This is a genomic window from Indolivaga alginatilytica (assembly GCF_003201355.1).
Taxonomy (GTDB): Bacteria; Bacteroidota; Bacteroidia; order Bacteroidales; family Dysgonomonadaceae; genus Dysgonomonas_A; species Dysgonomonas_A alginatilytica.
On record NZ_QICL01000023.1, the window covers coordinates 1 to 57671 of the forward strand.

Consider the following 57671-nt stretch of genomic DNA (forward strand, 5'->3'; position numbering starts at 1 on the left):
GTACATTACGCCGCCTTCACCGAATAGGGATTGGAATTTTTCTTGGATTGCAGTAGTTTTCATGGTTTTGGAATATTTATTTATATGGTTAATTATAAGAGTTTTCTGTATATGTATAATTAGAATAAAAAAGTAATTTCAACTATTTAATGATACAATCAAAAAGCATAACTATCTATTGCCGTTTTGCTTACCAAAGCAGTTAATAGTTCTGCGAACTTAATTTCATAGCATACTATTAAATTCGAGTAAACGACAAGCCCTAATATAGACTCAGTCAATAAATACATCACCGAATTTATTAAGTGGTGTAAAATTAACATTTATTTCTTTACACAATAATGTTTTTTGAACAAATGGGAACTTTTTCATTCTTTTAACTATGAGATAAGTACATCTACTATACAGGGTCATAATTTGAGATTATAATTTATCAGAACTCGATTCCTATCAGCAAAAATCAATAGTGAGAAGCAGTAGTCGATAAGCTTTACCTTAAAGATTTATTAGTTGCACAAAGTAAACAATTGAGTAACAAAGTAAACGGTAAATAACTCATAAGTGTCACTTTTGAGAATTTAATAAATATCTGTAAATCAGAAAATAACAATTGAAAAGGTTACAAAAGTAACAAAAGTGACACCTAACACGAGCCTTTTTTCTCACTCAGATTCTTTTGTAACCTTTCCAGATCGCGTTTGGTCTTTTCACTGTCTACCGTTATCACTAACGGACTCGGTGCCTGTGGCTCTTTCCGACCTTTCGACTCACTATATCCTCCCGATAAAGAATAGACGATAGCCGAAGTTTCGGGTACGCAGTATTTTTCCTTTACCACATATTCTTTTACTTCCAGACTATAAGGATCGTCGCTATCCTTCGAAGCCACATAAGTTGTTTTTGTTTCTATCTGCCTGTACCCTTCGAGCTTTTGCCGCATCGATTGGCGGGCTTTTTGTTTCAGTTTTTCTTCACGCGCTTCTACAGCCTGATCCAATGCTTCGGCAAAATCGGGCTTAGTTGCTTTCCATTCATAAAATATTTTCCGGCTAATGCCCACAATACAGCATATCTCAGTTATTGTATAATTGTCTTCTTCTATCAATGCTGTTATTTTATCAGATAATGATCGATTAAATTTGCCCATAACACTTTCTCTTATAGATAAAAAGGTTGTAAAAGTGTATTGCATGCGCCCGAAAAGTAATTGAACGCATGCAAGGCACTTCTTCTACGAAAAAAACTTAAACCGAACATTTATAAGAAAGAATGTACACAAATTCATACCTTTGTATCTAAATTTAGACTAGTATTTAATCTCATGGAGAAACTCCGACCAATCATGTTTGCCGGCACAGGTAGCGATGTTGGCAAAAGTGTGATTGCTGCCGCTTTTTGCCGTATATTCTTACAAGACGGTTACCATCCCGCCCCTTTTAAAGCTCAAAATATGGCTCTTAATTCTTTTGCAACCCCCGAAGGGTTGGAGATTGGACGGGCACAAGCAGTTCAGGCAGAAGCCGCAGGCATTCCCTGTCATACTGATATGAACCCTTTATTACTAAAACCGACTACAGATAAAGTGGCTCAGGTAGTACTGAATGGTAAACCATACGGCAATCAAAGTGCTTACCAATATTTCAAAAAAGAAGGTCGTGATGTTCTGAGAAATGCGGTAAATGATGCATTTGATCGTTTAGAAAAGCGGTTCAATCCTATCGTTATGGAAGGTGCAGGAAGTGTATCCGAAATCAATTTACGGGAAACCGATATTGTAAACCTACCGATGGCAATCCATGCCGGAGCTGATGTTATTCTCGTAGCAGACATAGACCGTGGAGGGGTATTTGCCAGTGTATACGGATCGGTAATGCTGATGACCGAAGAAGAACGAAAACATACCAAAGGGATTCTTATCAACAAATTCAGAGGAGACATGAGGCTCTTCGAATCGGGTGTAAAAATTATAGAAGATCTTTGCGGCATTCCCGTCATTGGTGTTGTACCTTATTACAAGGACATCTACATCGAAGAAGAAGATTCGGTAATGCTCCAGACTAAGAACCTGCAAGCCTCTCATGATAAGGTAAATGTTGCAGTTATACTGCTCAGACATTTATCTAACTTCACCGATTTTAATATTCTGGAACGAGATCCCCGTGTTCACCTCTATTACACCAATAATACGGATGAAATAGAGAAAGCCGATATCATACTGATTCCCGGGAGCAAAAGTACTCTTGCCGACATGTATGAACTACGTCGCAACGGGGTAGCCCAAAGCATCATTAAAGCGCATAAAGAGGGAGCTACAGTAATGGGCATCTGCGGAGGTTATCAAATGATGGGACAGGAGGTATGCGATCCGTTGCATGTAGAAGGATCAATAGAACGACTTCCCGGATTGGGACTACTTCCGATTTCTACGGAAATGCAGGGAGAAAAGGTGACACAACAAGTGAAATTTTCATTTCTTGATTCTGAGGCTTCATGTGAGGGTTATGAAATACACATGGGTACAACCACACCGATTGAAGGAGCCCAATATACCCCTTTAAATCATCTGAGCGATGGCAATAGAGATGGTTTTTATTTGGATAGGAAATGCTTCGGCACATACATTCATGGAATTTTAGATAACGGAGCATTTATTGATTTCTTACTCGAACCTTATGCAGAAAAGCTATCCAATGAGCCTTTCGATTTTAAAGCATATAAAGAAGAACAGTACAACAAATTAGCCGACCATGTACGCAAAAATGTGAATATGGATTTGGTATATAAAACATTGACTACCTGAAATGATAACAGGACACGGCGATGACGCATACCAATTCAATTATGAGATTGTAAGCAATTTCAGTTCCAATGTATACAATAAATTCGATCTGAAAGATCTGAAAGAATACTTATGGGCAAACATTGCTTCGATACATTCTTACCCCGAACCCGATGCACTTACTCTTCGGAAACTCATCGGAAAGAAATTGAATATATCTTCGGAAGAAATAAGTGTTACAAACGGAGCAACCGAGGCTATTTATCTCATAGCACAAGCCTTTAGAGGAAGCAAGACTGCTGTAGTAATTCCAACATTCAGAGAATACGAAGATGCTTGCGAAATACATGAGCACAGTCTCTATTTTATAGAATCATTAGATAATATTGAGCCTGACACTCAATTGGTATGGTTATGCAACCCGAATAACCCGACAGGTAAAATATACGACAAAGAATACCTTAAGGGAATAATATCGAGCAATCCAAATACCTGTTTTGTTATAGACCAGTCGTATGCAGCATTTACAGAGAATAAAATATGGAATGCTTCGGAAGCATTGAACTTCAACAATGTTATCTTACTACATTCATTAACTAAATGCTATGCAATTCCCGGACTGCGTTTAGGTTATATCACAGCTCAAAAAGATAAAATAGACTTGATTAAACATTACAGCATGCCTTGGTCTGTGAATCAATTGGCACAATTAGCCGGTCTGTATTTATTGGAAAATGTCACCTATAAATTCTCTGATTATTTACCGGAATCTCAGCGTGTACAAAGACAACTGTCAGAGATATTCGGAATCAAAGTATATATGTCCGAAATGCACTTCTTCCTTTGCCAATTAGAACAAGGAAAAGCCTCTGATTTGAAAAAATTTCTAATAGAGACAGAAGGTTTTTTAATTCGTGATGCTGCCAATTTCAGAGGATTAGATGCAAGCTACTTTCGAATAGCAGTGCAAGACAAAATGAATAATAATCTATTAATAAAAGCGATAGAAGAATGGACAAAACTCTCTTTCTGATAATACCTCTAATCATTGGTTGGATTGCAGATAGATTAGTCGGTGATCCGGCGTCACTCCCTCATCCCATCGTAGCGTTCGGCAAAATAATAGCGAAGGGTGAAAAATTATTGAATAAAAATAAATCCGGAATATTTAAAGGAGCTGCTTTTTCGGTCTCGCTCATCATTATAACTTTCTGCATTTTTCATTTTACAGATAAAGGTCTAACCTCCATAAATCCATATTTAGCCATAGGGTTCAATGCCATAATGGTATTCTTTTGTCTGGCAGGAAAAACTCTTGCAGATGAAGTGAGAAACGTTTTCATTGCAACCGATAAATCCACAGAAGACGGACGCAAGCAAGTCGCCCGAATTGTAGGACGAGACACCTCTCAATTATCTCCTCAACAGATACGAACAGCTGCACTCGAAACTTTATCCGAAAATCTCAGTGATGGTGTTATTGCACCACTCTTTTGGTACTTATTATTAGGAGTACCGGGTATGGTTGCCTACAAAATGATCAATACTCTCGATTCGATGATCGGATATAAAAACGAACGCTATAAAGATTTCGGATGCTGGGCTGCTCATATTGACGACATTGTCAATTATATTCCGGCTCGATTAACAGCCTTATTAATGCTCATTGTCAGCGGTAGGCTGCCGTTATTATCTTTCGTTATAAGATACGGATCGCAGCATGCCAGCCCCAATTCGGGATATCCCGAAGCTGCCTTGGCAGGAATTCTCGATTGCCGGTTTGGAGGTCCTAACCATTATTTCGGTCAATTAGTGGAAAAGCCATATATCGGAACTACCGACAGAGCGATTATCACTGAAGATATGCAACTAGCTGTCAGCATAAATCAACGAACAGAGATACTAATGATTTTAATAATCATTGTACTAAGTATTACAAATATATTCCCTTTACTTAATTTAAATTTATCATGAAAATATATACTAAAGGCGGAGACAAAGGTAAGACAGGAATACACGGAGGGCAACGTGTTGACAAAGACGATATACGCATCGAAGCAAACGGAAGCATCGATGAATTAAACTCTATGATTGGCGTTGTACGAGCTTATCTTCCCCGGGAACACGAATGGCAACCGATATTATTCCGGATACAATCGGAGTTAATGGTTGTGATGTCTCATGTGGCAACACCTTCCGAAATGCGGGAAAAAAATCCGAATAAACTTTCCGAAGATCTGGCTAAATTCTGTGAAGAGTGCATGGATAGCATGACCGACAGGATGGGCGAAAGTAAAACCTTTGTTTTACCGGGAGGGACTCTGGTTTCCGCACATCTCCAATTAGCCAGAACCATAGCCCGAAGGAGCGAACGACGTTTATGGACATTGAATAAAAAAGACGAGGTTCCGGCAAGTATACTTCAATTTATAAATCGCTTGTCTGACCTATTCTTTACTATGGCTCGATTCGAAATGTTTCAGGAAGGGGCAGACGAAGAACGTTGGCACGATTTCCTATACAAGCGTAAAAAGAATACCGAAAATGAGTAAAAAAATCATTTTAATCACAGGAGGACAACGATCCGGAAAAAGCAGTTACGCCCAACAACTGGCTCTATCGTTGTCTGACAATCCTGTTTATCTGGCAACTTCACGCATTTGGGATGAAGAACACCAGAAGCGTATTGAACGCCATAAAGCGGACAGAGGCACTGAATGGACTAATATGGAGGAAGAGAAGCAATTAAGCAACCGTCAACTTACAAATCGCGTTGTACTTATTGATTGTGTTACTTTATGGGCTACAAATTTTTTCTTCGATAATAATTCGGATGTCGATTTATCTTTAGCTATAATGAAAGAGGAATTCGATAAGTTAACCCGGCAAGAAGCACAATTTATCTTTGTGACCAATGAGATCGGATTAGGAGGAACTTCTGAAAATAAAGTTCAAAGATTATTTACAGATTTGCAAGGATGGATCAATCAATATATCGCCTCCAAAGCCGATCAGGTATATCTAATGGTTTCGGGAATACCTCTAAAGGTAAAATAAAAATATATAAACAAAAAAAGCTGCCTTTACAGACAGCTTTTTTTGTTTCTTAATTATATAAGATATTTTAATTTCTCTTTGTAAATACCCAAGCATCATTTAATTTCGGATTACTCTTCCTGAATGAGGCTAAGTATTTTTCAGCTTGTGTTTTATCTTCAAAAGATGCAATATAAATTCTGTTACGGTCTCCCGCATTCACGATATTAGCATCCTTATATCCTTGATTTTTAAATCTGCTTAAGGCTTTCTCGGCTTCTGATTTACTTCCTGCACTGCCTATTATCACAAAGAACTTCGGTTCAGCAGACTTCTTAACTTTAGGAGTTTCTGTTACAATAGCTTTGGTTACCTTTGTCGGCTCTGCTTTTTGAGTGACAGAAGGAGCAACCTTCTCTATTTTCGGTTCTTCTTTTTTTACTTCTATTTCAACAGCCGGTTTTTCAATATCTGCATCTGCTGTTAAGGCAGATTCTTCCGAGGAAACAGCAAGTAAATTACTAACAGGTGTAGCTTCCGGCTTATTAGCCGGTGTAGCCGATGTCGAAATCAGATCAGTAAAGAATCCCGATTTCTGTATGTTACTATTGTCATTCTCCGAGATAGGAGTAGAAGTTACAAAGAATATTAAAATAGCTGCTGCAGCCGCACCTACTCCGGCAAAAGCACGTTTATAGAACGATCGTTTAGAAGTAATAACAGATATTTTCTGTATCTCCTGAATATCAACCAATCGCCTCATTTCCAAGACTGACAAACCAAATGTTTCGGGATGAAAGGATGATAGTCTATTATTGGTTTCAAAATTAAATCGACCTTCCGCATCCAGAGATAATTTACCTAACTGCCCTATCTGAACGGGTTGTCTAAGACTTAAAATAGTATTAAGCCTTTTTACGACATCGGTCAATCGTTTACAGGCAATGTCATATGAAATAGAATATGCATTCATATAAGATTCAGCCAACAAACCGTCATTATACTTCAAATCAGGATTAAAACCAACGCTAACCCTAGGTGGAACGATAGAACCATCAGAAGCCACTTTGGCTACTTCACGATTCAATACAAAACCTCCAAAATCCGGTATAATCACACAGTCATGCTTCTGTATCAGGTAATCTATATGTGATGTAAATTCTTTCATATTACAAATATAAGTTATAGTATCCAACTTCTCATTCTTTTAATTCTTAAAATCAGATAGATAATTTTTATATCTATTAATCATCTGAAATCCAATGGGGATAAAGCATTGCGAGGATTTAGGCCTTGCAAAAAACACAAATAATGCTTAACAACATACAAATATAGAGCACTACCGGTTGAGATATTCGCTAACATTGCAGTATCAAATCCTAAATCTAATACTATTTCTCTTTTAAGGCCTCATAAAAGAGGTTTTCATATTGATGTACTATTGAATTCCAAGAATATTCGTCTTCAATTTTAGCCTTGTTATCAGATATTAGTAACAATCTCTTATGCTCATTTGTTTGCTGACACTCACAAATTATAGAACTTATCTCGCTGCTATTATTAAAATAAAAAGCATTTTGACCCAATACGGCTCTATTAAAAGGATTACCATGAGCAACAATCAAACTTTGTGAAGCCATAGCTTCCAAGAGTGACGGATTGGTTCCGCCGACAGAATGACCGTGAAAATACAATGTCGAATAGTGACGTAAGCTATCCAAAACATTCTTATCATATATTCCGCCTAGAAAGCGTATGTTCCGCCCCCCGTACTTTTGTTGAAGAAGCCGCCCGTATTTAGTTTCAGCATTGCCAATAACCAAGAAGGGACGAGCATCCTTGGACAAGGCGTATCCATCGAGAATCATCTCAATATTATTTTCGGGTTCGAGACGTGCTATTAATAAAAAGTACTCACGAATAACGACATCATAAGTTCGCAAAATTTCTTCATTAAAATATTCAACAATATCCGCACCATAGGCTATACAAAATGAATCGACACCGAACTCTTTCTTATAATATTGCTGAATAGCTGAATTGTCAGAAACTAAATAATCCGATTTGCGAACCGCTATTTTCTCCAACCTCTTGATCAGTTGTCGCGTAAAGTAATTCCATTTGCTTCTTTTCCATTCTATCCCATCCATATTGGTAATTACAATGGGCGAATTTTTCTTTAGCAAATAATAAGAAGGTGAATTACTATGGTAACCGGCTTCATAGATAATATCGAAATCTTGTTTCAAGGCATCTTTCAGGCACAGATAGTCATAGATAAAATTGGCTGCTGCCCCTATCTGTTTTTCGGGACTGTATATTTTTTTTATTCTGACTCCTTTAAATTCAGATTGATTGTATTCATGAAAATGCACATTATACACTGTAACAGAGTGCCCACGATTAACCAATCCTACAGATAAGTATTCTGCGAACTGCTCAAATCCCCCGTAACTATTGGGGATGCCTCTTGTTCCTAGTATTGCTATTTTCATTTATGAATCAGACCATTATAAACTGACAGTAATTGTTCAAGATACTTATCTTCTGAAAACTTTATCAAACTTTGATATCCGATCTTCACCATCTCTGCATACTTCTCATCAGATAACATAATTGCTTTAGAAATTGTTTCTTTTAGATTCTCTACATTTCGTGCTTCAAATAAAAAGCCATTCTCCTCATGTTGCACAATCTCCGGTATTGCCCCCATATCAGATGCTATAACAGGGGTTCCCTGTGCCATACTTTCGGCACACGACAACGCAAATGTTTCATAAGACAAGGAAGGTACAATCGTATACCATGCATTATAAATAATCGAATCCAGCTCTTCTTTACCCTTAAAACCCAACAATTCAACATTCGATGGAATTTCAGAAAATAACCAATCTCCTGCCCCTGCTATTTTGAGCTTTAGGTCAGGTAATTGTTTCATAGCCGACAATAGTGTCGGGAGTCCTTTTTCGGGAGATAGCCGTCCAAAGTACAGCAAATAGCCGCCTTTTTTTATACCGTTAGAGAGATTTAATTTTACAGGATTATAAATCACAGTAGATTTATCAGCCATAGCTCTATTAAAAGCCTGATGCTTTTGATAAACAAAATTGCTGACGCAGATAAAGCGATCTACATATTTTTCTGTCTTATAAAATAACCTCCGATAGTACATTTCCATGGTAAGAAGGGTACTTTCGAGAAAACTACCTTTAGCGCATCGGGTAAACATACAATTTAAATAATTACCATCTATACACCTCTCACAAATCTGCTGATTCTTATCTAACAATAAATAAGACGGACAAATCTGGCGATATTCATGCAAAGTCATCACAATTGGAATATTGTATTTCTTTAGAACAGGCAATATAGAATTCGAAAAGCTATTATGGTATAAATGAATATGTGCAATATCAGGTTTCTCTTTTTCTATTATTGATTCTAATATTTTCACCGCAGAACGATTATAGAAAAAGGAAGGAAGATTGTATATTTTTTCAACTAAAGAAGCACTTCTATCAGGATATGATATCGTATAAGTCGGATTATAAACAACCTCTCCCTCATCTGTCGATAAGAGAATCACATCATGCCCCTCGGCTTTCAGTAAACGAATGGTATCAAATAATACTGTTTCGGTTCCTCCTTTTAGCGAAGGGTATTTATTGATCTGAAGGATTTTCATTTGCCACTACTTATAATCTCATTAAATAAACTAATCCATTTAGGCATAATACACTCAGAAAAAAAACGTTGCACATTGACTTTTGCTTTCCGTCCCATTTCTGCTCTTAAACTTTCATCTTCAATCAGTAGTATTATTTTTTGAGCTAGCTCCTCGATATTTCCCGTCTTTACCAGAAAGCCATCTTCTCCATCCTTAATAATTTCGGAAGGTCCACTCGGACAATCAAAAGAGACGCAAGGCAATCCGCATGCCATCGCTTCGGTAAGCACCAACCCAAAGCCTTCATAAATGGAAGACATTACATAAACTGAACTATTTAAATACTCTTGTATTATATTACTTGTTGGAGGATGTATAGATATACTCATTAGTTCCGCTTTCCGAATCATTCCATTGAGCATATCCTTATCTTCTCCCTCCCCAAAAATTGCAAACTGCCATTCGGGGTGTTTCTTTGCAACTATTTGCCACGCTTCAATTAATAACGGATACCCCTTTTGTCGTGTTAATCTGCCGACACTTATAACCCTTTTGTCCATACAAAGACTTTGCACGGAAGGATAGAACGATAATAAATTGGGTATTACTTTTACGTTTTTGACCTCGCTCCATCTTTTCCTGTCTTCTTCCGTTAGTACTACAAATACATCGTATTTATTTATATACCTGTGTTTTCTTTTCTCCCCTGCAATCGCAATAATTCTTTTGAGTACAGGAATAGAATCCGAACTATACTCTATCGATTTATAGGGTTTACAAAAATGAATTTCGGCTATCTTTTTACTGCCGTCTTTGATCTCTGACAGAATAGATAATTCGTGAGTGTAAGTAGATATGCTTATATCGGGTTGTATTTCGCTTAATATTGCTGTCAATCGTGAAGAATGTAGTTTCCTTTTCTTTAGTTTCAGACACAATGCTTTAAAAACAGGCAAAGTCTCTAATTCATCGTAATTTATACCTAAGTCTATAAAGTTAATGCGGGACGAAAAATCAAAAAAATTGGATTTCCCCTTCCTGTCGGTAGTTATTATAGTCACATCATATCCCATAACATCCGCAAGGTAATTAGCCTTACTGCAAATGCTACGTTCCATACCTCCCGATCGGGAAGAATCTATGAGACAATATACAATTTTCATTCGTCTTGAATATTTTCAGTCAATCTGCTTTGTATCCGTATCGAAAAGTTCTTCCTTACTGTATCGGTATTTATACAAAAGCACCCAAAACAAATTGTTCCCGATAATTACACTAAATAAAAGCAAAGACTCCATAAGTCCATAAACCAGAAAACTTACAAAGACAGCAATAATAATGACGTTCTGTTGCTTCACAATATTTCTGATCGCAAAGAAGTATAAATATATGAAATATATGAACAGAAAGACTCCTGCTTCGAAAAGCAAGTGCATATAGCTGCTATCAATTATAATATAATCAAATGCGGTTGTTCCTAACAAATATTCTAAAGGGACCAAGCTATCGAGTAATTGTTTATATAAGGTAAGACGAGTACTAACCAACATATTCAGAACCGGATACTCTTCGACATTGATTGCTAAATAAATACTCAATGCAGCGAACAACAGAGGCAGTACATAAAGTATATACCTTGAATAACCGATCCTGTAATCAGACTTAAACCTCGACCGTAAAGAGTAATAAGCCACAACTACACAGAAAGTGATGATCGTTAGTATAAAGCTACGCGAGACTGTCTCGGTATAAAGATAAATAGATAACACCAGCAAAATTCCAAGCAGAATCCACACAAAGTTTCTATATCTTGACAAATAGCAATACAACAACATAGAAGTAAACAGTCCCCAATAATATATAGCCGCAATATTAGGGTGTCCAAACCCAAAATCGTATCTCACTCGTATAAGGTCAAAAGTTTCCGATTGCATCATTCGCCCCGTTCCTACAAACAGAAACATGATCAGAACAGTAGTTCCTAATATCACGATGTTGTATTTCAGATAGGTTTTAAGATTTAATGTAGACACACATTGCATCAAAATAATGGGTGTCAATACATTCAGTTTGTAGGGGGTAAACTCGGCAAGAGAAATGATAACAAACAGACCTAAGCAGTATAAATACTCACGCCGCATAGCAGTATAATCGAACGATAACAGGAAAAAGACAACGGTAAGAACAGAGAGAATCTCCTGCCTTTCGCCCAATACTACAGTGAAAAGAAATCTGAAATTGAGTATCAATAACAGAATAAATATACTGGGTTTTCGTATTTTTGCTAAGACCTCATTCATTACCAACTCCTTTCTTTCCCAATCCAGTTAGAAATTCCGTATTTTATTTGCTGTCCGTAAGTCATATCGATTCCCTCAGAAACAGTAAGCACCCATTTCCAGTTCTGATAGCAAAGCTGAACAATGCCAATAGCAAGAATAGCTCCTAAGATACCCAAATCGAAATACCTAATCAATACAGGCATCAATATAAAGATACCCAAGGCAGACCACAAAGAAGATGCAAGATAAGGAACTTTGTTCTCGGAAGATATAAGATTAAGAGCTAATGCCTGATTAGAATCAAACAGATAAACAATAAATAATACAGCCAGAGGCAAAGTAGGCAGAAACGTAGTGCCACTGCCAATAACCTCCAGTCCCCAGTCTCCGAACAACAGCACAGCAGTACAGCCTAGTATATATAATAATAAAAAAAGCACTAAACTTTTAGAATAAATCCGCCTGATCACATCAAAATCCCTTGTTACCCAGCTTTGCGAGATATACGTAGAATAACTGCTATAGTATAATAAAGAAACTGTTGTCAATACATTTACGACCTGTATACTAAGTCCATATTTAGCGATAGTAGCCAATGGCAAAAATAAGGATGCATAAAAAAGACTTCCTTTTGTTGAAAAATACAATGCCATATTTGCCAGTCCCAACTTATAGGTATTCTGCCAGATAATACTCATCAAATCTTTAGTCAGAATCTCCGTTTTTTTCAACTCCGATTTCAACCCGTCTTTATAAGCCAGAAAATAGCCTAATACAAAATTGATAAGAGCCGATATACAGTTAGCTACTGCAATACCCAAGATACCGTAACCCGAATATAATAAAGCAAAAGTCAGTAGCATATAAACCACACGACTTATAATAATCAATTGATTATATTCCTTTATATAACCGCGTCCTTGCAGAATACAACTAAGATAGAGGCAATAAAAACTAAAGACAATACTCAAAGAATAAAGTATCCACGAAGTAATAATAATATTCTGATCGGGTAAATTATTAGATAAATAGCTAATATACAAAGTCCCGACAGTTATTAACAAAAGCATCATACCTATTGAAACATATCCGTAAAACCGACGCATGGTATATATCAAACTTTTTATCAAAGGGAAATTAGACTCTTTCATCACTTCTGCCTGAAAGTCTACCCCATCCTTTATCAAAGAAGTAGCACCCCCAAAAGCATACGAGATATTACGGGAAAAAGTGCTTTGAAAAGCCAAACCTATAAGTGTAGCGAACATTCCCAGATTGACAAAGATATACCAGATACCCAATGTGTCGGAAGGTAGATAACGAAAGATAGCCGGTAAGATGAAAATATTAGCCCCAATGTTACAACCTTGTGCCACATATCCCCATACAACATCTTTTCTGGTAATAACTATCTTGCTCAATGTTTTGTGTTGTTATGCTTTGCCTTTGTTGGCTGCACCGTAGCCATAACCGTAAGCGGCTTTGGTAGTAGTTCCGTTGATAACTATTGATACATTTTTCAACTTCTGTTCCTCAACAATAGATTCTGCCAATTTGAGGTACGATTTGTTTGTATAGTTTGCCCTGAACAAATACACGGTTTTATCGGAAACCCTGTCGAGACAGAAGGTATCCGAAACCATTCCCACAGGAGCAGTATCAACTATTATATAGTCGAAATTCTCACGTAAATATACAAACATCTCTTCCAGACGGTCGTTTAATAGCAGTTCGGATGGATTAGGAGGTATAGGCCCCGCAGGAACTACATATACATTCGGATGCAGATCAGGACGATGTATTACAATATCTTCGGGTTTCATTTCATCCGAAGCCAGATACAAAGTCATTCCGTCTTTTCGGTTTATATTTAGATATTCAGAAAGTTTTGGATTACGAATATCTAAGCCGACCAAAACCACCTTCTTATTTTTAATCAGCGCATATGAAAGTGCAAGATTCACCGTAAAAAACGATTTACCTTCGCCACTTACGCTTGAGGTTACCAGAATTACCTTATCTTCTTTCCTCATCAGGAATTGCAGATTAGTCCTCACCAAGCGAAACAATTCGGCTGTTGAAGTACTGATTCCTTCTGCTACAGCAATATTACCGGCTGTTTTATCGAGACATATCTCTCCCAAAACGGGCACGGATGTTGCATCTTCCAATTCCTCTTTCGATGCTATTTTTATTTTAAATATATCGATCAGATAAATAATCAGGACAGGTATCAGCAATGCAAACAACAGTGAAATACCTAATGTAATTATTTTACGGGGAGCAACAGGTTTCCAGATATTATAGGCCCCGTCAATTACTTTTGCTTTGGGGGTAGTTGAAGCCAACGTCAATTGAGTTTCTTCCATCTTTGTCAAAAGAAACACATAAAGATCCGATTTCACCTTCCTTTGGCGTTCTATCTCCAGATACTCACGCTCTTGTCTCGGCATCTCCGATATTCGCGATTGCATTTCACCTTCAAGACCTGCCCAATCTTTCTTTCGGATGCCAATATCCCTACGGGCATTACGAATACTTGTTTCGACATTTTTCCTTAGTAAATCGATCTGCTCATTCATCGAAATCACAACCGGATTTTGCTGGGTGCTGTTTTGCAACAAATGAGTCCTTTCCAATAAAGCACTATTATACGCACGTATGGCTTCCAAAGTATTGCTTGAAACGGCCGTATTAGAGGGAATCAGTTCATATTTATTCTTTGGATCGGAGATAAAGCCCTCAAGCATATCTGCAATACTCAATTGTATATTTATCTCCGTGTTTTTCTCTTGAAGATCATTATATTTTTCAATAAATACGGTAGACTCAGAAGTCATATCCGTTATATTATTTTGTTTCTTGAAATTTTCCAGATATTTCTCCAGATCGCTCAGTTCATTAGACAGTAAACTGATCCGTTCCTTTATAAAATCAGCAGTATTTTCAGCCTCTCGATTTTTATCGACTTTGGCATCTTCATTGTATAATTCAATGAGCTTATTCAGAATGTCCTTACCCCGATCTTTGTTTACGTCCCTTATACTAAGAGTTATAATGTCCGAACTGTTAGAGCCTGAGCCAATCATTATTTTCTCACGGAATTTCTCGGCAGCATAATCTAATCCGGCTAAAACAACGTCTAATTTATAATCCTTTTTACCAATTGGCTTTCCCGAATAATTCAATGTAAAATTTCCATACGGAAGTTTTACTTCGGCAGGTAAAGATGCAAATTCGAATTCGCCTATATTATCACCATCCGCTTTTACTTTTACCTTAAACACCTTATCTTTTACACCGATTTCGAATTTCAGAGGCATAGATAAGGTATCAACCACGCCTCGTTCCACAACCAATTTTAGAGGCGAAGTATTATACATCGATTTGTCGAATGGAAATTTCTTCAAGTCATAAGTAGTATATAATCCTAATCCATAAATCATATCACGCATATGCGATTGAGATGACATTACCGCCGACTCATCATCTATATTATCAGAACTGCCCAATCCACCCAATCCAAAACTACGAACCAGAGACGAAGCAATTTTAGCCCCCTCCTCTTCAGTTCTGAGTTTCACATTTGAAACGATCAAGAAAGTAGGATCTACGGTTTTCAGATAGGCAATCGCTATAAACAAACAAGCAATTCCCGATACCAAAAACCATTTCCAATATCGTGTATATTTAAGGATAACATCCCCTACATTTACAAATTCGGTTTTTTTATTTACACTCATATAAGTAATACAAATATTTAATGATAATTTTAGTCGTAGGGGCAGACCTGTGTGTCTGTCCTATGCGGGTGAACACATAGGTTCACCCCTACACCAAAGCAACAAAAAGGTCTGAGACCTTTATTTATTAGATACAGCTATTATTAATGATACGGTAGCAATAACACTGGTAATGGCTGTGGTAATCAATGTCAAATTAAATTGTTTCTGCTGGCTCATCTGCGCATCCTTTTGATGCTCTTTGTTCGACTCTACGTACACAATATCATTTTGTTGCAAGTAGAAATATTTCGAAGAGAAGACATCACTGCTTTTAGTCAGGTCGAATCGTATAAACTCCTTCTTTCCTTCATTTTCCCGAATCAGTAATACATTATCACGTCTTCCATAAAGGGTTAAATCCCGCGCATTTGCAATAGCATCCAGTATAGATACCCGTTGGCCTGTAAAATAAAAAGGACCCGGAGCATTCACCGATCCTAAGACAGATACTCTAAAATTCAATATCTGGACATTTACAATAGGATCTTTCACATAATCCTCTAATCGGATTTGCAATAAACTAACAGCCTCTTCCAAAGAAAGACCAGCTAATCGGACCTTCCCTAAGGTAGGGAAATTTATCTCTCCTTGGCTATCAACCAAATAGGATGGAAGCGAGCTTTGAGTCGGATTAAGTTGTCCCGTTACAGGAAGATTAAAGGGTGTCACTGCCTGAGGGTTTACAGACGACACTACAATAGCCAGCTGATCGTCAGGCTTTATTCTTATTTCTTGTACAGAATCAGACATTGCGACTTCCTTCTGCAAGTATTCATCTAAATCCTGAAAATATGAGAAGTTTTTTGTGGTTCCACACGAACTACAAAAAGTAATTATTCCGATGAATAGTAAAAAATGATACCTCTTCATTTATTATATATATATTTTTAATATCTCTTACCTTTATCATGATTTGAGCCAAACACCACGATTGCAGTTTATAATACTTACCTAAAAGCCAAATAAAACTAAAAGCGAACTAAAGTTATAACGTCTGTAGGATACAGAAATTATACACTGAATGACAAAGATACTTTTTTAATGAAAAGTTACTCTTTTTAAAAGGTAGAAAAGTATCTTTCTCTAAAAACGAAGAGCCTCTTGAATAATTATTCAAGAGGCTCTTTTTTATTTTGCTGAGATTTTCAATTCAGAAAAAGATCTTAAACCTTAATCTAAAGATAAGAATCCTACATTATTAATCAATTCAGTGTCAACCATGATACGACCGCAATATTCGCATACCAGGATTTTCTTTCCTAATTTAATATCCATTTGCTTTTGTGGTGGTATTTTATTGAAACAACCTCCACAAGCTCCACGCTCGATAGATACGATTGCCAAACCATTACGTGCACTTTTGCGGATACGTTTGAATGCTTGAAGAAGACGAGGCTCTACTTCTGCCTCAATGCCTTTTATCTCATCTCTTAAAACCTCTTCTTGTTGTTTAGTTTCAGAAACGATTTCATCTAATTCTTCTTTCTTTTGCGCTAAGTCAGCAGAACGGTCTGTTAGATAAGCATGACTTGTTTCGATTTGCTCTTTCAAAGTCTTTACATTTTGAGTAAATTCTTTGATACGCTTTTCTGACAATTCAATTTCCAATGTTTCGAATTCAATTTCCTTGCTCAGGTGATCGTATTCACGATTGTTACGTACATTATCAAGTTGCTCTTTATACTTTTCAACTTTCAATGTACAATCTTGAATCTTTTGTTTTTGTTGAGTAACAGCAGCTTCAAATTCTTTAAGATCCGACTCGTATTTTCCAACACGCGTTTTAAGACCTGCTATCTCATCGTCCAAATCAGATACCTCCAAAGGTAATTCACCACGAAGGATTTTGATTTTATCTACTTCCGACAATTTTTCTTGTAGATTATAAAGCGTTCTTAGCTTATCTTCTACTGCAACTTCTTTTTCAGATGATTTCTTTGCCATTTTATTATTTAGGGTCGCATCCCCATTTGTTATTTTTAATTACTAATCACTATTTATCTGTTATTTGAATAAAAAAATGCAGCAAACAAAAAGCCCTGTATTTCGCTTTTTTATTTACTACATTGCACTATTTCAGTGGGAGTATATCACCACGTCCATACACAAGAAGGTCTCAGACCTTTTTTTATTACTTGTTATGACTTTAAAGTACGACATTTTTCAGTCTTTACTTATTTGTCACAATTCAAATACAAAGATACTATTTTTTGATGAAATTACCAAAATTTAATCCCTTTCATTTACGAGATGAACGCATGGCTTTCAGATGCTTTAACGTTGTATCTGCTTTCAGTTTACTATATTCATCCGATTCAATTGCATAAATAGCGATTCTACCTTCTGCATTATAATGTATTCCCCATCCGTAACGCTTAGGTAATGGAGAACAACGAAGACAAGGCTGTCCTTTCGAAAAAAACTGAGTTTTCTCTTCTTCGATATCATCCGCCCCTATTTCATTTTTACTTGCATAAATATGAAATATGATTTCGTCCGATGTATATATGTAAGGATTCTCCTTTATCCTATAAAACTGTATAGTGGCAATTGTTTCTTTACTTGCTCTTTCTATAGGAATTTCGGCTTTCTCCAGGAAACAATCCTCAGAAACCTCTATAAACGTATTATAATAGTTAGTCGATTTCCCCATAGATCACTTTATAATAAGTTACAGATATTTCACAGGATTAACATCGAACTGAGATAAATTTAGTTCTACATCGGGATGTTTTTCTGAGATAAGATCATAAAATATATCTTTTGTGCAGACCTCCGATTCATAATGCCCGACCGTAGCCAATAAAATTTTATCCTCTACATCATAGAAGTCATTATACTTAGCTTCTCCGGTTATAAAAATATCCGCACCATAACCAATAGCTTGGGGCAGAAGGAAAGCTCCACCACCACCGCATAGGGCTACTTCGTGAATCATGGTTCCCCGATAGGTGGAATGCTGAATACTCGACAAGTGAAGCGTATCTTTTAAATAATACAGAAAGTCTTCTTCTTCCATCGGATCAGGCAAAGTGCCTACAATACCGCTACCGGCCTGCGACCACGAATTTTCCAACTTATAAAAATCATAAGCCGGCTCTTCATAAGGATGTACAGCCAAAAGAGCATTCAATATTTCTTTTTGTTTAAATGCAGGCAGGATAACTTCTACACGCATTTCGGCTTCACGGTGCAATTCGCCTCTTTCACCAATAAAAGGAGTCGCATTCTCTCCAGCCCTGAAAGTCCCTTCACCTATTATATTATAGCTGCAAGCATCATAATTCCCGATACTTCCTGCTCCTGCATTGAATAAAACAGTACGTACACTATCCGCATGATCCATCGGAACAAATGTGACCAATTTCACCAGACTATTTTTCTGTGGAGCAAGTATCTTCACCTGCTGCAAATCGAGTATTTTAGCCAACTGATAATTAACACCTCCGACAGCATTGTCTAAATTGGTATGAGCAGCATACACTACAATATCGTGTTTGCAAGCTTTTATCATACAACGCTCCACGTAGTTTTTCCCGGTAAGAGATTTAAAACTACGGAAAGCGAGGGGATGATGTGATATTACAAGGTTACACCCCAATCGTATAGCCTCATCCATTACATCTTCTGTAACATCAATACACAGTAAAACAGCTTTTACCTCTTGACTGACATCACCTACCTGTACGCCGCAATTATCGAAACTCTCCTGCAAAGGCAGAGGAGCCAGATGCTCTATTGTTTGTAATATTTCTTTTATTTTCATAATAGTACAGCTTTAGAAAGATTCATTCTTTAGATAAGGAAACTTTAAGTTCTTTAATCTCTTTTTCTAGTTCCTTATTCTTGATATCTTGTTGAATTACATATAGTGTCAACTCTTCGATCTTCTGTAATAATTTCGCTTGCATTTCGCCAATATTGATCCCCTCTTCTATTACTTGCTTTTCGGAGGGAACATCCGGAAGGTGTTTATACTCATCAATATGAGCCTTTACCTCTTCTAACGATAAGAGCTTGTAATCTTTATCGAACACAAAGTCTGCCCAAGGTAAGGCCTCTATTTTTACTTCGGTTGCACGAATAGTACCGGCTACCTCCAGTTTGTTTTTGGGATTATCTGTACCAATACCAACATTGCCTGAACTATTAATACCCATACGAAACTGACCGAATGTAAAAAACTTAATGCCTCCATGCCCACTTTGCCATAACGTATTAGAACCTGAAAACCAAGGATCAGGCATCCATGTTAAAGCATAATGCCCAATACTATACCCCTGATATGTTAAGTTATCAGATAAATTCATTGATATTTGAGACCCGGATGAAAAAACCAGATTCTTAGCTTTTATATTACCATTTACATCTAATTTCTGTGTCGGAGCCTCTGTACCAATACCAACATTGCCTGAATCATTAATACCCATACGAAATTGACCTGTGGTAAAAAATTTAATACCACCAAAACCACTCTGCCACAAAGATCCTCCTTGCGAACTCCATGAGTCAGCTATCCACCCTAATGCATAATGCCCGATAACTCGCTCTTTATAAGTAAACTTATCAGATAAAGCATAGCCTATCTGACCAGATAGAGGTAAAACAAAATTTGCAGATCTTGTATTACCATTTACGTCTAGACTATATGCCGGAGCAGTTGTTCCAATTCCTACATTTTGAACAGTACTAATAGTACTGCCGTTTGAAGTCCACTGACCAAAGGCAGGGGAGCAAACCAAACTTATAAAACCGAAGAGGAATGTTTTTTTCATAGTAAAGTTCGTTTTGGTGATCAGATAAAATAAAAAATAAATAGAAAATTATTTATTAGCCATGTTCAATATTAACCGATTAATCTGAATTTTTTATATTACAAAAAATTATATAAGAAAAAGACATTAGCTTCATAAGCATTTTTAGTAGAATCTTTAATCTCCATTGTTACTTTCATTTCAGCTTTTATCGTTCCTCTGAGGTTTATTAGTGAAAGGAGCCTTACACGTATACGAACCTCACTACCAACCACTACCGCCTGACCAAACTTCAGCTTATCCATGCCATAATTGATCATCATTTTGAGGTTACGCACATCAATTATCTGGGACCACAAGTGAGGCAATAACGACAAGGTCAAATAACCATGGGCAATTGTATTGTGAAATACGCTTTCGGCTTTTGCCTTCTCTACATCAACGTGTATCCATTGATGATCGAGTGTTGCATCTGCAAATAGATTTATACGCTCCTGTGTAATTTTCAGATAATCGGATACTCCGATTTCCTTACCAACATATTGCTCAAACTCTTCAAATGAGTTAATTATCACTTTATCCATAATGTATTTAATCATGTGTATAACAATAGATATTACCTCCAGAGAAAGAATGTTTCTTTAGCTTTAATATCTTAAAATTTTATTTGTTGTAAGCAAAGATACTTATTTTACTCATATTTTATATATAGCAATCAGAGATACAACAGATAAGACACTATTTAAGTAAAAGAAAGTATTTAATGTCGTATTTCAAAACCATAACTAACATTTTTTTTCATACTTGGTTGAACAACAAATAGGTCTGTGACCTTAATTCTCAATTGAGATCGAAAAACTTTATTATCTTTGTACCTCTTATCAGATTAGAGTAGAAAATATAACAATAGAAGACGCTATATCATATGTTTGAAAATTTAAGTGATAGATTAGACCGATCGTTTAAACTACTAAAAGGTGAAGGCAAAATAACGGAGATCAACGTTGCAGAAACATTGAAAGATGTTCGCAGAGCATTGCTTGATGCCGACGTTAACTTTAAAACTGCTAAACAATTTACCGAAACAGTTAAGGAAAAGGCTTTAGGACAAAATGTACTGACAGCTGTTAAGCCTGGCCAGTTGATGGTAAAAATAGTACATGATGAACTTGCCGAACTAATGGGAGGTACAGCTGTAGATATTAGCTTGGATGGCAATCCGGCTATTATCCTTATGGCAGGACTACAAGGTTCGGGAAAAACAACTTTCTCGGGAAAGCTTGCCAATCTTCTTAAGACTAAAAAAGGAAAAAAACCTCTGCTCGTAGCAGATGACATATACCGTCCTGCGGCTATAGAGCAGTTGAGAATATTGGGAACTCAAATCGATGTTCCTGTATATTCGGAAGACGGAAACAAAAATCCTGTTGAGATTGCTTTGAACGCAATTAAACAAGCAAAAGCAAATGGCAATGATGTTGTAATTATAGATACAGCAGGTCGTTTGGCAATTGATGAAGCGATGATGAACGAAATCGCAGCCATCAAAACCGCCGTTAAACCTAGCGAGATATTGTTCGTTGTAGACTCTATGACAGGACAGGATGCAGTAAACACCGCCAAAGAATTCAACGACAGATTGAACTTTGACGGGGTCATCCTTACCAAATTAGATGGTGATACACGTGGTGGAGCTGCCCTATCGATTCGTTCGATAGTAAACAAGCCTATCAAGTTTGTCGGTATGGGCGAAAAGATGGATGCACTGGATATTTTCCATCCCGAACGTATGGCAGACCGTATATTGGGAATGGGTGATATTGTTTCGCTGGTAGAACGTGCCCAAGAACAATATGACGAAGAAGAAGCCCGTCGTCTTCAAAAGAAGATTGCAAAAAATCAATTTGACTTTAATGACTTCCTTTCGCAAATACACCAAATCAAAAAAATGGGTAACCTGAAAGATTTGGCAGCCATGATTCCCGGTGTAGGAAAGGCGATGAAAGATATAGACATCGATGATAATGCTTTCAAAAGTATCGAAGCAATTATCTATTCGATGAGCCCGAAAGAAAGAGTTAGCCCGGAGATTCTCAACGGAAGCCGCCGCCAGCGTATAGCTAAAGGTAGCGGAACATCTATTCAGGAGGTAAACAAACTAATCAAACAGTTTGATGAAACCCGAAAGATGATGAAAATGATGACTCAGATGAAAGGTGCAGGCAAATTGATGTCCAAGATGCCCGGAATGAAAAAATGATAAATGGAAAGAGAGATAGTCTAAAACCCTTTATTAAAAAAGTATTGAATAAAAACAAAAGAATAGATAGCAAACTTAAGGAAAATTCAAAGTAGTAGAATTTTCTAAACAAATAATAATTGAACGGTTTCTACTATTTAATGTTTATTTCTAGCTTTGCTGAAAATTTATTAACTTAATATTTTACTTAATTATGAAAATTAAATTGGTATTTTTGGTATGTATCTTTCTCATTTCAAATGCGTCCTTTGCGGAAAAAACGGTAGGGTCATATTCTTCTAGCTACTTTAATAAAGTATATGATATTGAGGCGGGAGAAATTAAAAATGGAAAATTTTCTGTATACATTCAAGTGCCTGCGAAAAGCGACAACCGAACTATGGTTTTAATAGAAAGCGACCAGATTAAAGAATTTAATAGTATATTACTTCAAATGAAAGACAAATTTGTAGAATGGTCTAAGGTCGCTAAAGATAATAATGTTACAGAACTATCAAAGTCTATGGATCTCAGGCTTCCTAAAACTACAATTTGCTGGCAAGGTTCTAAATGGTTTTTTTCTTTTGGTCAAAAACTTCAACCTAGTTTCATGATCCTTGAAAGCGGAAAGCATGTTGTGACGTTGGTGCAGAAAGTAACCTCTTCTTCAAATCAATATATCGATGAGACAATTTATTGGGTATTTGCAGACCCTCAGGAAATCGATGAATTAATTGCTCAATTGGATTTTGATAAAATTAAGTCAAAACTAGAAGAGGATAAAAATTCATCTGATTTATTCCAGTAAATACTCAGTTACACTCGACTGAATCCAGAATAAACATAAGAGGGAGCAATTTAAAAGTGAATGCTCCTTTTTTTGCTTTTAAGATTCTTCACATCTTTGTATAAAGAGTAAATCAAATGCTCATCTAGTTTATAACTGTCTTATCAAAGCAATAAAAAGGTCTGTGACCTTATTTAGAACTAAATACAATATCTATGCAACTTATTGACGGGAAAGCTATAGCCTCCCAAATAAAAAAAGAGATTGCCGAAGAAGTAAACACTATAAAGGCAAATGGCGGAAAAACACCACACTTAGCCGCTGTTCTTGTCGGACACGATGGAGGTAGCGAAACCTATGTTTCGAATAAAGTACGCACATGCGAAGAAGTAGGATTCAAGTCAACGCTTATCAGATATGAAAGTGATGTTACCGAAAAAGAAATTCTGGCATGTGTCGAAAGATTGAATAAAGATGCAGATGTAGATGGTTTTATTGTACAATTACCCCTACCCAAACATATATCTGAAGAAAAAGTAATTGAGGCAATCGACTACCGTAAAGATGTTGACGGATTTCATCCGATCAATGTAGGTCGTATGTCAATCGGTCTTCCTTGCTTTATCTCTGCAACACCTGCCGGTATAGTTGAACTACTGAAACGTTACAATATACCCACACAAGGCAAGAATTGTGTTGTACTAGGCAGAAGTAACATTGTAGGCAAACCTATAGCCGGTCTCATGATGCAAAAAGGGTATCCGGGAGATGCAACGGTAACAGTATGTCATAGCCGCACTCCCAATATCAAAGAGATATGCCTCGAAGCCGATATCATAATCGCAGCAATGGGCGTTCCCGAATTTCTGAAAGGAGATATGGTAAAAGAAGGAGTAACAGTAATTGATGTTGGAACTACAAGAGTACCATCTGCCGAAACAAAATCGGGCTTTAAACTAAAAGGCGATGTTGCTTTTGATGAAGTAGCGACCAAAGCAGGGTTTATCACTCCGGTACCCGGAGGTGTAGGACCTATGACTATTATCTCTTTGATGAAAAACACACTCCTTGCAGGAAAAAAAGAAATCTACAAATAGATAACTACTCTATCTTTTAGCTTTGACGGATTTTAAAATAAATTATCAGGAGTAACGTAAATATTACTCCTGATATTTTAGGATTCTTATCAAGAATTAAATCCCGTGATTTATTATAGACAGAGTTTCATTTACATTAAAAAACTTGCTTGTAATATTCTTTGCCCCCATTACTTCAACACGTTTTACATGCATCTGGGCATATTTTTCGGCAGAAGCCATATCTTTAAATAGATATATACCACCACTTTCTTCAGTTTCAGTATTTTCTATCCATATTTTGGAAACAAACCCATCTTCGTTATTAATACTTTCCGCTAATTGCTTAGCCCCATTTGTCAGTGCATCTCCCATCATCTCGGCAGGAAAATCAAAATTAATTTGTATTAGTACCATAATTGGATATATTAATGTTATTTAGATTTGTAAAATTAATCGGATTACTCTTTAAGTCGCCACAAATTCCCTTTTCGGGAAACTATGACCGCTAATTTATTCTCATTTTGTAAACGTAGTAATTCTTTCTCAGCATCCGACATACTTATCTCCGCCAATACAGAAAGTTCTTTAATCGTTATACTGCCAAATTTATGAACCAATTCCAGAGCATCTTTCGAATAATCCGTTCTTTTAACTTCCGGAAAAGATTTCAGGATAGCTTTTTCATAAGACTCATAAGGTTTAGAACCAGATACTACTTCCTGCAATCCCGTATCATTAAAAAAGTAGATCGTTGGAAAACCACGTACACCCATTTCACGAGACAGATTCAAATCTTCCTGAAAAAGAGTCTGGGCTTTTCCCTCATAATCGTCTTTCAATTTTGTAATATCTAATCCCGAAAGACGTGCAGCCTCTGCTAATACTTCCCACTTCGAAATATTTTTTTTCTGTAAAAATAACATTTCACGCATTGACCTTAGAAAAGCGACCGCTTTCTCCTCACTTTGCAGTTGGGCGGCTTTAAAAGCAATAGATGGCGGATAAGACGATGACAAGGGATCTTCCAGCCAGACGTTTCCATCTATTGGCATTTGATAATAATCGCTTGCATGATCCCAATGCACTGCAACATCCGCAGGTTTCGTTATTCCTCCACTGTTATAATTATTATCGAATGAAGGCAATAAACCTCCCATACGATAATCTATTGTCAATTCGTGACCATATTCCAGTTTCAACTTTCTTAATTGACCTTCGATCCCCCAACAGGAAGAGCAAATGGGATCGGTAAAATATACCAGCCGAACTGTTTTTTCTTTTACTTGTGGATTATTAAGGGCTTCTTTATTTGTATTTATTCCCGGGATTTCACAAAACCCCGTTTCAGGGTCACATAATATTGGATTTTTAGTTTCCATATCTCTGTCATTTTTAGTTTGATTATAACAACTACTTGAACATAAAACGGCAATTGCCAAAATAAAACATTCTCGTATCATATAACTTATATTATCTCTGTACAAAGGTCTGCAGATAATTCATAACCTGCAATAAGTCAAAAAAATATGACTACTGATATAACTGATAAAAAAATAGATGAATTGGCTTCCCATCCTTTTGAGAAAAAGGTGGCAAAAGGACTATAATCAACCTTTGATTGTAAGCAGTAAATAAAAAGTTGCAAATAAAAAAGGCAAATCACAAAACGACAGTAGATATTGTCACAATAACATTCTGGGAAGATGTAAGCAAAATTTGGATCTTTCCTTGTTCTCAAACCTTAGATTCCCTGTTGCAGAGCGAGAAACGTGTACAAAAAAGAAGAGGTTGTCATCCCGACAACCTACTCCTCAATTATTAACCTTAAATCTAATACTATGAAAAACACGGTGCAAATATAGATATGAATTATTAATTTCAAAACTAAATAGAATAAATTATGCTTAAAAACATAATTATTTAACTTTGGTTAGCAAGAATGCGTTAATTAACACATCTTTTTTAAGAAAAATATAAATTTCATTAACAGAAAAGAAGCCCTATGGAAAAAGGAGTTATTTAATTGTTTTCGGGCTATTGGTTTATATATTATCTTTGCACACTCAAATGAAGGCGACAAACCTTCCAAAAACATTTTAATATTGTTATCAGTAAGACTCTTGAGTCTCAATTCTATAACAATAAATAAAAGAAGAGGCTTTTGACGAGAAAAAAGAAGACATCATTTATATGAGCGAATTAGAAAAAGAGATACAAAGACGACGCACATTTGCAATTATCAGTCACCCTGATGCCGGTAAAACAACATTAACCGAGAAACTCCTTTTGTTTGGAGGTGCAATACACGTTGCCGGAGCTGTAAAATCGAATAAGATAAAAAAGACAGCAACCTCCGACTGGATGGAAATCGAAAAACAACGTGGTATTTCGGTAGCAACATCAGTTATGGGTTTCGAATATGACGGATATAAAATAAATATTCTCGACACACCCGGTCATCAGGATTTCGCTGAGGACACTTACCGTACACTCACCGCTGTGGATAGTGTGATTATAGCAGTAGACGTAGCCAAAGGTGTAGAAGCGCAAACACGCAAGCTTATGGAGGTTTGTAGAATGCGTAATACTCCGGTAATGATCTTTATAAACAAGATGGACAGAGACGGGAAAGATCCGTTTGACCTTCTTGATGAATTGGAAGAAGAACTTAAAATAAAAGTACGCCCTCTGAGCTGGCCCATAGATAGTGGTCAACAATTTAAGGGTGTTTACAATATTTTCCAAAAGAAACTCGACCTATATACGCCAAGTAAACAAACTGTAACAGAGTCTATAGCCTTTAGCGACATTAACAATCCTGAATTGGAGAGTCACATTGGCAACTCGTTAGCTGAAAAACTTCGTGAAGATATAGAGCTTATTGAAGGCGTATATCCTGATTTGGATATGGATCGTTATTTGAAAGGGCAAGTTGCTCCCGTATTCTTTGGTTCGGCTTTAAATAACTTCGGAGTAAAAGAATTACTAGACTGTTTCGTGAAAATAGCACCCTCGCCCCGCCCTATTGAAGCCGTCGAAAGAGAAGTGAATCCGAATGAAGAAGCTTTCACCGGATTTATCTTTAAGATACATGCTAATATGGATCCAAATCACAGATCGTGTATAGCTTTCGTTAAAATATGCTCGGGAAAATTTGAACGTAATGTCAATTACAAGCATATGCGTTTCAATCGTCTGATGCGTTTCTCCTCTCCTACAGCTTTTATGGCTCAGAAGAAAGAAACTGTTGACGAAGCATATGCAGGAGATATAGTAGGTTTACCCGATACGGGAAACTTCAAAATTGGAGATACTCTTACATCAGGAGAAAATTTACACTTCAAAGGCTTACCAAGCTTCTCGCCGGAAATGTTCAAGTACATAGAAAATGCCGACCCAATGAAGACCAAACAACTTCAAAAAGGTATAGATCAATTGATGGACGAAGGTGTTGCTCAACTATTTACAAACCAGTTCAACGGACGTAAGATTATAGGTACGGTAGGACAACTTCAATTTGAGGTTATCCAATACAGATTACTTCATGAGTATGGAGCACAATGTAAATGGGAAGCAATCAACTTACACAAAGCATGTTGGATTGAAAGCGACGACGCTGAAGAAATTGAAAACTTCAAGAAAAGAAAAGCTCAGTACATGGCAAAAGATAAAGAAGGCAGAGATGTATTTCTTGCCGACTCTAACTATGTGCTGATGATGGCTCAACAGGATTTCAAAAACATTCGTTTCCATTTTACATCTGAATTCTGATAATAAATTTCAGGTATGCAATGATTCTGAATTAAGAATATATAGAATTAGAGGAGTTCAACAGAATTCCTCTTTCTTTTTTAGAAAAGGTGAGAACAATTATACAAAAAGATAAGATTAAAAATCATATACACACATCGAGTAATCTTTTTCAGGAGTTAAGTAGCCTTAAATATTTAATGCGGTATTTTATCAATATAACTATCTCTGGTTGTTATACTTGCCAAAGCAATAAAAAGGTCTGAGACCTTAGTTGTTGTAAGTATATTGCAACAAGAGATCATAAGCATAGATAAATATCTGCCTATAATGTATATATTTGGTCTCTATAAATCATTTTATATGTCATTTACCGTAGCAAGCAATTTAAAAGTAGAAATATGGAGCGACATTGCATGTCCGTTCTGTTATATAGCTAAACGCCATTTCGAAGAAGCTCTGGCACAATTTCCACACAAAGATAAGGTTGTAGTAGAATGGAAATCATTTCAACTGAACCCTAATGTACCCGAAGATACACATGGCGAATCGTTGATAGATTCTTTTGTAAGAGAAAAAGGAATGTCTGCGCAACAAGCCGAAGGTCTATTTACAAATGTTGTGAATATGGCAAAACAAAGCGGGCTTGATTTTCATATGAATAAAGTGGTGGTTGCAAATACCATCAATGCTCACCGTCTGAGTCATCTTGCAAAAACAAAGGGAAATAAAACTCAGAACGATATAGAAGAATTACTATTCAAAGCATATTTCACCGAGGGAAAGAATGTGAATGATAAAAACATTCTAACCGAAATAGGATTAAGTGTAGGATTAGGAAAGGATGAACTCGAAAATCTTTTCAACAGTCACAACTTTCACGACAAGGTTAGCTATGATATTCAAGAGGCAGGCGTATTCGGCATAACAAGTGTTCCTTACTTTGTTCTCAATCGTAAATATGCGATTTCGGGAGCACAACCCAGCTCTGCATTTCTGGATATTTTAAACAAAGCTTATAACAATTAAGTATCGAATAACGATCATCTATGCAAGACAAAACAGAAATAGCCGAGAAAATATCCTTAAAATACGAGCATCCCCTTTCTCCTGGAGATTTGGAAAGCTTTGCATCGATACTCCAATGTAAGGAGTTATCAAAGGGTGAACTATTTCTGAAAGACGGCCAAGTAAGCAAGTACATTCAATATGTAGATAAAGGGCTGGTCAGACAATTTTATTATAAAAATGGTCGTGATGTAACCGAGCATTTTACATGTGAGAACAACGTTGCCGTATGCATAGAAAGCTTCTTTCGTCAAGAACCGACACGTCTGCTTATAGAAGCATTGGAATCGACCGTCTTATATTGCATTCCTTATAACGAAATAGAAGTATTATCTTTTCATAAACCCGAGGTAGGTATTTTATACCGTCGTTTTCTGGAAGCAACCCTTATTTTATCCCAACAGAAAGCCGATTCGTGGCGTTTCGAGAGTGTTCGCGAGCGCTACGAACGTTTTATCAAAGAATATCCGCAAGCAGCTAAACGCGCACCCATAGCACATATTGCCTCCTACTTATTGATGACACCCGAATCGCTAAGTCGTGTTCGATCAGGGCAATGGTAATTTATTTTGTATACTTTTAAGACTCCCGGAATCATTACTTGATATATATCATTTTTTATTTCCTGACTATTCTTGATCTTTGACCGTTATTTTTTCGAGATGCACTAATCTTAACAAGCTCTCTATGAATAACAAACCTGAATAACCGAAATAAGTACCAATTTTTATATTTCAACCATGATTAAAACATTTGCTATAGGGATTGATATGGGCAATACCACTACTTCGATAGGTATTGTAGATACACAAGGTAATATTATCAGCAAGAGTTCTGTTAAGACCGATTATCAACACATCGCCGAATATATAGATGCAATATATAATCACCTTTCCGTTTTAATTGAACAGCAAGGAGGTATTGATTACATTAAGGGTATAGGCATAAGTTCATCTGACGGTAATTATTTTACAGGATGTGTGGAATTTGCACCCGAACATACATGGAGTGGAAATACCCCTATAGCTCAGATATTGGCTGATAAGCTACAATTACCCGTTACCCTGACCAATGGAGCAAATGCCGCAGCAATGGGGGAGATGGAATATGGTATAGCTCAGGGAATGAAAGACTTTATACTTCTATCACTTGACAATGAAGTATGCCGGGGAGCCGTTGCCAACGGTGAAATAATATACGGTCATAAAATTTTCTCGGGAAAATCGGGACATATCAATGTACATAACGACAGAGGCAGAATATGCAAATGTGGACGAAAAGATTGTTTAGAAGCATATTGTTCGACAGATGGAATAATTACTACAACTTTAGAACTTCTTATATCAAGTAAGGAAACGAGTACATTACGAAATATACCTCAAAACGAATTAACGTTTGAGAATATATACGAAGCATCTATACAGGGGGATTCTCTTGCTAAAGAAGTTTTTCGCTTTACGGGTGATATATTAGGGCAGTTATTATCTGACCTTATTGCCTATTCAAGCCCAAAAGCATTTATACTTTCAGGAAAAGTGGCAAAATCAAATGAATTCTTTATGCAGGCTATTCAAAAATCATTTGAAGAAAATTTGTTGCAGATATACATCGGAAAAACAAAGATACTGACATCGGATATTGAAAATTCGGATGCCATCATTCTGGGGACAAGCTTATTGGCTTGGAACTCGAAATTAGTCGAAGCATAAAAAGTATTCCATAATATCCGCATACTGAAGAGTCCTGCAAATGAAAATTTCAGGGCTTTGTCATTTTATAGAAACAACTCCAACTATTTACATTTACACATATATCATAATTGAAAGATTGCAGTAGAACTTATCCAATCAGATACTATCCAGAAAATCTTTATAAGCTTGAATCTGCCTTTCCGTTAAAGGAGTTGCAGTATCATTTTCTGAGCTCTCATCAAATAAATTCCTATAGAAGTTCGGATCCTTATCAGCTTGTAATTCTACAAATTCCCTGAAAGTTATATCATCTTCTATCTCAGTATATTTGTCTCGTAATATTTGTAACGCATTCCCTTTAATCATAGCAGTAAGTTTTAAGTTCGTATTTTTCTTTATCTACATAAATAAGATACTATCTTAATTAAAGTTCGCTTTTCGCATATTTCCGACCAGTTGATCCTATTTAATCGTTACTTATTAAACAATTCACTCTTCTATATTGTTCTAATTTGTAGTCCGATCAATAAGGATGAGACATTTACAACCTAAAAAAACACTATTATGGCACAAGAAAACGATTCTACATCCAAGGCTGACTTAGATAGAAGATTGGGAGCTCCCATGAAAAAAAGTGAAGGTCTGTGTAGTGATAAGAAAAGATCCGAGTCTGAACATTTACATGCTTATCGCGAAGATGTAAATATCAGCAATGAAAATGAAAAGGCAAAAACTGAAAAGTGATAATCAGTTTATATCTATAATATCAGAACCGCTCTATTTTTTTTAGGAATAGAACGGTTCTGATATTTTTGTAGACATAGCATTGATAAACAATATTAAACTATAATTACTGTTTTTCAGTAAGGTATTTCCAAAAACGTTTAGGCATATGCTGTCGGTGCAGCTTTGGATTGATCCGTTCCTTTATGGTCATCGATTTAAAATATCCTTTCCATAATTCCTGAAACAACTTTTCATCCTCTGCCATGAGAGCATCATTCAATTTTCCGGTCAAAAGATGCTCGTCGTCAGTCAGTGTTATTTCGATAACAGTTTTTAGATCATAATAATATCCATATTTTCGTTTTAAGTCATAAACCACCCACCTTTGATCCGAGAATCGATCTTTCAGATGGCTTATAGCCAAAGGCAAAGCATTATAGACAGGCGAAACGGGAGCAAAGTAAATTCCGTCAGCCGCTTTCTGAAAACGAATAAATTGTTTCAGATACAGTTCTTCTTTTGCCACCTTTTTAGCTAATTGATGAATTTGAAGCACATCATCATCTCCAAAATTCATCTCGATAGAATGCACATTATCAAATACTTTTCGAATGTACCTGAACAACAGATCGTCGCTACCCTCTTCTTCCGAAAGCCATACATAATTAAGCATATTACAAGCAGTCTTCGACAACTTTTTTTGCAGAGAAGCCCATACACGTGCAGATCTGTCTTCTTGTGTAATGACCGTGTAACTTTCCTCCATAAACATAGGGGCGATACTCCCTTCCCCTAATAATTTATCAGGGAAAATTTTCCTACTGTATGCATCAAAAACAGCAGTAAGAAAACCTTCGAATGTTTTATCGTAAAAGAATACAATCATATTTAGAATTAGTTACAAGTAAACGAGTAGACATGTTAACTGATAACTGATAACTGATAACTGATAACTGATAACTGATAATTGTCAACTGACCTTAATCGGGGAAGATAATCGAGAGTTGCTGTTGATCTATCTCTCCTTTTTTCTTTTTAGTTTCAGTCAGAATCTTTCGAAGAAACTCTGGCTTCACCTCGTTTATAGTATTCATAGGTAATTCATTGCAGGTGATAAAATATTGAGCCTTTTTCATCACAATACCCATCTTTTTCAACTGATAAGCATTCAGTTTACCATATCTTCGGGAAGTAACAATCAGCTTTGCAGATTTCACCCCGATTCCCGGAATACGGAGAATCAACGAATAATCAGCCTTATTTACATCAACCGGAAACATCTCCGGATGACGCAAAGCCCAAGACAATTTAGGATCAATCTCAAGATCGAGATCAGGGTAGGCATCATCTACAATCTCATCGGCTCTGAACTCATAAAAACGCATCAGCCAATCTGCCTGATACAGTCTGTTTTCGCGAACCAACGGAGCTTGTTTTAATGCAGGCAAACGTGTATCGTAACTATTAACAGGAATAAACCCCGAATAATAGACCCGTTTCATACTGGGACGCCTGTACAACGCAGAAGACAGTGTAAGAATATCTTTATCGCTTTCGTTGGTTGCACCTACAATCATTTGAGTACTCTGCCCGGCAGGAACAAACCGTGGAGCAAAACGGAACTTTTGCCGCTCTTCGATGCTTTGAAGCATCCCTTGTTGGATGTACTTCATCGGTTTGAATACGCTTAGATGATCTTTTTCGGGAGCAAGTAACTGGAGATTTTTCTCGGTAGGTATCTCAATATTCACGCTCATACGGTCGGCATACAATCCGGCAGCATTTACCAATTCCTGACTTGCTCCGGGAATACTTTTCATATGAATATACCCATTATACCGATGAACGGTTCGTAGTTCTTTAACAACCCTCACCATACGTTCCATAGTATAATCGGGATTATTAATTACTCCCGAACTGAGAAATAGCCCTTCTATATAATTGCGGCGATAAAACTCTATCGTCAAATCAACAAGTTCCTGTACGGTAAAAGTGGCACGCCTGATATCGTTGCTCCTGCGATTGATACAGTACGCACAATCATAAATACAATTGTTGGTAAGCATTATTTTCAACAACGATACGCACCTTCCATCTTCTGTAAAACTATGACAAATCCCCATACCTCCGACCGTATTTCCGATACCACCCGGAGTATTCTTTCGGACAGTACCACTTGATGAGCAAGACACATCGTATTTTGCAGATTCGGCAAGTGTTTTTAACTTTTCGAGTACGTTTTCGTTCATAGTACTACAAAGAAAATTATTTCAAATGAGAGATCAGCTCAAAAAACATTAAAAGAGCTATCATTGTTAAAAACACGTGTAATACACTCAATAATAATTATTTACAATTTCGATTTACGCATTCGCCTTTTATAGAATAAATAAAGTAAACCTAAGAGAAATAGCATTACAAAGAGGCTTGGTTCCGACATGCGTTGCGTATCATCATTCAAATCTAACGATCTGTTTCCCGACAAAGCTTCTTCTTGTTTCTTCTTCAACATTTCTTTTTGTGCTTCATTCTCCACAACAATATATGCAGTAAGCGGTGTCAATATTCTGGATTTAAAACTATTCTGAACCAATGGCAACCATTGCTCATCTGCTGTTTGAGGATACAGAGCCTGCAACATCCATTGCCCCTGTATTAATAATCCCGATTCCCAATTCTTTTCTTTGATACTGGCGAGATTACTCTTCAACACCTTACTCTTAGTATTTAATACTATGGATGGCAAACTGTCGTTAGGCAGATATGACAAAGGTTTATCTATCGATGGCCATACTTTCACCTTACATTCGGGGAATGCTGTCACTCCGCTTTCGACAATACTTCGCACATCCTCAAACAATGAATAAGAAGATAAACGCTCGCCATTTAAACCATAGAATTTATCATTCTCCGGATATGTAAATTTTAAATCTGCAAAATCATTATATACAATGGCTTTCTGAATATTATCACTCACCACTACAATAATAGGATAAGTATCTTTAGGATTAGTATACGATTCGAACAATATTTTTTTTATCGCCCTATCCAAGAAAAAGCCGCCTTCCGTATATTGAGATTTCAGATACTCTTCCCATCCCTCAGCCATTTCTTTGGTTTTGACATAGGTTCCCGTATAAGAGATTCGGGCTCCTTGCCCACTTATTATATTCTTATTAAGCAGACCTTTTATATCTGAGATATTTTGCCTTTGCTTATCAGAGGTCGCATGGGATATATCTACAATAAAATGATAATAGGGCTTTCTGGATACAGTTTTTAGACTTTGTTTTTCTTTAGATGAAACATACACAACTTCGCGCTTCTCGTTCTCTATCTGATTTTTCACCTGGCTTTCTACACCTATCGTCTTTTCTACACCGGAATCGCTACCCAATGCAACAGAATGCCCATCGATATTAATCACTACCGGATCTTTGTGAATAAATTGAATACCTGTACGTCGCACCTCTCCTGTGCTAAAAGGAAATACTCGAAAATCCACCTTATTACCCGAAAGATAATGCAGCATCCCCGGATCACGGTTTTCGTTCCGTATTTGGGAAAATACCCATGTGGCAGCTTTTTTTTCAGCCAAGATACCCATCTCTTTTATATCTCCTACATATAAATAGTAATCGCTTATCCAGCAACCGTCAGGCAAATCTATTTGTGTTATATATTCAGAATTCCGAAGTGAGGCAAGCCGATTTTCTATTGACAAATCGATCCAACTAACCCATGCCGCTTTTTCTTTATCATATTGGCTTCGGTGCTGAATATCTATTATACTTATTTCTGCGTTACCCACTTTAGCTAACTCCTCTGTTTCCTGATCAGGAGATTCATTATAAGAAAAAACGTTCTTAATCAATTGCTTTTTATTAAACGAAAGATTCAAATTATCAAGAACTAACCATTTAAAATAACTTGATAAGTAAGGCGTTGAATTATAGAAAAACTGACTCTGTTTGTTTTCATCAACTACTTTCAGAGTTTTCAGTACCGAACCTGCATTCAAATCATACTCCTTTGTATAATCGGGACTATAGAGATATTCAAGGGTTTCGAATAAAACCGATCTTTCATACTGATAGCTTAGCGAAACACCTATGGGTAAAATGAAGAAGCCAACAATCATTATCGGATATAATAATGATTTACGGTATAATGTTCTCAGGTATTTAAAATCTTCGTAAATCAGATCTAAATGAATAATAAACAACAAAAGAGGTGTAAGCATCAAAAAACCAGTACCAATAAGCAATATAGCGAAAACAGATAGAGGTAGAAAAGGCAAAAAGACCAAGAAGAAATAGAAGGTATATAGAAAAGTAGCACATCGACCAAAGAATACAAATAGTCGAACCTTGCGATTCTCGAAAGATGGTAAACAAATCAAAACTCCATTCACTACAGCTAGTATAGGAAATGCATAACTCGAAAAATCACCAAATAAATCATCCACGAAGCTATTGAGAAATAACCCTAATAGAGGAAATAGTAGAGCAACAGGTATTTTCCAGAACAATTCATACTCCTTCCGGATTGTCTTATCCGAGATCAGTATATACAGAAACCGGATCAGGAAAAACAAGAAAAAGGTGATCCCTATAATCATTAAACTGATCAATATATGATGTCCATCAGAAGACACTATTGTCCATAAAGGAGCTAATAAAATACCAAATACATAGAATAAAACAGGAATAAACAGTGCTGCTAAAATATTAGGCCAAGCTTTCATTCGTTTGGTATGAGGTGTGAGAATTAACACCAAGCATAACAATGAATGGATGAGTGTAGGCATCAAAAAAGTACCTACATATAAATAAATATTACCAGAGAATAACCAGCGAGGTACATTCCAAGGAACAAAATCGTCCGAATAATTCGCATATACATATAAATATATAGCATAAATAACCAATGATATAGCGCTATAAAAAATACAGATATGCTTTTTTCTTACACATTGAATAGTCGCATACGCAAACGATAATCCAGACAAGCCGATAAGGCTCAAAGCAAATAGCTTCCACAACCATAATTCACTAGCAGAGAGAAAACTTTCTATAATATGCAGTTCACTCCAACCTATAAAAATTAAAAGAAGTACAGGTAACGTGTTTACAATAAAAATCCATCTGGGATCAAGCAATTTTTTCATTATCCTTTATTTTAGTGATAGTGTAGTTTAATATGAAAAAAAACAAGATTAGAAAAGAGAGGTATACAAAAATTCCCTCCATTTGATGCAACCATGTGCCGGTAGGATCAATATACTGAGGAAGTTTACCCCTCATTAAAAGAATATATCCTGTTATTCTCGATACATTAGCCAATAGGGTTGCCACATATGATAAAAAAAGAGAAAGGGGGATTATCAATAAGAAATTGATCTTTTGCGATTTGATAAGTACAAAAGAAGCCATCAGAAAACCTATCAGCCAGAAAGTATATCCCGAGCACGATTTGTTTATCACAATATTCAATTGCGAATGGAAGTAGCCGACTTCATCTATGTATACAGCTTTTGACCCGATAATAATTTCTATTAGCTTATTTGTGGGCATCAATAAAAACTGCATCATATTTGCATCGAGGAATGCGAATACAAATCTCAGACATGCAAATATCAAAAAACAGATTCCAATGTATATAATCTCTCTCTTAACCATAAAAAGAACTTTGAAACACAAAGTAAATGATTTATTTTATATAAATACTACATTTTACAAATAAGAGTTTCTATATTTTTCATTTTTTTTGAAGATATTTGCACCACAACTACAACAAAAAAAGATCGAATAAATTCTCATACAGGCATGTATGACTATAAAGTTAATTAACAGGAACGTAACGTTCTGTTCGCATTAACGAAATAGTTATGCTATTCTTTTGTACTAACAAAATGTATAAATTAAATTAATGTATGAAAAAATTTATTCTTTTACTCATCGTTCTTTTAACAGGTATAAACTCGTTTGTATCTGCACAAGTAACAACAGCTTCTTTATCGGGCAGAGTCTCAGATGATTCGGATATCCTTCCGGGAGCCGTAATAATTGCAACTCATACTCCTTCGGGAACTACTTATTATGGCACTGCAAACGAAAGTGGACGCTTCCTTATTCAGGGAATGAGAACAGGCGGCCCATATACTTTAGAGATTTCGTTATTAGGATTCAATAAGTATGTTCAATCCGGAATTAATTTACGCTTGGGAGAAACCTTTGATGTTCAGATCAAACTTGAGCAGGATAACCAAATGCTGAACGAAGTAGTAATTACCGGAGTATCTCAATTCAATGCAAACAAAACAGGAGCGGCAAGTAACTTCAACAGACAGCAGATCGAAAATATGCCCACCGTATCGCGAAGTATCTACGATGTGGCAAAACTAACACCTCAGGCAGTAGTATCGGGATCCGGACTTTCTTTTGCAGGCAGCAACAACCGCTACAACAGCTTCCAGATAGACGGTGCTGTAAATAACGATGTTTTTGGACTAGCTTCAAGCGGAACCAACGGCGGACAATCGGGAGCAAATCCTATTTCTTTGGATGCAATTGAAGAAATTCAAGTGGTTATAGCACCTTTCGACGTACGTCAAAGCGGCTTTACGGGTGGAGGTATCAATGCCATCACCAAATCGGGAACAAATACTGTACACGGATCACTTTATGGATATTTCAACAATCAGGATTTAGTTGGAAAAACAGCCGGAAAAAATATCGAAAACAGAATAAAGCTTACCAATCAGTCTGAAAAAACATACGGTTTTACAATCGGAGGACCCATTGTAAAAGATAAATTATTCATCTTTGCCAATGCCGAAAAGGTCGAAAAAACTTATCCATCGTCTTATAATGTTGGAGCAGGTTCTAACATAACCAAAGAGCAAGCCGATCAGGTTATTAATAAATTAAGCTCATTGACTGGCGGATATAACGGTGGCGGATACGGACAACAAGATGTCAACACCGAAGCGACCAAATTATTAGCAAGAATAGACTGGAATATAAATAAGGTACACAAAGCAACTGTAAGATACAGTTATGTTGAAGCCTCTCAATTAAACTTCTCGAATTCAGCCAATGCACTTCGTTTGAATGACAACGGATATAATATGAATAACAAGACGAATTCGTTTGTCGGAGAATTGAATTCAAGATTATCGCAAGAATGGTTTAATGAATTTCGTGTAGGCTATACACGTGTACGCGACTTCCGTGAATTTTCGGGACAGGCTTTACCTTATATAAAGGTAAACCTAGCCAATACCAACTCTATCGAAATGGGAACAGAACGTTACTCTCCCGCAAATTCGTTAGATCAGGACGTATGGACATTAACCAATAATACCACTTGGTATAAAGGTAATCATACCATTACTTTTGGTACACACAATGAACTTTTCAAGATGAAAAACCTTTTCATCAGAGATAACTTCGGGTCTTATATCTACAACTCTATAGAAGATTTTCTATCTGTAGGCACAGCCAATGAGGTAGCTCCTAACGAATATAACTATTCATTCTCGCGTGAAGATATAACAGGAAGTAAAAACTGGGCACCCTCTTTCGGTGCTGCTCAATTGGGTTTCTACGGACAGGACGATTGGGCTGTAACAGACAAATTCAACTTAACTTATGGATTAAGAGTCGATCTGCCAATATTTCTTGATACTCCCGGCAAAAACGAAGCATTCAATGCTTCTGCCATTGCACAGGAATATCAAATTGCAACAGACCAAATGCCAAAAACCCAAGTAATGCTATCACCTCGTGTAGGTTTCAGATGGAATGTAGACGAAAATAAAAATACATTGCTTCGTGGGGGATTAGGTGTATTTACAGGACGTGTTCCTTTTGTCTGGATATCAAACAGCTTCTCAAATACAGGAGTTGAATATAGCCGCACCCGAATAACGGGATATGATAAAAACGGAGCCGTTTCTCAAGAAATGAAAGACGCAATCGCCAATGGGTTTAAATTCCAGATCGATCCGACCAAACAATTTACACCTAATGCCTTGACCTCAGAAATTGATGTAGTGGACAAAAACTTCAAATTCCCACAAGTATTCCGTGTAAACTTGGCAGCAGATCAAAATCTGGGTAATGGCTTTAGAGGTTCTATTGAAGGATTATACTCTAAGACTCTTAATAATGTAACATACAAAAATCTTGCAGTACATGAAAGTGGAAAATACCTGAATAATGGCGGAGATCAACGCCCGTTGTACACAGCCAGAATAAACCCGGCAACCAACGCTGCATATACCAAAGAATATACAGGTATTGTTTACCTTACGAATACAAGCGAGGGATATACATATAGTGTGACCGGAAAATTAGAAAAAGAATTTGATTTTGGGTTAAATACAATGATCGCTTACACATTCGGACATTCTAAAGGTGTAAATGATGGAACTTCAAGCCAAGCTTTTTCTAACTGGTCTTACAACGAGAACAGACAAGGACCTAATAATCCTGAATTATCTTATTCGGATTTTGATACTCCACACCGTATCATAGGAACAATATCATACAGAAAAGAATATGCTAAGAATTTTGCAACTTCTGTTAGTTTATTTTATAACGGTCAGTCAGGAGCTAACTATTCTGTAACTTATAAAAACAATATTAACAACGACGGAGCGTCAGGTAATGATATACTTTACATTCCGACAGACACAGAATTAGCAGGTATGAAGTTCCAAGACATCAAGACTAATGCTGGTGTTGTGACCAGCACAATAGAACAACAACGCACAGCATTGGGTGAATGGATCAACGGGACTAAAGATATCAGAGAGAAAAAAGGGCAATATATTGAAAGAAATGGTCTTAGAACACCATTCGAGCACCACTTCGATTTTCATATTGCACAAGATTTCTATATCAATGTTTCAGGCAGACGTCATACATTGCAAGTGAACTTCGATATTCTGAATGTAGGAAACTTATTGAATAGTGCGTGGGGATTATACAATAGCCCCGGATATTCATACGCTCCTGTTACAGTTGCAAGTGTTGACACTGAAGGAGTACCAACATTCCAATTTACAAAACCTTCGGGAGAGAAACTATACAGTATCTCAGATTATAATTCACGCTGGCGTTCTCAAATAGGAGTCAGATACATTTTCTAACTCAAAAGACTGCCTGGTTATATATAAAAAGAATTCCTATTCATTAACTTTGCAATAGGGTATTCATGTAGAGACGTAATCTATTACGTCTCTACTAATAAAAAACAAATCGGTTATGAACAGACTTTATTCCTTATTTTTCATTCTTCTGATTATAGCTTCCGGCTCCAATCTCTATTCTCAGAACAATGATAATTATACTATTATAATTTCTTTAGATGGTTTTAGATGGGATTACCCTCAAATACATGGAACGCCCAATTTAGATAAAATGGCTCAAAAAGGAGTAAGTGCTGTTATGAGACCATCGTATCCGGCATCTACTTTCCCCAACCATTATACACTGGTAACAGGACTTGTTCCCGATCATCATGGTATTATAAACAATATATTTTGGGACAGGGCGAACAACAGGCAATATAGCATGGGAGACTCGCTGACTCGCTATAACCCCGATTATTATAAAGGTGAACCCATCTGGACAACGGCTCAGCGACAAGGGGTAAAAGCTGCCAGCATTTACTGGGTAGGATCAGATATAAATATCAAAAACTCATACCCTACCTATTACAAAGAATGGGCAGAACAACCACGACTCACTTTTGAGCAACGGGTTGACACTGCACTAGCCATGCTTAATAAAAAGGAAGAAGATCGCCCCCGATTAATCACTCTATACATGGATGAACCCGATGCGTCAGGACATCATTTCGGACCTAATGGAAAAGAAACTAAAATAATGGTGAATCACATAGATAGTCTTATAGGGAAACTGATTGACGGAATAAAATCGCTACCCTTCGGTGATAGAGTAAATCTAATAGTGACAGCAGATCATGGTATGACTTATGTTTCGAAAGATCGGTTTATAAATATTAATGATTATCTGAAACCATCATGGTACGAGCGGGCAGTAGGCACTAACCCTACATCTATATTTGCAAGCAAAGAGAACCAAGATTCAATATATAAAGCATTGTCGAACATTGATAATATTAAAGTATATCGAAAAAATAAAGTGCCGAAAAGCCTTAAATACGGAACAAATCCTAACATTGGAGATATTGTAGTTATTCCTGCTTGTGGATGGCAGTTTGGCTTTAAGCCATCACCTAATATAGGTGCACATGGATATGATCCTGCTCATCCCGATATGCAAGTCATCTTTTTTGCGTTCGGTCCCGATTTCAAAGAAAATTACAAAGGAAAAACGTTTGATAATACAGCGATATATCCCCTACTCGCTCATTTATTAGGCGTAAAACCGGCTCACAATGACGGGAACTTTAAGCAAGTAAAACCATTCTTGAACAAAAAGAAATAAGAAGGTCGAAAACCTTTTCATTACTTTGGCAGGTATAATATAACTACAGACAGTTATAATCATAAAACATAGTATTAAATACTTTGAGCTACTTAATTAATCCGATAGTAACAAAATAGAGCGAATACTGTAATAATTAATCATGACATTTGTAATAGAAGATCACAATTATCTGTTCCGTGTTGTTTTAGGTTATTCTTATTTGTTCGCTGCTTTTTTAGAAAATAATAAATTACTACTTTTAGAAAAAACAAGTGCCTAGTGATTAGTCGCTTGTTTTTATTTTACCGAATCTCTCTCCTACGAAAAATAAATACTTCATATACTTGCAATAAGAAAGTAACACCAATGTAACTTAAGAGAAGTAATTTTCGGCTGTAAAAAATTAAACATAAATATGGATACAAAACGTTTTGCAGCAATCGATATCGGATCAAATTCCGTACGACTTTTGATTACAGATGTAATTGACTATAAAGGGAAACCTTACTTCAAAAAAAATCAATTAATCCGCATACCTTTAAAACTAGGGGAAGATACCTTCTCAACCGGATTTATCAGCGATGTAAAAAAAGAGAAACTAACTACATTAATGCAATCCTTACAAGGATTGATAACAGTGAACGATGTAGAGGTATGGAGAGCTTGTGCAACTTCGGCAATAAGAGAGGCTGAAAATGCAACAGAAATACTTACTCATGTGGAAAACAAAACAGGCATTCACATCGAAATGATAGACCCAATAGAAGAAGCTCATTATATCAGGCTGAATAATATTGACGAATTTCAAGAAGAAGACAGAGCCTATATTTTCACCGATGTGGGTGGTGGAAGTACCGAATTGATTCTATTCTATAAAAATCAAGAAATAGCAACAGGTTCGTTCCGCTTAGGAACACTCCGCACATTACCTGCCGAGGAAGAAAAAAATGAATGGGAAGCAATGAAAGACTGGATGGAAGAACATTGTAAGAACTTCCCCAAAATATCACTCATAGGATCGGGAGGCAATATTAACAAACTAGACTCACTACTTCGTCGATGCGGTCGCATTAAGCGTGAGGAACTCATCGCTTATTATCGTAAGCTTCGAACTATGAGCTACGAGGAACGTGTAATTAATCTAAAAGTAAGCCTCGACAGAGCCGAGGTAATTATGCCGGCCATAAATATCTACCTTCGAATAATGAAACTATCGAGAGCATTAGTTATAGAAACGCCCATTATAGGAGTAGCAGACGGTATAATAAAAGACTTATATATAAAAGACTATCAATACCAATCGGTATTAAGTGAAAAGAATAAAGCCCTTTACAGTACCAACTCCTGAAAAAGACATTCAATAGTCTGATCCAAATCGGATGAAAAACCCGAGTGGGGTCTTGAAGTCTGAATACACGAACTTCTTACTGCTGTCAACCATCTGAACCGTTCCGGAATATCGAATGTGGCAATAACTCCGCCATCCTTCGAGCCGGAGCTAATTTTCTCAAAAGCTTCCAGAATAGAATTGATCTCTTCTACGTCAGCCTCATCAGAAAATAACTTCAGCTTATTCTCGTCCACCTTATAAAGTACTTTTATATACTTAGCCTGTTTCGAGAACAAGATAATGCCCACATTAATAAACTCTTCGCGCTCAACCCTTGGCAAAACACGAATTACGGCATATTCATATAAGTGTTTTCCTTGCATCTTGAGCTTCTTTTACAAATATTCGGGAATTATTTACTCTTTCAATTAAAAACTGACGGTATATATTTTTTATATCGCTTGGTGTTTCATCTTCATCTCCCCACTCCAACCATTCATCAGGGATAAGATCAACAATTTCACTGATCTTTTGAGGAGTCAAAATCTTTTTGAATTCAATATCAGCCTCATCTAACAGATTTGCATTTGGCAATAAAACGTGATCTTTTATCTGAGTGAACGGACTTACTGCATACTTCTCCCAATTGACCCACGAATGATGAAAATACAATGTAGCACCATGATCTATAAGCCACAGCTCCTTATGCCACATAAGCATATTCGTATTTCTAACAGTTCTATCGACATTGGTTAAAAAAGCATCCATCCAAACAATTTGAGAAGATAGTTTTGCATCAACCTGATTTACTACGGGATCGAATGTAAATGCACCCGACAGAAAATGCAATCCAAGATTTAATCCTTTGCTATTCTGTAATAAATCCTGAATTTCCTCATCTCCTTCCGTACGTCCAAAAGCTTCATCGAGATTCACAAATACTAGTTCAGGAATCCGAAATCCCAAAGTCTGAGCAACCACCCCTCCTATCAGTTCCGAAATCAAGGCTTTTGTACCATGCCCCGAGCCTCTGAATTTAACAACATATTTAAACCCATCGTCCGCATCTGCCAAAGCCGGCAAAGAGCCGCCTTCTCGCAAAGGAGCAATATATCTTGTAACATTAACTGTCCGTAATTCCATAATTATAAAATATTTACTGCTGCATTTCTAATGATAACAGACTATTGCTATTATACTCACTAAAGCAATAAAGAAAAGTCTACAACCTTAAATAAGAAGTAAAGATACAACAAGTACAACATATCACGCTTATAAGTGTTTATCTAAAAACAATCCATGTAATCAAGAAAATAAAAAAGCATGATTGTGCCGAACTAAATTTTATTACATTTACACTCTCATTAGTACGATCAAAGAATTCATGAAGAAAATTGATTTTCAAGAACTTACCAGCAAAACGAAAGATATTCTTTCATCCACAAAAGACAAACTGAAAAAATGGGCAACAAATTACAAAGCCTATTACAAAAAATCGCGATGGTATAAAAGAATCGCTATTCTTTTAGCGACATTTATTGCAGCCCTTTTCGGTTTTTTATTTTTAGTGGATATCAACTTCCTATGGCTGTTTGGTAAATCGCCCGGACTATCAGAAGTAAATGCTCCGATACAAAATGTAGCCTCAGAACTATACAGTTCGGATGGTAAAATACTTGGAAAATATTTCAGAGAGAACAGAACTCCTGTGAAATTCGAAGAGATATCTCCCATTTTGAGAGAATCTTTAATTTCAACAGAGGATGAACGTTTTTATCGACACTTCGGTATTGACGTACAAGGCTTATTTGCTGCTGTAAAAGACATGTTCAAAGGCAATGCCCGAGGAGCAAGTACCATTACCCAACAGTTGGCCAAGAATATGTTCAAAGTGAGATCGCAATACTCCACCGGATTGTTGGGATATATACCGGGAGTAAAGATGATAATCATGAAATCCAAAGAATGGATTTTAGCAGTAAAACTCGAAGCTTTTTATAGTAAGGACGAGATACTTACCATGTATTTCAACACCGTTGATTTCGGAAGTAATACATACGGTATAAAAACTGCGAGTAAAAGTTATTTCAACACTACACCGCAAGACATTACCATAGAACAAGCAGCCACCTTAGTAGGTTTATTGAAAGCAACTACCACATACAATCCTCGTATCAATCCCGAGAATAGTATGGAACGCAGGAATGTAGTACTTAGCAATCTTTTGAAGAAAGACTATATCACCAAAGCCGAATTCGATTCGTTGAAGCAAATTCCTATTATTCTGGCAAATAATACAGAAGCAAACGCCAATGGAATGGCTCTTTACTTCAAAGACGCTGTTGCCAGCTTCTTGAGTGATTGGTGTAAAGAAAATGATATAGACTTATATGGTGACGGGCTAAAAATATATACTACTGTTGATTATCAGATGCAGCAATATGCAGAAGAAGCGGTAGATAAACAAATGCGTATTATACAACGCAACTTCAACAGTCATTGGGGAAACGAAAACCCATGGCAGGATGAGAATCACAAAGAGATTCCTAACTTCATTGAAAATATAGCCAAGAAGACTCCTGCTTATAAAGACCTGAAACGTAAGTTCCCTGATCAACCCGATTCTATTGATTATTATTTAAATAAGCCTCATCGCCTCAAAGTATTCGATTATGATACAGGCACACGAGATACTACTATCAGTATAATGGACTCTATCCGTTATATGGAACATTTCATGCACACAGGCTTTGTGGCTATGGAGCCTCAAACGGGCTTTGTGAAAGCATGGGTAGGTGATATTAATTTCGGATCGTGGAAATATGATAAAGTGACTTCCGAACGTCAGCCGGGCTCTACATTCAAATTATTTGTATATGCAGCCGCATTTAATAATGGGCTTTCGCCATGTGATACTCGTATAGATCAATATACAGATTGGGACGTTATAGACAAAGGCAAACCTACCAAATGGGTTCCTCGTAATGCTGATGCAACCTATACAGGCGATACAATGTACTTGAAAGCTGCCTTTGCCCGATCTATAAATACAATAGCGGTACAACTTGCCAAAGAAGTAGGAATAGATGCGGTTATTAAAACTGCTCATACAATGGGAATAAAAACTCCATTGAACGAAACTCCATCGGTATCATTAGGTGCGTCGGATGTATCACTTCTGGAACTTGTCAACTCCTATTGTACTGTTATCAATGACGGTATGACACATGATCCTGTATTGATTACCCGCATAGAAGACAGAAACGGAAAAGTTATATACAATTACAACCCTAAACAAACGCAAGCAATTCCTTACGAAACAGCATTCTTAATGACAGAAATGCTAAGATCGGGACTTTCGGAGCCGGGAGGAACATCACAAGCTTTATGGGGATATAACCTCTTTAACTTCGACACCGATTTTGGAGGTAAAACAGGAACATCTTCCAACCATTCCGATGCTTGGTTTGTAGGAGTAACACCCAAGTTAGTGGGTGGTGCATGGGTAGGCGGCGAACACCGAAGCATCCATTTCAGAACGGGAGCGTTAGGGCAAGGCAGTAGAACAGCTCTTCCCATATTTGGCTATTTCATGGAAAAAGTACTTGCCGATAAAAGCTTGGCAACTTACCGAGGTCAATTTCCAAAACCTAAACAGCCGATAAGCCGCAATTATCAGTGTCAAACTCCTAAGCGAATAGAAGTAGATTCGACTGCGGTTGATAGTCTAGCCATAGAGGGCGTAGATATTGATAATCTGATACTACCCGTAGAAGAGTAAATCAAAAATCTAGATAAAACAAAAAAAGGTAGAGCACTTAGAGCTCTACCTTTTTTTATTTATAGCAATGAATAATTATTGATTATTCTTCAACCATTCCTGACGACGCTGATCTGGTAATTGAGTCACTTTAAAGTTTTCAAATTTTGCATTGAAACCATCACCATCGGGGCTTGCAGCCATCAAACCAACCATCACAGGGATATTATCTTGAAACGGTGCATTACGTATCATAATATAGTTCTTATCATCCAATGAATAGAAAAACTCCACAGCATCGAGTCTTCTTACCGCTTTAATCCAAACAAACGAAGGTGTCTTCTCTAATTGAAGAACACTCCAATCACTTTTCTTATCGGTAACCACAGCACTTATATTGAATTTATTGTCTACAAATTCAACACCTGCTTTAATCCATCTCTCACTGTCGATACGAAGCATTAAGCCCATCTGATCGAATCGGGTTTTATAATTTCCCGTAATTTTCACTTTCACCTCAAATTCTCCACCATACGTTGCATAATAAAACGGAGCATCGTCTACCGTAAACCCATAATGCGAAACTCTCCAGTAATCCGATTTGGGGGTTACCTGCATATTGAGAGTATTATTTTTAACCTCCCATTTCTCAGGCTCATTAAACCACTGCATCTTTTCTAAACTTTGAGCCAAAACCGATTGCCCTGCTAATGCGACTAAGCATCCTAAAAGTGCGATTTTCTTTTTCATCTTTTATTTATTAAGTAACGTTTCATTTTTAATGCGATATTTTATCAGTATAACTATCTCTGGTTGTTATGCCTGCCAAAGCAATAAAAAGGTCTGTGACCTTACTATGTTTATTTATTATACTTTTCTATATCCGATATTATATGATATTGACAATCCACATTCTATAATCCGTTGAGCTATTGCTCCTATATTTTTCTTTGGCAAACGCCCGGCAGGACCTGATGTCCAGATACAAGCAATAGCATTCTTTGTTTCATCCCAAATAGGAGCTGCAATACAATGCACACCTTCTACAGTTTCATTGATGTCTGCTGCATACCCTTTCCTCTTAATATCATCAAGTTCCTTCCTAAAAAGCTCTTTATCAGTAATAGTGAATTCATTTATTGCTTCGAGCTGCAAATTATCCAGCATCTCTTTTTGCCTGTCTCTGTCTAAAAAAGCCAATATTACTTTACCGGGAGCTGTTGAATAGAGGTTAAACTTCATTCCTTGCTTCAATGTAAATACAAAATCCAATGATCCTGTTATTTGCTCCAACAGGACAACTTCATCATCAATCAAAGTACCTATCATTACCGACTCACCCACTTCGTCACGTAAAAGCTTCATATATTCTTTGGAACGTTCAATAATATTACTGCTGTTGAAAGCAGTCACCCCAAGAGTCAATAATTTTCGGGACAAGAAATAACGTGAGCTATCCATTTCTCTACCTAAATAGCCTATTTCTTGCAGATTAGACACAATCTTATAAAGTGATGACTTTGGGTACTGTAATTGTGTGACAATTTCCTGCAAAGTCAATCCATACGGATTCTTTGATAATAATTCCAGTACTTCGAATGACTTTGTAATCATTGAAATTTGCTTTTCCTCTTCACTCATAAAATAGATTTTTCATGTTTCTATATGTGGACAATACTTCATTTTATTCACATATAGAAATCAAGTTCTCATACAGAAACAAATATAATATTAATTTTATATTTGTCAAATCAACACGAAGTATTTAAATAAACTTTCAGATATAGAATACAACAAAAAAAGATGCAAACATCTAATATAGATCATTTTGCATCTTGCATTTATTTTAAAATACTCTTAGAAGTATTTTTTATCCTACAACATTTATTTTGCTTCTGCCGTTAGCCGATTTTATAACCTGCACACGGGTAGTAATCCGTTCTGTCATTTCTGCAACGTGAGAAATAACACCAATCTTTCGCCCTTGTGTTTGTAAGTTTTCCAAAGCATCCATAGCAATACTCAACGTATCAATATCTAATGAACCAAAGCCTTCATCAATGAATAAAGATTCGATCTTCATCCGATTAGACGACAAAGAGGATAAACCCAATGCCAACGATAAAGATATTAAGAATGATTCACCTCCCGAAAGAGAATGTACTGTACGAATTTCGCCCAACATATCATTGTCCACCACCTGCAAAGCCAAAGTATCGGGGATACGTTGCAACTTATACCGCTTGCTCAATTCCTCCAAATGTTTATTGGCATATACCAGCAGAATATCTAAAGTATACCCTTGTGCAATGGCTTTAAATTTACCTCCATCAGCAGAACCGAGTAAAACATTCAGCTTTTTCCAGTTCTCACAAAGGGCAGATTTTTCATTCAGCTCTTTCTCGAAAGCTTTTATACGCTCTTTTCCCGTATTATGGGCAGCAAATGCGACTTCAATCTCCGTAAGGCGTTTATTTATTGCAACTGATTTATTTTCAATCTCAGATAATTGTAGATTTAGAATTTCTTTATTTTGCCCCTCTTCGGGTTTATTTTCTTCTTCGCCATGCTTAATTTGCCTCGAACTCCTTTCTTTAAGAGTAGCATTAAGAGCCAGTTCTTGATTCTTAAGATCAGACAAAAATGTCTTTTCCTGAGTAATCCACTCTCTTGATTTAGCCATCAAATCATTCAAAATTTCAGATGTAATTTGATAATCATTGTGATTAAGCCAATCCTGCACCGATTCTTGCAAACTTAAAACCTGTTCCGATTCCGTGTTTATTTCACCTTTTATTTGTGATATAAATCCACCAATCTGAGCATTATCCGATTCGAGCTTGTCTTTTTGTTTTCTGAGTTCTTCGTAATTTAAAGAGAATTGTTTTTGTAATGTTTCGAAGAGTGTTTCCACTTTTTCTACACTTTTACCTTCTAAAAGTTGATTTCGCTCTTTTATCAATTCTTCTTGAAGGGAAGTAGCTTTTTTGAAGAGTTCTTCTCTTCGATTAAATTCTTCGACAATAGTTGCCAGATTTTTATTTTCGGATTCTAATTTTAAGGTAGTAGACTCTATATATTTAGTTCCTTTATCCAGACGTTCTTTACTTTGATTCCATTGATTAGCTATCTCCGAAAGTTCAGATTGAAGTGTATCTAATTTCATCTTCCAATCCGGAATATGTTGCAAAAACCCCTCCAATTTAGAAACTGCCTCATCATATTGAGACCTGTAATTCTTGATTAAAGTTTCTAATTGAGTTATTTCTTTTTGTATTGCTTCCACTTGTTCCTTATCTGCTGTGATGGCTTCCGAAAGTAGCTTCTTAGCTTGTTCCAATTCTTTCTCCTGAAGATTTCCTTCACTTTCAGAATCTGCATTCTGTATCGGATGGTGAACACTTCCACAGACAGGACAAGGCATGTTATCCTCCAATTTTAGGCGCAAAGCCAAAATCTCACTGGGCAAAAGACCATTTAGCCTTTCGTATTCTTTTTCCGATTTTTCAAGCTTTTCTTTTCGGGTTTTTAGTATGGATAGGTTCGTTTCTAAACTATTGGCTGCTTTTACAGATTGCGACTGCGATATCTGTGCATCATTCAAAAGATTCACAATCAAATCTATTCGAGGAACAATTTCTTTATATGAATCGTGCTTCTCGAACCACTCGTTGAGCGTATTCAATATTTGCTCGCCTGTTTTCAGATCCTTCTGAAAAGCCTGAATATACTGTTCCGATTGCTTTTTCAATTCTGATTGGGTAGCAAATTCTTTCTGTGCCTCAATTTCTTTTTCTTTTCCCGATTGGATTCTAATATCTAACTCCTTCGCTTTTGCTATATCGGGCTTAGCCAATGTATATTTCTGCTCGTGTTCATCTAAAGCTATTTTAGAAGTGGTCAGATTTTGTTCAGCTTGCTTCAATTGATCGGAAATAACAGCCTGCTCTTTTTCTCTTTCAAAAAGATTCGACTTTTGCAAAACTAAATGCTTCTGCTTATTCGAAAGTTCAATATATGTATCTCTGATTTCCTGAGATAAATCAATCTTGGAAATATATTCATAACGAGGCTTAGCTTCGTCGATAAGGCTATGCACTTTGTTCAATTCATTCTCTGCTTGAAGTACCTCTTGCCTTATCTGTTCATCCAGCTTAATCCACGCCAGCTTTTTATCAATATCGGACGAGTGGCTTTTTAATGGGAGCAACTCTTTATCAAGTATTATTTTCTCCTGAATTAAAGTTTCCAATTCTTCATCAGTTAATAGACGTACATCTTTGATACGCTCATTCAGTAGATTAAGAGCCTGTTCGGCTTCTTTTGTCCGTTGATAAATCTGAGATGATATTTTAGAATAGATTTCCGTTCCTGTCAATTTCTCTAAAAGTTCAGCCTTATCGCTTTGTTTGGCTTTCAGAAAAGTGGCAAAATCTCCCTGCGCCAATAAAACGGCACGGGTAAACTGATCGAAACTCAGTCCGATAAGTTCTACTATTTTCGATAAAATTTCTGTTTTTGTCCCTTGTTCCTCCACACCAGTAGACAAATTTTCCAGTCTCACTTCTGTTTTTTGCAAAGCCCCGTCAGCTCGCCCACGGGCACGACGTACCATCCAGCGCGAACGATACTTATCGCCACTTAGAGCCAGAAAGTCAACTTCGGCATAGCCTTCTATCGTTCCTCTCCGCAAAATATTACGGCTGTCTTTTTGATTGATAGTATTGTCCTGAACATCTTTAATCTGAATATTTTCGCCTGCATTATTGGTACGTGGCGTATCGTCAAAAAGGGATAGACAAAGGGCATCCAGAATGGTTGATTTTCCTGCTCCCGTACTTCCTGTTATTGCAAATATCCCTGCCGATTTAAGAGGATCGGATGCAAAGTCGATCTCGAATTCACCTTCCAGTGATGCAAGATTCTTGCCTCTTATAGCTAATATCTTCATGGTTGTACCTCCCTTATTACCGATTGCAGAAGTTTTGCCATTTCTTCGGGCATCTCATTATCATATCTACTGCGAAAAACCTCTTGTGCCATCTCTAAAGGATTAACAGCCTGTAATTCTTCATAAGTCATTATCTGGCTTTCCCGTTCTCGTCGGGTTGTGATTGCAGCAATACGAGTCAATCGAACAGATTTCCCTTTCAATGCTTCTTCTATTTGATGCCGCATGGATGGTTCCGGTTCTGTAATCGACACTTTTATTTCGAGATAAGGCGATTGTAATGTTATTTCACCATCGGGAAGAAGTTCCAATTCTTCTAATACCTCCGATAAAGGTTTAGGTTCTTTAGGTAAACTTAGTAGTTTGACAGGAGGTATAAACTCTATTCTTTCTATATTTTCAAGTTTTCCGTTATTCAATTCTAACAGATTAACTCCTTGTTTGTAATTCTTTTCAGCAAATGACATGGGTAATGGGCTTCCTGCATAACGTACATTCTCACGACCCGAAACCCGTTGAGCTTTATGCAAATGTCCTAAAGCGGTATAAACAATATCCTGCTTATCAAAAACTTCGGGCGAGATACATTCAAGTCCCCCTATAATAGTTCGTTCCGATCGGTCATTATCAGATAACTCCGAACCTGTGGCTTGTAAATGCCCCATAGCAATGACTGGCTGAGTGGATTCTTTAACCTTTAGCAATTCGTCATAAAGTGCAGTGTACATGGCTGCGACTCCTTTACTGTAAGTTTCCGACGACGGATAATCTCCCTGTCGCAAGTAAGGCACGGCAATACACCAAGCCTCTGTTACACCGTTTTTCTTTAATGGAACTAACAGATTATTATAATCTATTCCGCCTTCGGGTGTTTGCTTTACAATTCCTTTAATGGACACATTCATCTCTTCCAATAAAGGGCTGGGGGCTTCGAGTCGTCCTGCCGAGTCATGATTTCCCGCCACAATCACAATTTGCAACTGAGGATTTGCCAATGAAACCTGATGCAAAAATTTGTAATATATTTTTTGTGATTCAGCCGAAGGGTTAGGGCTATCGAATACATCACCCGATACCAAAAGCACATCTGCCAGAGTTTCCTGAACCTGATCTTTGAGCCAGTTTAGAAAAAAGATATGCTCTTCTTTGCGGTCATAACCGAAGAAGTTTTGTCCTATATGCCAATCTGCCGTATGGAGAAGTCTCATTGTTTTATTTTTTGTGTAATTGCTTTGGTGGAGAGGTGAACTTATCTGCTCGCCAATATTGGGCAGACACATAGGTCTGCCCCTACGAATTACTTCTTACAAATTTAGCAAAATTACTTCCAAACCATTATTTATTTTGCTTCTCAAATTCTTTAGGGGTCATACCATATTGAGTCTGAAATAATTTAATAAAATAAGACGGAGAATTAATACCCACCAGATAGCAAATCTCATTTATTCGGTATTTACCTTCTTGTATCAATTCGGCAGCTTTTTGGAGACGCACGAACCGAATAAAATCGGTAGGAGTAGAATCCATTGTACTTTTTATCTTCCGATGCAGACTCGATCGGCTCATATAAATTAAATCGGCTAACCGTTCGACATTGAAATTAGGATCGATTATATTTTCATTGATTATATCAATAATCTTATTCAAAAAATGCTCATCGGCTTTACTCATTCCCGTTTGTTGAATAGGTAAAAACGGTTTGCGTAAGAACAATTCGATCTCTCGTTTCCTATTATTCAACAACGAAGTCAGCAATGTTTGCAGGTAATGAAACGAAAATGGTTTTTCGACATACGCATCTGCACCCAACTCAAGCCCTTGTATTTTGCTCGGAAGATCGTTACGGGCAGTTAACAAGACAACAATTATATGGCTATATTCGATTTCAGATTTTATAAAACGGCACAATTCAAACCCATCCATTTGTGGCATCATTACATCCGTTATCACAATATCAATACTTTTCAGACTTAATATTTTCTGAGCCTCTACACCATTGGTTGCACGCTCCACGATAAATTTATCTCTCAATTTATCGGCAATAAAATTGAGCATCTCCATATTATCTTCTACAATAAGTATGGTTTTTGTGTTCTTTATTTCATGAAATTGTCTGCCATTATCATATTCAAGTGGAATAAGACTTGCTTCGCTGTCAGTCTCCTCTATGTCAAAATCAATATCGTGATAAAGTGGTATTTTAAGGGTAAATGTGTTTAATCCTGATTGCGAACTATAGAATAAATAACCACTGTGAAGCTCTGCCAATGAGCGAGCTAAAGACAGTCCAATACCCGAACCCGATGTTTCTCTTCGGGCAGTTTTTACCTGAAAGAAAGGTTCAAATATCCGTTCTCTTAAATCATCGGGAACTATCGTTCCATCATTACTTACTTCGAGCGTAAAATATTTATCATCGGTGCTGAAACGAATATCTATCTCTTTATCTGAATACTTAATTGCATTCGAAAACAGATTACTGAATATCTTGGACAATCCTTCCTTATCGGCTATTACAATTATATGCTCATCATTGGGCGAATATATATTGATCGTCCTTTTCAAAGACAAGGCTTGTTGTTCGAATCGGGCGATAATATCTTTACATAAGAGTGCTATATCAACTTCCCGAAAAGTTAACAAAAACTTATTACTGTCTACTTTTCTAAAATCAAGCAGTTGATTTATCAATGCTAACAAATGCTTGGTGTTTTGTTCTATAATACTAAGATTATGCCTTAAGTCGTTATTTTGGATATCCATCTCGAGAATAGACTCCAATGGACCATTAATCAGAGTTACCGGTGTGCGTATCTCATGGGCAATGTCTGTAAAGAAATCAACTTTAGCTTCATATAATTCTTTTTCTTTCTCTATTTCGAAGAGTCTTTGCCTCTCGTTATGTCGTTTTTTATATTTTGACATCGAGAAACGTAACACAATATAAGACAAAAAAATAAAGAGAATAAGATAGATAAGATAAGCAATATTCGAAGTCCACCAAGGAGGTAGAATTTCTATTTCGATAGATGCTCCCACCTCATTCCACACCCCATCATTATTTGTACCTTTTACCATAAAAGTATATTTACCCGGAGGTAGCTTGGCATAAGTTGCACTTCGATTCTTTGTGGTATAGCTCCAATCCTTGTCTATATCCTCCATTTTATAGGCATATACATTGGCATGAGGAGCAGTATAACTGAGAGAAACAAAATCGAAGCTGATATTCGACTGATTATAATCTAATACTATCTTATCGGTATGCACTATACTTTTAACCAAAGGAGAACCTTCCATACCCGGTTCAACTTCTTTATTAAAGATAGATAGTCTGGTAATATATACAGGAGGAATAAACTTATTTTCCTTAAATTCGTCGGGCTTAAAAGCTATCAATCCCTCCAAACTACCAAAATAAAGTTTACCCGAGCTACTTACCAGTCCCGATTTATAATTAAACTGATTGGACAATAACCCATCGTTCTGAGTAAATACTTTTACAGCTTTTGATTCGGGATTAAATCTTACTAATCCTTGATTAGTACCAAACCATAGATTATAATATTTATCTTCTAAGATTTTATAAGCAATATCATCGGGAAGCCCGTCTTTGATCGAATAGGTCTTAAACTGTTTGTCTTTTTTATTAAAAACACAAATTCCTCCCCTATCAGTCGAAAACCAAATTTGCCCTAAATGATCCTCGGTTATACTGCTTACCGAATTTGAACTTAAATCATATTCTCCACCTGTAACATAATGATTTAGCACACTTTGTTCCTGATCGTATTGATATACACCATTCCCCATAGTTGCCACCCAGATATAGCCTTCGGAATCTTCCAATAAATCATAGATGTAATTCAGTCCGAATATATCCATCCGCTTGAATTTCATTTCGTTTTTATTGGCTACAAATACTCCCCAAGCATTACCCATCCATATTTTACCATACCTGTCTTCACAAAGAGCATAAATACTCTCTTCATTCAAACCCATATCTTTATCAGAAAAATGATTCACTTTATTTTGAGTATAATCAATAATGTCCAATCCATGTTTGAAATATCCCACCCAAACTTTCGAGTTTTGGACAAGCAAAGCCAATGTCTTTTTATAAAAAAGATTGTCAATCGTTTTAAATTTACGCAGATTAGGATCAAACAAGGTAACACCGGCATCCTCAGTGCCAATCCATATATTACCATTAGAATCCTCACGCATTTCACGAACTCTCTTAGATATTAAAGAATTGGATTCACTTAGAGGAAAGTACTTCTCGAATTTATTATTGCGGTTGGGCAAATAATTAACTCCTCCGAAGTTTGTACCGATCCAGATACCACCTTCTTTATCTTTATATATTTTCTCTACGATATTATCGGATAATGAATGAGCATTTAAAGCTTCTTCTTTAGCATGTTCTACCGTTCGTGTTTTTTCATTTAAAACATACAAACCCGATTGTGTACCAACCCATATTTCATCATCATTCAGAATAGTTACATGCCTGATTATTTTATAATTCACCTCGGGAAAAGGTAAATCCATCACAATATTCTTTCGTTTATCTAGTTTTACCAATTTTCCTTCATGTATGCCTGTAATTAAATAGTCACCATAATGGCATATGGTATATATATTCTTACCAAGTAATGATTCCCCACCTTCTTTATCTCCCAGATACTGTGCAAAAGAGTCATTCTCTTTATTATATAAAAAAAGCCCCGAGCCATTAGTGCCAATCCATACACGACCATTCTTTTCAATGGCAATACATTGAGGATTACTTTCGCTAGGTTTCAGTTCCTTAACTACAGTATATAAAAACAGTTTATGGGATGTTCGGTCGTATTTAAATACCCCCTGATTGGGAACAACAATCCAGATATTATTATCCATATCTTTTTGAATATCCCCAATCCATTGGGTTATGCCTACTCCTTGCGAAGTTTTAGCCTCAAATGAGGTGAATTTCTCCGTGATTGGATCAAATATAAAGATTCCGTTATCAGTCCCTACCCACATTTTACGGTCGGCATCTTCAAATAAAGAGGAGATATTATTATTTCTCTTCTTAGTCACAGGATCATTACAATCAAATACCTTCAGGTTTATTCCGTCATAACGGTTCAACTTATTACGGGTTCCAAACCACATAAAACCGTAACTATCCTGTAAGATCGATTTTACATTATTATGCGACAGATTAATTTCGCCATCGATAATGGAAAAATAATAATCGGAGGATATAACGTTTATAGGGAAGTATACTAAAAAAAACAGAAATATAAATATGCGATTCATTTTGAAACTATGGTGTGAAATAGGTTATAGCAAATATAGGAAATGTTTAAGTTACAATTGTCGCAATAAATACAACATATGTCTCACACGAAGCTGCAAGCCCTTATTTTGCGACAAATCTTACACTTTTTGAAAAAATTAAGACTACTCCCCTATTACTTTAAGACATACATTTGCTTTTGCCGAAAAATCAATATTTAATAATAATACA

The 57671-nt window shown here is 36.6% G+C and carries 45 protein-coding genes; 17 read left to right on the forward strand and 28 right to left on the reverse strand.

Annotation, left to right across the window (positions count from 1 at the left end):
- Window positions 1-643 precede the first annotated feature (643 nt).
- Entirely contained in the window at window positions 644-1147 is a 504-nt protein-coding gene (locus tag CLV62_RS15440; protein WP_170120072.1) for a phBC6A51 family helix-turn-helix protein, read from the reverse strand.
- 174 nt (window positions 1148-1321) lie between these two features.
- On the opposite strand from CLV62_RS15440, the gene CLV62_RS15445 reads away from it, so the two are divergent.
- The 5 genes from CLV62_RS15445 to cobU are packed head-to-tail and all read left to right on the forward strand — an operon-like array spanning window position 1322 to window position 5836.
- The gene (locus CLV62_RS15445) at window positions 1322-2800 is read left to right on the forward strand and encodes a cobyric acid synthase (RefSeq protein ID WP_110311677.1); all 1479 of its coding nucleotides are present in this window, start codon (window positions 1322-1324) and stop codon (window positions 2798-2800) included.
- Window position 2801: 1 nt separating this feature from the next.
- Window positions 2802-3812, forward strand: coding sequence for an aminotransferase class I/II-fold pyridoxal phosphate-dependent enzyme (locus CLV62_RS15450; protein ID WP_110311678.1), 1011 nt, complete (start codon window positions 2802-2804; stop codon window positions 3810-3812).
- Window positions 3791-4753, forward strand: a complete 963-nt coding sequence (gene cbiB, locus CLV62_RS15455) for an adenosylcobinamide-phosphate synthase CbiB (RefSeq protein WP_110311679.1) — start codon at window positions 3791-3793, stop codon at window positions 4751-4753. Before CLV62_RS15450 ends, cbiB begins: the two co-directional genes overlap by 22 nt.
- Window positions 4750-5331 carry a cob(I)yrinic acid a,c-diamide adenosyltransferase gene (locus CLV62_RS15460; protein ID WP_110311680.1) on the forward strand — a complete coding sequence of 194 codons (582 nt, stop codon included), beginning with the start codon at window positions 4750-4752 and terminating at the stop codon, window positions 5329-5331. Before cbiB ends, CLV62_RS15460 begins: the two co-directional genes overlap by 4 nt.
- Window positions 5324-5836, forward strand: a complete 513-nt coding sequence (gene cobU / locus CLV62_RS15465; protein WP_110311681.1) for a bifunctional adenosylcobinamide kinase/adenosylcobinamide-phosphate guanylyltransferase — start codon at window positions 5324-5326, stop codon at window positions 5834-5836. Before CLV62_RS15460 ends, cobU begins: the two co-directional genes overlap by 8 nt.
- A gap of 67 nt (window positions 5837-5903) precedes the next feature.
- On the opposite strand, the gene CLV62_RS15470 is transcribed toward cobU, so the two are convergent.
- The 13 genes from CLV62_RS15470 to CLV62_RS15530 all read right to left on the reverse strand — a co-directional run bounded on the left by CLV62_RS15470 (window position 5904) and on the right by CLV62_RS15530 (window position 20887).
- Window positions 5904-6983 carry an HU domain-containing protein gene (locus tag CLV62_RS15470; RefSeq protein WP_110311682.1) on the reverse strand — a complete coding sequence of 360 codons (1080 nt, stop codon included), beginning with the start codon at window positions 6981-6983 and terminating at the stop codon, window positions 5904-5906.
- A gap of 223 nt (window positions 6984-7206) precedes the next feature.
- The gene (locus tag CLV62_RS15475) at window positions 7207-8310 is read right to left on the reverse strand and encodes a DUF1972 domain-containing protein (RefSeq protein WP_110311683.1); all 1104 of its coding nucleotides are present in this window, start codon (window positions 8308-8310) and stop codon (window positions 7207-7209) included.
- On the reverse strand, window positions 8307-9500 hold the full coding sequence (locus CLV62_RS15480) for a glycosyltransferase family 4 protein (protein WP_110311684.1): 1194 nt from the start codon (window positions 9498-9500) through the stop codon (window positions 8307-8309). Before CLV62_RS15480 ends, CLV62_RS15475 begins: the two co-directional genes overlap by 4 nt.
- Window positions 9497-10645, reverse strand: a complete 1149-nt coding sequence (locus tag CLV62_RS15485; protein ID WP_110311685.1) for a glycosyltransferase family 4 protein — start codon at window positions 10643-10645, stop codon at window positions 9497-9499. The genes CLV62_RS15480 and CLV62_RS15485 overlap by 4 nt, the downstream gene beginning before the upstream one ends.
- A gap of 15 nt (window positions 10646-10660) precedes the next feature.
- Window positions 10661-11782, reverse strand: coding sequence for a hypothetical protein (locus CLV62_RS15490; protein WP_110311686.1), 1122 nt, complete (start codon window positions 11780-11782; stop codon window positions 10661-10663).
- The gene (wzx, locus tag CLV62_RS15495; RefSeq protein WP_110311687.1) at window positions 11782-13185 is read right to left on the reverse strand and encodes an O-unit flippase-like protein; all 1404 of its coding nucleotides are present in this window, start codon (window positions 13183-13185) and stop codon (window positions 11782-11784) included. Before wzx ends, CLV62_RS15490 begins: the two co-directional genes overlap by 1 nt.
- A 12-nt stretch (window positions 13186-13197) precedes the next feature.
- Complete coding sequence (locus CLV62_RS15500; RefSeq protein ID WP_110311688.1) at window positions 13198-15507, reverse strand: GumC family protein; 2310 nt, start codon at window positions 15505-15507, stop codon at window positions 13198-13200.
- A 120-nt stretch (window positions 15508-15627) separates the two neighbouring features.
- Window positions 15628-16419 (reverse strand): polysaccharide biosynthesis/export family protein, encoded by a 792-nt coding sequence (locus CLV62_RS15505; RefSeq protein ID WP_110311689.1) that lies wholly within the window; start codon window positions 16417-16419, stop codon window positions 15628-15630.
- Window positions 16420-16719: 300 nt separating this feature from the next.
- On the reverse strand, window positions 16720-17493 hold the full coding sequence (locus CLV62_RS15510) for a zinc ribbon domain-containing protein (protein WP_110311690.1): 774 nt from the start codon (window positions 17491-17493) through the stop codon (window positions 16720-16722).
- A gap of 295 nt (window positions 17494-17788) precedes the next feature.
- Entirely contained in the window at window positions 17789-18202 is a 414-nt protein-coding gene (locus CLV62_RS15515; protein ID WP_110311691.1) for a DUF6157 family protein, read from the reverse strand.
- Window positions 18203-18220: 18 nt separating this feature from the next.
- Window positions 18221-19318: a Nif3-like dinuclear metal center hexameric protein gene (locus CLV62_RS15520; protein WP_170120074.1), complete on the reverse strand. Its 1098-nt coding sequence runs from the start codon at window positions 19316-19318 to the stop codon at window positions 18221-18223.
- 19 nt (window positions 19319-19337) lie between these two features.
- A complete protein-coding gene (locus CLV62_RS15525; RefSeq protein ID WP_110311693.1) occupies window positions 19338-20324 on the reverse strand; it encodes a hypothetical protein in 987 nt (328 codons plus the stop codon).
- Between the two features lie 98 nt (window positions 20325-20422).
- Window positions 20423-20887 carry a MaoC family dehydratase gene (locus tag CLV62_RS15530; RefSeq protein ID WP_110311726.1) on the reverse strand — a complete coding sequence of 155 codons (465 nt, stop codon included), beginning with the start codon at window positions 20885-20887 and terminating at the stop codon, window positions 20423-20425.
- Window positions 20888-21228: 341 nt separating this feature from the next.
- Between CLV62_RS15530 and ffh the strand changes: the two genes are divergently transcribed.
- The 3 genes from ffh (at window position 21229) to folD (ending at window position 24426) form a co-directional block, all read left to right on the forward strand.
- Entirely contained in the window at window positions 21229-22563 is a 1335-nt protein-coding gene (gene ffh / locus CLV62_RS15535) for a signal recognition particle protein (protein WP_110311694.1), read from the forward strand.
- Window positions 22564-22756: 193 nt separating this feature from the next.
- On the forward strand, window positions 22757-23350 hold the full coding sequence (locus CLV62_RS15540; protein ID WP_110311695.1) for a hypothetical protein: 594 nt from the start codon (window positions 22757-22759) through the stop codon (window positions 23348-23350).
- Between the two features lie 194 nt (window positions 23351-23544).
- Entirely contained in the window at window positions 23545-24426 is an 882-nt protein-coding gene (gene folD, locus CLV62_RS15545; RefSeq protein ID WP_110311696.1) for a bifunctional methylenetetrahydrofolate dehydrogenase/methenyltetrahydrofolate cyclohydrolase FolD, read from the forward strand.
- 96 nt (window positions 24427-24522) lie between these two features.
- Here the strand turns inward: folD and CLV62_RS15550 are convergent, their stop codons facing one another.
- Together CLV62_RS15550 and CLV62_RS15555 are read right to left on the reverse strand one after the other, a co-directional pair.
- Window positions 24523-24822: a monooxygenase gene (locus CLV62_RS15550; RefSeq protein WP_221409251.1), complete on the reverse strand. Its 300-nt coding sequence runs from the start codon at window positions 24820-24822 to the stop codon at window positions 24523-24525.
- 44 nt (window positions 24823-24866) lie between these two features.
- On the reverse strand, window positions 24867-25787 hold the full coding sequence (locus tag CLV62_RS15555) for a ClpXP adapter SpxH family protein (RefSeq protein WP_110311698.1): 921 nt from the start codon (window positions 25785-25787) through the stop codon (window positions 24867-24869).
- A gap of 811 nt (window positions 25788-26598) precedes the next feature.
- On the opposite strand from CLV62_RS15555, the gene CLV62_RS15560 reads away from it, so the two are divergent.
- From CLV62_RS15560 to CLV62_RS15575, 4 genes are all read left to right on the forward strand, one after another.
- Window positions 26599-28179 (forward strand): peptide chain release factor 3, encoded by a 1581-nt coding sequence (locus CLV62_RS15560; protein ID WP_110311699.1) that lies wholly within the window; start codon window positions 26599-26601, stop codon window positions 28177-28179.
- A gap of 342 nt (window positions 28180-28521) precedes the next feature.
- The gene (locus CLV62_RS15565; protein ID WP_170120073.1) at window positions 28522-29187 is read left to right on the forward strand and encodes a DsbA family oxidoreductase; all 666 of its coding nucleotides are present in this window, start codon (window positions 28522-28524) and stop codon (window positions 29185-29187) included.
- 20 nt (window positions 29188-29207) lie between these two features.
- Window positions 29208-29789, forward strand: coding sequence for a Crp/Fnr family transcriptional regulator (locus CLV62_RS15570; RefSeq protein WP_110311701.1), 582 nt, complete (start codon window positions 29208-29210; stop codon window positions 29787-29789).
- A 177-nt stretch (window positions 29790-29966) separates the two neighbouring features.
- Window positions 29967-30935: an ROK family protein gene (locus tag CLV62_RS15575; protein ID WP_110311702.1), complete on the forward strand. Its 969-nt coding sequence runs from the start codon at window positions 29967-29969 to the stop codon at window positions 30933-30935.
- A 138-nt stretch (window positions 30936-31073) separates the two neighbouring features.
- Here the strand turns inward: CLV62_RS15575 and CLV62_RS15580 are convergent, their stop codons facing one another.
- The gene (locus CLV62_RS15580) at window positions 31074-31283 is read right to left on the reverse strand and encodes a hypothetical protein (protein ID WP_110311703.1); all 210 of its coding nucleotides are present in this window, start codon (window positions 31281-31283) and stop codon (window positions 31074-31076) included.
- Between the two features lie 198 nt (window positions 31284-31481).
- Between CLV62_RS15580 and CLV62_RS15585 the strand changes: the two genes are divergently transcribed.
- A complete protein-coding gene (locus CLV62_RS15585) occupies window positions 31482-31661 on the forward strand; it encodes a hypothetical protein (RefSeq protein WP_110311704.1) in 180 nt (59 codons plus the stop codon).
- A 106-nt stretch (window positions 31662-31767) separates the two neighbouring features.
- Here the strand turns inward: CLV62_RS15585 and CLV62_RS15590 are convergent, their stop codons facing one another.
- The 4 genes from CLV62_RS15590 to xrtK form a co-directional block, all read right to left on the reverse strand.
- A complete protein-coding gene (locus tag CLV62_RS15590; RefSeq protein ID WP_110311705.1) occupies window positions 31768-32529 on the reverse strand; it encodes a TIGR03915 family putative DNA repair protein in 762 nt (253 codons plus the stop codon).
- Between the two features lie 94 nt (window positions 32530-32623).
- Window positions 32624-33892, reverse strand: a complete 1269-nt coding sequence (locus CLV62_RS15595; RefSeq protein WP_110311706.1) for a putative DNA modification/repair radical SAM protein — start codon at window positions 33890-33892, stop codon at window positions 32624-32626.
- Window positions 33893-33993: 101 nt separating this feature from the next.
- Complete coding sequence (locus tag CLV62_RS15600; protein WP_110311707.1) at window positions 33994-36813, reverse strand: MSEP-CTERM sorting domain-containing protein; 2820 nt, start codon at window positions 36811-36813, stop codon at window positions 33994-33996.
- Window positions 36797-37324: an exosortase K gene (gene xrtK / locus CLV62_RS15605; protein WP_110311708.1), complete on the reverse strand. Its 528-nt coding sequence runs from the start codon at window positions 37322-37324 to the stop codon at window positions 36797-36799. Before xrtK ends, CLV62_RS15600 begins: the two co-directional genes overlap by 17 nt.
- Window positions 37325-37578: 254 nt before the next feature.
- Between xrtK and CLV62_RS15610 the strand changes: the two genes are divergently transcribed.
- The 3 genes from CLV62_RS15610 to CLV62_RS15620 all read left to right on the forward strand — a co-directional run bounded on the left by CLV62_RS15610 (window position 37579) and on the right by CLV62_RS15620 (window position 43457).
- Window positions 37579-40803: a TonB-dependent receptor gene (locus tag CLV62_RS15610; RefSeq protein ID WP_110311709.1), complete on the forward strand. Its 3225-nt coding sequence runs from the start codon at window positions 37579-37581 to the stop codon at window positions 40801-40803.
- A gap of 115 nt (window positions 40804-40918) precedes the next feature.
- Window positions 40919-42127 (forward strand): alkaline phosphatase family protein, encoded by a 1209-nt coding sequence (locus CLV62_RS15615; protein WP_110311710.1) that lies wholly within the window; start codon window positions 40919-40921, stop codon window positions 42125-42127.
- A 397-nt stretch (window positions 42128-42524) separates the two neighbouring features.
- Entirely contained in the window at window positions 42525-43457 is a 933-nt protein-coding gene (locus tag CLV62_RS15620; protein ID WP_110311711.1) for a Ppx/GppA phosphatase family protein, read from the forward strand.
- Here the strand turns inward: CLV62_RS15620 and CLV62_RS15625 are convergent.
- Complete coding sequence (locus tag CLV62_RS15625; RefSeq protein ID WP_110311712.1) at window positions 43439-43822, reverse strand: DUF3037 domain-containing protein; 384 nt, start codon at window positions 43820-43822, stop codon at window positions 43439-43441. The two genes, CLV62_RS15620 and CLV62_RS15625, sit on opposite strands and share 19 nt — an antisense overlap.
- The gene (locus tag CLV62_RS15630; protein ID WP_110311713.1) at window positions 43800-44582 is read right to left on the reverse strand and encodes a HipA family kinase; all 783 of its coding nucleotides are present in this window, start codon (window positions 44580-44582) and stop codon (window positions 43800-43802) included. The genes CLV62_RS15625 and CLV62_RS15630 overlap by 23 nt, the downstream gene beginning before the upstream one ends.
- 241 nt (window positions 44583-44823) lie before the next feature.
- Here CLV62_RS15630 and CLV62_RS15635 point away from each other — a divergent pair, with 241 nt between their 5' ends.
- Window positions 44824-47220, forward strand: a complete 2397-nt coding sequence (locus CLV62_RS15635) for a transglycosylase domain-containing protein (protein WP_110311714.1) — start codon at window positions 44824-44826, stop codon at window positions 47218-47220.
- 75 nt (window positions 47221-47295) lie between these two features.
- Here the strand turns inward: CLV62_RS15635 and CLV62_RS15640 are convergent, their stop codons facing one another.
- The 5 genes from CLV62_RS15640 to CLV62_RS15660 all read right to left on the reverse strand — a co-directional run bounded on the left by CLV62_RS15640 (window position 47296) and on the right by CLV62_RS15660 (window position 57460).
- Window positions 47296-47949: a DUF1349 domain-containing protein gene (locus CLV62_RS15640; RefSeq protein WP_110311715.1), complete on the reverse strand. Its 654-nt coding sequence runs from the start codon at window positions 47947-47949 to the stop codon at window positions 47296-47298.
- 117 nt (window positions 47950-48066) lie between these two features.
- Window positions 48067-48840: an IclR family transcriptional regulator gene (locus CLV62_RS15645; RefSeq protein WP_110311716.1), complete on the reverse strand. Its 774-nt coding sequence runs from the start codon at window positions 48838-48840 to the stop codon at window positions 48067-48069.
- A 229-nt stretch (window positions 48841-49069) separates the two neighbouring features.
- Window positions 49070-52150, reverse strand: coding sequence for an AAA family ATPase (locus CLV62_RS15650; RefSeq protein ID WP_110311717.1), 3081 nt, complete (start codon window positions 52148-52150; stop codon window positions 49070-49072).
- Complete coding sequence (locus CLV62_RS15655) at window positions 52147-53358, reverse strand: exonuclease SbcCD subunit D (RefSeq protein ID WP_110311727.1); 1212 nt, start codon at window positions 53356-53358, stop codon at window positions 52147-52149. The genes CLV62_RS15650 and CLV62_RS15655 overlap by 4 nt, the downstream gene beginning before the upstream one ends.
- 127 nt (window positions 53359-53485) lie before the next feature.
- On the reverse strand, window positions 53486-57460 hold the full coding sequence (locus CLV62_RS15660; protein ID WP_110311718.1) for a hybrid sensor histidine kinase/response regulator transcription factor: 3975 nt from the start codon (window positions 57458-57460) through the stop codon (window positions 53486-53488).
- Window positions 57461-57671: the final 211 nt, after the last annotated feature.

What these genes read in the sequence shown, in the direction of transcription:
- CLV62_RS15440 (WP_170120072.1), bottom strand. Translation starts at nt 1,147, where the DNA reads ATGGGCAAATTTAATCGATCATTATCTGATAAAATAACAGCATTGATA.
- CLV62_RS15445 (WP_110311677.1), top strand. Translation starts at nt 1,322, where the DNA reads ATGGAGAAACTCCGACCAATCATGTTTGCCGGCACAGGTAGCGATGTT.
- CLV62_RS15450 (WP_110311678.1), top strand. Translation starts at nt 2,802, where the DNA reads ATGATAACAGGACACGGCGATGACGCATACCAATTCAATTATGAGATT.
- cbiB (WP_110311679.1), top strand. Translation starts at nt 3,791, where the DNA reads ATGGACAAAACTCTCTTTCTGATAATACCTCTAATCATTGGTTGGATT.
- CLV62_RS15460 (WP_110311680.1), top strand. Translation starts at nt 4,750, where the DNA reads ATGAAAATATATACTAAAGGCGGAGACAAAGGTAAGACAGGAATACAC.
- cobU (WP_110311681.1), top strand. Translation starts at nt 5,324, where the DNA reads ATGAGTAAAAAAATCATTTTAATCACAGGAGGACAACGATCCGGAAAA.
- CLV62_RS15470 (WP_110311682.1), bottom strand. Translation starts at nt 6,983, where the DNA reads ATGAAAGAATTTACATCACATATAGATTACCTGATACAGAAGCATGAC.
- CLV62_RS15475 (WP_110311683.1), bottom strand. Translation starts at nt 8,310, where the DNA reads ATGAAAATAGCAATACTAGGAACAAGAGGCATCCCCAATAGTTACGGG.
- CLV62_RS15480 (WP_110311684.1), bottom strand. Translation starts at nt 9,500, where the DNA reads ATGAAAATCCTTCAGATCAATAAATACCCTTCGCTAAAAGGAGGAACC.
- CLV62_RS15485 (WP_110311685.1), bottom strand. Translation starts at nt 10,645, where the DNA reads ATGAAAATTGTATATTGTCTCATAGATTCTTCCCGATCGGGAGGTATG.
- CLV62_RS15490 (WP_110311686.1), bottom strand. Translation starts at nt 11,782, where the DNA reads ATGAATGAGGTCTTAGCAAAAATACGAAAACCCAGTATATTTATTCTG.
- CLV62_RS15500 (WP_110311688.1), bottom strand. Translation starts at nt 15,507, where the DNA reads ATGAGTGTAAATAAAAAAACCGAATTTGTAAATGTAGGGGATGTTATC.
- CLV62_RS15505 (WP_110311689.1), bottom strand. Translation starts at nt 16,419, where the DNA reads ATGAAGAGGTATCATTTTTTACTATTCATCGGAATAATTACTTTTTGT.
- CLV62_RS15510 (WP_110311690.1), bottom strand. Translation starts at nt 17,493, where the DNA reads ATGGCAAAGAAATCATCTGAAAAAGAAGTTGCAGTAGAAGATAAGCTA.
- CLV62_RS15515 (WP_110311691.1), bottom strand. Translation starts at nt 18,202, where the DNA reads ATGGGGAAATCGACTAACTATTATAATACGTTTATAGAGGTTTCTGAG.
- CLV62_RS15525 (WP_110311693.1), bottom strand. Translation starts at nt 20,324, where the DNA reads ATGAAAAAAACATTCCTCTTCGGTTTTATAAGTTTGGTTTGCTCCCCT.
- CLV62_RS15530 (WP_110311726.1), bottom strand. Translation starts at nt 20,887, where the DNA reads ATGGATAAAGTGATAATTAACTCATTTGAAGAGTTTGAGCAATATGTT.
- ffh (WP_110311694.1), top strand. Translation starts at nt 21,229, where the DNA reads ATGTTTGAAAATTTAAGTGATAGATTAGACCGATCGTTTAAACTACTA.
- CLV62_RS15540 (WP_110311695.1), top strand. Translation starts at nt 22,757, where the DNA reads ATGAAAATTAAATTGGTATTTTTGGTATGTATCTTTCTCATTTCAAAT.
- folD (WP_110311696.1), top strand. Translation starts at nt 23,545, where the DNA reads ATGCAACTTATTGACGGGAAAGCTATAGCCTCCCAAATAAAAAAAGAG.
- CLV62_RS15550 (WP_221409251.1), bottom strand. Translation starts at nt 24,822, where the DNA reads ATGGTACTAATACAAATTAATTTTGATTTTCCTGCCGAGATGATGGGA.
- CLV62_RS15555 (WP_110311698.1), bottom strand. Translation starts at nt 25,787, where the DNA reads ATGGAAACTAAAAATCCAATATTATGTGACCCTGAAACGGGGTTTTGT.
- CLV62_RS15560 (WP_110311699.1), top strand. Translation starts at nt 26,599, where the DNA reads ATGAGCGAATTAGAAAAAGAGATACAAAGACGACGCACATTTGCAATT.
- CLV62_RS15565 (WP_170120073.1), top strand. Translation starts at nt 28,522, where the DNA reads ATGTCATTTACCGTAGCAAGCAATTTAAAAGTAGAAATATGGAGCGAC.
- CLV62_RS15570 (WP_110311701.1), top strand. Translation starts at nt 29,208, where the DNA reads ATGCAAGACAAAACAGAAATAGCCGAGAAAATATCCTTAAAATACGAG.
- CLV62_RS15575 (WP_110311702.1), top strand. Translation starts at nt 29,967, where the DNA reads ATGATTAAAACATTTGCTATAGGGATTGATATGGGCAATACCACTACT.
- CLV62_RS15580 (WP_110311703.1), bottom strand. Translation starts at nt 31,283, where the DNA reads ATGATTAAAGGGAATGCGTTACAAATATTACGAGACAAATATACTGAG.
- CLV62_RS15585 (WP_110311704.1), top strand. Translation starts at nt 31,482, where the DNA reads ATGGCACAAGAAAACGATTCTACATCCAAGGCTGACTTAGATAGAAGA.
- CLV62_RS15590 (WP_110311705.1), bottom strand. Translation starts at nt 32,529, where the DNA reads ATGATTGTATTCTTTTACGATAAAACATTCGAAGGTTTTCTTACTGCT.
- CLV62_RS15595 (WP_110311706.1), bottom strand. Translation starts at nt 33,892, where the DNA reads ATGAACGAAAACGTACTCGAAAAGTTAAAAACACTTGCCGAATCTGCA.
- CLV62_RS15600 (WP_110311707.1), bottom strand. Translation starts at nt 36,813, where the DNA reads ATGAAAAAATTGCTTGATCCCAGATGGATTTTTATTGTAAACACGTTA.
- xrtK (WP_110311708.1), bottom strand. Translation starts at nt 37,324, where the DNA reads ATGGTTAAGAGAGAGATTATATACATTGGAATCTGTTTTTTGATATTT.
- CLV62_RS15610 (WP_110311709.1), top strand. Translation starts at nt 37,579, where the DNA reads ATGAAAAAATTTATTCTTTTACTCATCGTTCTTTTAACAGGTATAAAC.
- CLV62_RS15615 (WP_110311710.1), top strand. Translation starts at nt 40,919, where the DNA reads ATGAACAGACTTTATTCCTTATTTTTCATTCTTCTGATTATAGCTTCC.
- CLV62_RS15620 (WP_110311711.1), top strand. Translation starts at nt 42,525, where the DNA reads ATGGATACAAAACGTTTTGCAGCAATCGATATCGGATCAAATTCCGTA.
- CLV62_RS15625 (WP_110311712.1), bottom strand. Translation starts at nt 43,822, where the DNA reads ATGCAAGGAAAACACTTATATGAATATGCCGTAATTCGTGTTTTGCCA.
- CLV62_RS15630 (WP_110311713.1), bottom strand. Translation starts at nt 44,582, where the DNA reads ATGGAATTACGGACAGTTAATGTTACAAGATATATTGCTCCTTTGCGA.
- CLV62_RS15635 (WP_110311714.1), top strand. Translation starts at nt 44,824, where the DNA reads ATGAAGAAAATTGATTTTCAAGAACTTACCAGCAAAACGAAAGATATT.
- CLV62_RS15640 (WP_110311715.1), bottom strand. Translation starts at nt 47,949, where the DNA reads ATGAAAAAGAAAATCGCACTTTTAGGATGCTTAGTCGCATTAGCAGGG.
- CLV62_RS15645 (WP_110311716.1), bottom strand. Translation starts at nt 48,840, where the DNA reads ATGAGTGAAGAGGAAAAGCAAATTTCAATGATTACAAAGTCATTCGAA.
- CLV62_RS15650 (WP_110311717.1), bottom strand. Translation starts at nt 52,150, where the DNA reads ATGAAGATATTAGCTATAAGAGGCAAGAATCTTGCATCACTGGAAGGT.
- CLV62_RS15655 (WP_110311727.1), bottom strand. Translation starts at nt 53,358, where the DNA reads ATGAGACTTCTCCATACGGCAGATTGGCATATAGGACAAAACTTCTTC.
- CLV62_RS15660 (WP_110311718.1), bottom strand. Translation starts at nt 57,460, where the DNA reads ATGAATCGCATATTTATATTTCTGTTTTTTTTAGTATACTTCCCTATA.